A 57,671-nucleotide genomic window follows, 5' to 3' on the forward strand; every position below is an offset into this window, starting at 1 on the left:
CACCCCCGTCCCGCCCCCCGCTCGCCGACCCTTCTCTCCCCCTTCCTCCCCCCGCTCCACGCGAGGCGCTGGAGATCCTCCGCCAACCGCACGCCAGATCAAGCATGACGTTCTGTTCACTGCTGCGCAATAACAGCTGTCTACTCTTCGCTGTAGGCCCAGTCGATGCCGGCTTTGGTGTCTTTCACCACGATGCCCTGCGTTTTGAGGGCCGCCCGAATCTGGTCTACTTTGTCGTAAGCCTTGGTGGCTTTGGCTTCCTGGTAGAACTCCAGCGTGAGGCTGAGCAAATCTTCGGCGCTGGCGCGGGGTTCGTCCACGAGGCCCAGCACGTCGGCTACCAGCGTCTGGTAGGTGTCGGTGGCTTGCTGCAGCGCGGCGGCGCTGACTGTGGCCAGCGTGGCCGGGTTGGCGTGGAAGCCGTTGAGCTTGCGCAACAGATTGAACAGGCTGGCAATGGCGCGGGCCGTGTTCAGGTCGTCGTTGAGGCCCACGAAGCAGTCCTGCACCAGTTTGCGCAGCTCCTCATCAGCGGTAGCCGTGTCGGGCGTTTTGCCCTCGGCCACAGGTGCCACCGTGCGGGCCTTGATAACGTCGGACGACAGGCTGGCTTCGCGCAGCTTGTCCAGCAAACGCAAGCCGTTCATGAGCTTGCGGTAGCCTTTGCGGGCCGCCTGCAAGCCTTCGTCGGTGATGTCCACGGTGCTGCGGTAGTGCGCCTGCAGCAGGAAGAAGCGCACCGTCATAGGCGAGTAAGCCTGCGCCAACGTGGCGTTGGTGCCCGCAAACAGCTCCGAGATGGTGATGAAGTTGCCGAGCGACTTGCTCATCTTGGCGCCGTTCACCGTTATCATATTGTTATGCATCCACACCTGCGCCTCGTTGGTGGGGTGGTTGCAGGCCTGGCTTTGCGCAATTTCGCACTCGTGGTGCGGAAACATCAGATCCAGCCCGCCACCGTGGATGTCGAACTCGGCGCCGAGGTACTTGCGGCTCATAGCCGAGCACTCCAGGTGCCAGCCCGGAAAACCGTCGCTCCACGGCGAAGGCCAGCGCATGAGGTGGCGCTCATCGGCGCGTTTCCACAAAGCAAAATCCAGCGGACTGCGCTTTTCTTCCTGGCCGGCGAGGTTGTCGCGCGAGCCCGCCAGCAGCTCTTCTACTACACGGTTGGAGAGCTTGCCGTAGTTGCGGCCGGCCTCGTTGTAAGCGGGCACATCGAAGTACACCGAGCCATGGGATTCGTAGCCGAAACCGTTGTCGATGATCTGCTGCACCATCTCAATCTGCTCGATGATGTGGCCGCTGGCGCGGGGCGTAATATCGGGCGGCAGGCAGCCTAGGGCTGTCATGTGGGCTTGATAGAGGTTGGCGAACTGCTCAGCCACCTGCATGGGCTCCAGTTGCTGGGCGCGGGCGCGCTTGCTGATTTTGTCTTCGCCTTCGTCGGCGTCGCCTTCGAGGTGGCCCACGTCGGTAATGTTGCGCACGTAGCGCACGGTGTAGCCCAGGTGGCGCAGGTAGCGCGTCAGCACGTCAAATACCACCGGGCCACGGGCGTTGCCCACATGGGCCTCGCTGTACACGGTTGGACCGCAGAGATAAACGCCCACGAAAGGCGCATGCAGGGGTTCGAACGGGGCTTTGCGGCGGGTAAGCGTATTATAGAGCGAGAGTGGGTGCTGCATAGCCACAAAGGTAATCAGGTTGATGAGGTGATGAAGGAATGAGGTGGCAGGTGACAAGAGAAGAACGTTATTCCGAGCAGCGCGAGGAATCTCGCGTGCTGATGTTGCAACGGTAATCAGGCATCAGCACGCGAGATGCTTCGGTTGCGTCTCTGCATGACGTTCTTGCCTGTCACCATTCGCCTCACCACGATTCACCTCATCACCTACTTCCGCAACCGATACGTAGCCATCGTGGGAAAGTGGTCGGAATACGGAATTTCGTAGTGCACCCAAAACTCATCTACCTGCCACTCGGGGCCGGCAAACTGGTTGTCGATGCGCACGAAGGGCAGGCGGCCGTTGTAGGTGGCGCCCACGCCGTTGCCCACGGTGGCCCAGGCGTTCTGGAAACGGTCAGCCAGCTGGTCGTAGCTGTAGCTGTAGGGCAGGTCGTTGAGGTCGGCGCAGAGCAGCAGTGGGTAGGGGCTGCGCTCGAAGCGTTGCACCAGCGTATCCACCTGCCAGCTGCGGGCCACTAAGCCGCGCTTGAAGCGGCGCATCAGCCCCAGTCCTTTCTTCTTCAGTCCCGACTTGCTGGAGTAGCTGTCCACGATGTCCTGCTCATCCATGCTCATACTCTGCAGATGGAAGTTGAACACCCGGATGGTGTCGCCAGTCGGCAGGCGCAGGTCGGCCCACATGGCGTGGTTCTGGCTGAGCTTGCCGAACTGCACGGTGCCGCGCCGCAGCATGGGGTAGCGCGAGAAAATGGCCATGCCGAACTCGGCGCCGGCCCCATTGGTGAGGGTTTTGGACAGGAATGCCTGCCGCCCGCTTTGCTGCCCAATGCGCTCCACCGAGTTGAACACGTTTTTCTCGCGGCTCGTAGACGTGCGCGGCTCGTTATAGAACTCCTGCAAACACACGATTTCGGCGGGGCTGTCGGCCAGCCACTGCATCATCTTTTTCGTGGAGTTCAGGTCTTTGTCGCGCAGCTGCGGATACACGTTGAAGATGCGCACGTTGGCGCTTAGCACCCGCACCCGGGGGCCAGCCGTGGTGTCGGCAGCCGGCGGCGCCAGGCGCAGCGGGTGCACCGCCAGTCCGCGCTGAAAATGTGGCCACGTGAGCACCGCTACGCCAATAGGCAGCACTGCCACCCGCCAGTTGCGCAACACCCAATAAAAAGCCGCTACCAGATTCAGGGCCAGCGCCACGGGCAGCGTGAGGGCCCCGAAAGCCGCCGGCCAGAAGGTATAGGCTGGTATCTGCACGCAGGCAATGGCCAGGAGCAGCCAGCCGATTAAAAGAAGGGTGCAGGTGAAAGCAAACGAACGACGCACGGCAGAAGCAATCCGGCGAAGCAGCCGGCGGTGAGGCTGCAAAGGTAAGCGGAAGCCAGCTACGCTCCGGGCCCGATTGTTGTGCACGTTTTGGGCCTTGGTTTTCGTTGTACTTTTAGTTTTGGTTTTACTGCTACGCTATGCTCCTTTCTACATTTCGGGTTCTCACATTCAGCGCCTTATTAGCTACGCTGCCAGTCTTGGCGGCCCGCCCACCGCAGGCCGTGCCCACCGAAAAAGCCTCGCTGGAATTCATTGAAAACAAAGGCCAGTGGAACGACAAAGCCCGCTACGGCGCGCAGCTACCCGGCGGCCAGCTGTTTTTGGGGCCAGCCGGCTTCACCTACAGCTTCCTCGACCCGGCTGCCCTGCGCCGCCACGCTCACCACGGCGCCGAAGCGGAAGCCTCAGTTCGGCTTACCGATGAGGAGCTACGCGGCCACGCCTACACGGTATCGTTTGAAGGTGCCAACGCCATGCCTGATCTGGCCGGCGAGGATGGCACGGCGGCTCCATACAACTATTTTCGAGGCGCCGATGCCCACCACTGGGCCAGCAATGCCCGCGGCTTCCGGCAGGTGCGCTACCAGAATCTGTACCCCGGTATTGGGGCGGTGGTTTATGAAAACACGCAGCAGCAACTGGAATACGACTTTCTGGTAGCCCCCAACAGCAAACCGGCCGCCATCCGGCTGCGCTACACCGGCCTCGATAAGCTCAGTCTCAGCCCTGATGGCAGCCTGCTGGTGCAAACCTCCGTGGGCCACCTCACCGAGCAGGCTCCCAAAGCTTGGCAGACCGATGCCCGCGGCCAGCGCGTGGCGGTGCCGTGCGCCTTTGTGCTTCAAGGCACCACCGTCAGCTTCCGGCTGGGACAGTACGACCGGCGCCGCCCGCTCGTCATCGACCCGACCGTTGTCTTCTCGTCGTTCACTGGCTCCACGGCCGACAACTGGGGCTTCACGGCCACCTACGACGCGCAAGGCAACATGTACTCGGGCGGGGTAGTGTTTGCGGCTGGCTACCCCACTACTACCGGCGCGTTTCGCACCACTTTCAGCGGCGTGGCCGATGTGGGCATCATCAAGTATAACACGGGCGTAAACGGCGCGGCCTCGCGCCTCTACGCCACCTACCTCGGCGGCAGCGCCCTCGATGCCCCGCACAGCATGGTGGTCAATCCACAGGGTGAGCTGGTAGTGTTGGGCACCACTGGCTCCGGCAACTTCCCGGTTTCAAGCGGCGCCTACGACAACACCCACAATGGGGGGCCGGCCATCAGGCCTAACAATATGAGCTCGGCTTCTTACAGCAGTGGTGTTGATTTGTTTGTGGCCAAGCTTTCGGCGAACGGCAGCAGCCTCACCGGCAGCACCTTTTTGGGCGGCGCGGGCAGCGACGGCTACCTAGCGAGCGAGCGGCTCGGCAACTCCCCGGTGGTCAACTACGGCGACCCGTACCGCGGCGACGTAACGGTGGACGGCGACGGCAACGTGTATCTGGCTTCCGTCACCAACAGCACCAATTTTCCGGCCGGCAGTGGCTTCCGCAACAGCTATCAGGGCGGCACCTCCGACGGCATTGTGGCTAAATTATCGTCTGATCTGCGTAGCCTTGTGTGGGCCACGTACCTGGGCGGCAGCAGCGCCGACGCGGCCTACTCGCTGCAGGTAGATGCCACACGCGGAGTGTATGTGGCCGGCGGCACCACCAGCCCCAACTTCCCGGTTACGCCCGGCGCCTATCTTACCACGTTCCAAGGCATTACGGATGGTTTCGTGACGCACCTGAATAGCAGCGGCACGGCCTTGCTGCAAAGCAGCTTTGCCGGGAGTCCCGCCTACGACCAGGCGTTTTTCGTGGAGCTGGATGCGGCCAACAACGCTTATCTGCTGGGCCAGACCCAAGGCAACCTGCCTAACACACCGGGACTATATGGCGTAGCCAATGGCCGCCAGTTCATCCAGAAGCTCAACCCCACGCTTTCCAGCAGCCTCTACTACACCCGCTTCGGCAGCGGCCGCACGCTCTTCCCCGATATTTCCCTCACCGCCTTTCTGGTCGATGACTGCGAGCGAATCTACATCAGCGGCTGGGGCGGCAACGTCAACGATGCTAGTGGCAGCGGCACCACTGGCCTGCCCGTCACGCCCAACGCCATCCAGCCCACCACCGATGGCTCCGACTTCTACCTGGCCCAGTTTCGGCCCGGCATGACGGCCTTGGAATACGCCACGTTCTACGGCGAGCGGGGCGGCCGCAGCGGCGAGCATGTAGACGGCGGCACTTCCCGCTTCGACAAGAAAGGAGTGGTGTATCAGGCTGTCTGTGGCGGCTGCGGCGGTTCGTCGGCCTTTCCGGTGCCGCCTGGCGCCAACACCTACTCCAATGTCAATCGTAGCACCAACTGCAACAATGCAGCCTTCAAAATCGACTTCGGCATCATCACCGCCGACCCCGGCCCAAGCCGCTACGTGTGCGTGGGCAGCGCGCCTTTCACGCTGGGCGGCAGCCCGGCTGGCGGCACCTGGACCGGCCCCGGCGTATCGGCACTGCCCGGCGGCGGCTACCAGTTCACGCCCACTCCGGCCCGACTGGGCGCCAACATCCTCACCTACTCGGTGGCTTCCACCGGCACCTGCGTCAGCAACCGGCCTTTGCGTGTGACGGTTACGCCGGAGCGGCCCGTAACGGTGGCGCCGCTGCCGCCACGCTGCGTCAACTCGGGCAGCGTGGCCCTTACGGCCACCCCGCTGGGCGGCACTTTCAGCGGGCCGGGCGTATCGGGCAGCATCTTCAATCCCACGGTAGCGGGCGTGGGCACACACACCATCCGCTACGCCATTTCCGACACGTTGGGCTGCGGCGTAGGCACTCAGACGGTGGTGGTGAGCATCGTGCCGGAAGTTCGCGCCGGCCGCGACACCACCCTGTGCGCCGACCAAACGGCGCCGTTTCAGTTGCGGGGCATGAGCCCGGCCGGTGGCATCTGGAGCGGCACCGGCGTCACGCCCGGTGGCCTGTTTACGCCGCCCAACACCAACAACCGCGGCGGCATTTTCCAGTTACGCTACACCTATTCGCAGAACGGCTGCGAAAACGTAGCTGTTCGCACGGTGCTGCTGGCGCCTACCTCTTCAAACAACGCTCCACTCAATCTGCCTGTGTGCTCGGCCGCGCCGCGCTACGCCGGTCTGGCGCCCTTCAACTGCGAGTTTGAGCCCGCCCTGGCCGGTGGCACCTACGACTGGGACTTCGGCGACGGTTCAGACCACGGCACCGTGGCCAACCCCACGCACCTCTACGAGCAGCCCGGCACTTACATCGTCCGGCTCACGGCCCGCTATTCCAACTGCGTCGTGGAAACGGCTTTTTCCCCACTGGAAGTCGGCGAGATGAAAGTCCCCAATATCATCACCCCCAACCGCGACTCGCTCAACGACACGTTCAAACCGCTGTTCAGTTGCAAGCCCACCCGCCTGCAGATTTTCAACCGCTGGGGCACACTGGTCTACGAAACCCAGGACTACCACAACAACTGGGGCGGCGAAAGCCTGCCCGCCGGCACCTACTACTATCTACTCCGCGACACCGATAACCGCCGCGCCAAAGGCTGGGTGGATATCGTGCGGTAAGGTGATGATGTTCTTCCTAACGTCAGCACGCGAGATTCCCCGCAGGCTCGGAATGACATTCCTACCATCACATTATCTCCTCATTAGCTGCTCACCCCATCACCTGCCACCTACTTGCTTTCGGCGGTTTATCCTAGTATATTTGCGCAGTATTCTGATTGTGAAGAGGGGACGTAGCGTCCCCTCTTTCTTTTATCACCCGGTTCAAGACCCGATGAATTTCGATCAACACCGCATCGACGAGATGCTTCAGGACAGCCTCGCTGGTTTCGATCTGTTCGTGGTAGACCTGAGCGTATCCGACGCCATCCGGCCCAAAATCACCGTCACCCTCGATAGTGAGCAGGGCCTGGGCATTGACGAATGCGCCAAAGTGAGCCGTCGGCTCGCCAAGCGCATCGACGAAGCCTACGGCGAAGATGCTACCTACTCGCTGGAAGTCACTTCCCCCGGTGCCGACCAGCCCCTCACCGACCCACGCCAATACACCCGGCACGTGGGCCGCACATTCAGCCTGAAGCTCACCGACGGCACCGAGAAAACCGGTACGCTGGAAGCCATTGAAGCAGAAGGGCTGCAGCTGGCGGAGGTTATCAAGGAAAAAAACAAAACCAAGACGCTGCCCGCCACGCTGGTACCGTTCGCTAACATTACGGAAGCACGAATCGTAATTTCGTTTAAGTAAATGCCTTACCGATTGATTATTAAACCGCAGATCATCTAGATATCTGCCGCCAACAATCAGCTAGTAAGTCATTCAACAATTCAACAGTTTAAATCAGATGAACAGCAACGTCCTGATTGAATCGTTTGCCGAATTCGCCCGGAGCAAAAACATCGACCGTCCCACGATGATGAGCATCCTCGAAGATGTGTTCCGGACCATGATTCGCAAAAAGTACACCGACGACGCCAACTTCGACGTCATCCTCAACGTGGACAAAGGCGACCTGGAAATCTACCGCAACCGCGAGATTGTGGACGATGACTCGGAGGATATCTGGGACCACGACAAAATTCCGCTGGCGGAAGCGCAGAAAATCGAGCCTGACTTTGAAGTAGGCGAGCAGGTGACAGAAGAAGTGAAGCTGGAGGATTTCGGCCGCCGCGCCGTGCTCATGGCCCGCCAGACGCTGATTCAGCGCGTGAAAGACCTGGAGCGCGACCACCTCTACCAGACCTACAAAGACCAAGTGGGCGAAATCATTGCCGGCGAAGTCTATCAGGTGTGGAGCCGTGAGGCCCTGATCCTCGACAAAGACGAAAACGAGCTGGTGCTGCCCAAAGGCGAGCAGATTCCGAAGGACCGCTACCGCAAGGGCGACTCCGTTCGGGCTGTTGTGCACAAAGTGGAAATCATCAACGGCACGCCCAAAATCATTTTGTCGCGCGCGGCCCCGGCTTTCCTGGAGCGCTTGTTCGAGCAGGAAGTGCCCGAGATTTTTGATGGCCTTATCACCATCAAAAACATTGTGCGTGAACCCGGCGAGCGGGCCAAAGTAGCCGTAGAGAGCTACGACGACCGTATCGACCCGGTAGGTGCCTGCGTGGGCATGAAAGGCTCCCGGATTCACGCCGTAGTGCGCGAGCTGGAAAACGAGAACATCGACGTTATCAATTATACCGACAACTTGGAGCTCTACATTGCGCGGGCCCTGTCGCCGGCCAAGCTCACGTCGATGAAGATAAACGAACAAACTGGTCGGGTTTCGGTGTTCCTAAAGCCAGACCAGGTTTCGCTGGCCATCGGCCGGGGCGGCGCCAACATCAAGCTGGCCTCACGGTTAGTAGGCATGGAAATCGACGTGTTCCGGGATGCTGGTGATTACGAAGAGGACATTGCCCTCGACGAATTCTCGGACGAGCTGGAAGCTTGGATTATCGACGAGCTCAAGAAAATTGGCCTCGACACCGGGCGCGCCGTATTGGCCGTAAGCAAAGAAGACATCGTGCGCCGCACGGAGCTGGAAGAGGAAACTGTAGAAGACGTTTTCCGCGTCATCCGCAACGAATTTGAAGGCGAAGAAGACAGCACGGACGCAGCAGAAACCTCCACTGCCAGCGACAACGCGCAATGAGCGCGCGGGCTTCGGCCCGGCAAAGGCGTTAAATCGGGCCAGCCGGCTCGCTTTAACACCGGCTGGCACCATTTAATATAGTACCTTTGCACCAAGATAAGAGTATCGTTCGCGAGCATAGAATGGCGGAAGCAGCAACCAAACGGCTTAGTCAGGCAGCCAAAGACCTGAACGTTGGCATGTCCACGATAGTGGAAACACTAACGAAAAAGGGATTTCCGGTAGAAAACAAGCCCACAACCAAGCTCACTCCCGAGCAGGTAGCGTTGCTGGACAAGGAATTCGCGTCTTCAGCGCAAGACAAGCTGGAGGCTGCCAAGCTCAGCCAGGCTAAGCGCCAAAGCGAGCTGGAAGCGGCTGCCCATGCCCGTCCGGCTGAGCCTGTTGCTCCGAAAGCCCCGGCTCCCAAGCCCGTAGAAGTTCCTGCCCCCGCTCCAGTGGTCGCGGCTCCGGCTGCAGCGTCCGTAGGGGCCGCAGTCCCTGCTGCTCCACAGCCCACCGAGGAAGCACCCAAAGTGCCCGGCCTCAAAGTGCTGGGCAAGTTGGAACTGGATGCTAAGGGCCGGCCAATGGCCCCCCGTCCCGCCGCTCCGACAGCCTCGGTGGCCGCTGCTGCGCCAACTCCCAAGCCAGTCGAAGCCCCAGTTCCTGCACCCAAGCCCGCTGAAGCTCCGGTTGCTGAAACTAAGCCGGCTCCGGCTGCGCCGGTGGCAGCTGCCCCCAAGCCCGTGGAAACGCCAGCGCCGACTCCCAAGCCTGCTGAAACGCCAGCCCCTGCCCCAGCAGCCGCAACGCCAGCCCCGGCACCAGCTCCCGCACCAGTTGCTCCAGAGCCAGTGAAAGCTCCGGTTGCTGAAACGCCAGCTCCGGCTCCTAAGCCTGCTGAAACTGCAGCACCAGCAAATCCGGCAGCTTCTACGCCAGTTGAAGCTGCTCCTTCTGACGCTGCTGCCTCCAGCGAGGAAGCGGCCGGTACCATCGTTGCCAAAGCTGACCAGCTGAAAGGCCTGACGGTACTGGGTAAGATTGAGCTGCCGCTCGATTCGTCGCGGCGTGGTGGGCGCGGTGCCCGCCCCGTAGCGTCATCTGACGTGCGCAAGAGCGGTATTGCTGCCGACAAGAAGAAACGCCAGCGTCTGCCTGGTCCGGGCGGGGCTACCCAGCCCGGCTCGGCCAACCAAGGTACCCAGCAAGGTGCCGGCTACCAGGGCAACCGTCCGGTAACGCCTGCTGGCCAGCGCCCCGGTGGCCCCGGCCAGCGCCCCGGTGGTGGCCCCGGCCAGCGTTCCGGTGGTGGAGCAGCCCAGCGCACACAGCCGACAGTCCCGCTCACGCCAGAGCAGAATGACAAGCAGATTCAGGAGCAGATCAAGGCTACGCTGGCTAAACTCAGCGGGGGCCGTGGTGGCAACAATAACAACCGGGCTAAATACCGCCGTGATAAGCGGGCTGGGGTAGCCGAGGATCGTGAGGCCCAGCGCGCGCAAAACGAACTGGACGCCAAGACGCTCAAGGTAACCGAGTTCATCTCCGCCAACGACTTGGCCTCGCTGATGGATGTGTCGGTGAACGAGATTATCAAGATCTGCCTGAACATGGGCATGTTTGTGTCCATCAACCAGCGCCTCGACGCCGAAGCCATTACCGTTATTGCCGACGAGTTTGGCTACGATGTGGAGTTCCTGTCTGCTGAGGAAGAGGACACCGTGGTTGAAATCACGGATAGCGAAGAGGATCTGCAGCCACGGGCCCCGATTGTGACCATCATGGGTCACGTCGACCACGGCAAGACCTCGCTGCTTGACTACATCCGCAACGCCAGCGTGGCCAAAGGCGAAGCCGGCGGTATCACGCAGCACATCGGCGCCTACGATGTAATGACCAAGTCTGGCAAGCGTGTCACCTTCCTGGATACGCCGGGTCACGAAGCCTTTACGGCCATGCGTGCCCGTGGTGCCAAGATTACGGACATTGCCATCATTGTAGTAGCCGCCGATGACTCGGTGATGCCGCAAACCAAAGAAGCCATCAATCACGCGCAAGCAGCTGGTGTGCCGATTGTCATTGCCCTCAACAAGATTGACAAGCCCGGCGCTAACCCCGACAAAGTCCGTGAGGAACTGTCGGTGATCAACGTACTGGTAGAAGAATGGGGCGGTAAGTACCAGAGCCAGGAAGTATCGGCGAAAACCGGTCTGGGCATCGACGACCTGCTGGAGAAAGTCCTGCTGGAAGCCGAGATTCTGGAACTGAAAGCCAACCCGGACCGCAACGCCGTAGGTGCCGTTATTGAAGCTTCGCTCGACAAGGGCCGAGGCTACGTAACTACCATTCTGGTACAGACGGGCACCATGAAAGTGGGCGACATCGTGCTGGCGGGTCCGCACTTCGGCCGCGTGAAGGCTATGACGGACCACCGCGGCAAGAAGATGAAAACTGCCGGCCCGGCCACGCCGGTGCAGGTACTTGGTCTGACCGGGGCCCCACAGGCCGGCGACAAGATCCAGGTAATGGAAACCGAGCGTGAAGCCCGCGAGCTGGCCACCCAGCGTCAGCAACTGGCCCGCGAGCAGAGCATGCGCACCAAGAAGCACATCACTCTCGACGAAATTGGTCGCCGTCTGGCTATCGGTTCGTTCAAGGAGCTGAATGTGATTGTGAAAGGCGACGTGGATGGCTCGGTGGAAGCACTGGCCGACTCCTTGCTGAAACTGAGCACGCCGGAAGTGGCCGTGAACATCCTCAGCAAGAGCGTGGGTGCCATTTCGGAATCAGATGTGTTGCTGGCTTCGGCCTCCGACGCCATCATCATCGGCTTCCAGGTTCGTCCGTCGCAGAGTGCACGCAAGCTGGCCGAGCAGGAGCAGATCGATATCCGCCTCTACTCCATCATTTACAACGCCATCAACGAGGTGAAGGATGCCATGGAAGGCATGCTGGCCCCAACGGTGAAAGATGTAGTGGTGGCCAACGCCGAGATTCGTCAGGTGTTCAACATCACCAAAGTAGGCGCCATTGGTGGCTGCATGGTGACGGACGGCACCTTCACCCGCAAAACCAAGGTGCGGCTTGTTCGCAACGGCATTGTGGTGTACTCAGGCGAAATCAAGGACCTCAAGCGCTACAAAGACGACGTGTCGGAAGTACGCCAAGGCTACGAGTGCGGTATTTCTCTCAAGAACTTCGATGACCTCCAGGAAGGGGACAACATCGAAGGCTTCGAAGAGCAGGAAGTGAAACGGACGCTGTAAGCAGCGCACCGTTTCGTATCAGAAGGCCTCTACTGCGTGCAGTAGGGGCCTTCTGTGTTTTCGGCCACAAGTAACCGTCACATCATCATGCTATTGACCTCGCCGACTGAGAAAAGTAATTTAGCATCACACAAAGATTGAGTTGCACCTCCATCAGTACTTCATCACTTCTACCGCCTACCAACACCCCTGAACAAGCGAAATCAACTCTGTAAGGCATCCGGCGCATATCGTGCATTTGCGACTGGCCGCCGTTGCAACACTTCTCCTTTTTTCTGTAGTGCTATGCCCATACACACTTACGCCCCGACTGCTGCCAAACGCCACGCGCTTATGCCAGCGCCTGTGTGCTACCTGTCATTGAGTGGTGTGCGCGAGGCGGCATTGCCTCCGGCTCTGCCAGGCCCCAACTGGGACCCAACTAAGCGCCAGCTTTCGTAGCTGGCCTGTTGAATTCTTAATTTTTAGTTCTTCTTTATCTGAATCGGGAGCGAACGGTGGTCTCGATACAGCTGAAGATGCAAAAAGCCCCGACGCTTTGCGACGGGGCTTTTTTGTGGTGATTTGCCAGCAGATTGGGCGACAGGCAGCAGCCTGCAGAATCTCAGAAGAACAGGAATTTCTTTTTCTTCTTGTGCGTCAGCGGTTTGCCTTTTGGGTCTATGCCGGGCGCGGCGCGACTCTGGCCTTTCTTCATCATGGCGTTGCGGGTGTGCTTGCCGGCTTTGAACTTGCGCACCGTGAATCCGCCCGAGCCTTTTTCATACTGCCGGGCCGGGCCTGAGGCGCGGCCGAAGCTGGTATTGGCAGAGCCACCGCCGGCGCGGGCCTCCAGCACTTCTACCTGCTGGTCGCGCTTGGCATCCTCCGGATTCATGTTCATGCGGCGCTGCATGTTAGCAACATCGGTAGCCGACGCTTTTCGTTTGCCTTTGTTTTGCTCGTTGACGGGTCGCCCGGAATTCTCGGGAGCAATAACGGAGCGGGGAGTCTGCGCGCTAACGGGCTTACTAAGCAACGTGGCGGAAGCCAGCAGCGAGGTGGCGATAAGCTTTTTCATGCGCTGAAGCAGAAGGAAATGCGAGGAAAAGGCCACTATTGAGCTATAAGACAGCTATTGGGCCATTAGCGCGGCAACGGGCCGGCAGGGAAGTTAGTTCAAATTACTGGAAACTTGCCGGAATATCCGCCTGGCAAATTAGACGCCTCACAAACCATAAGCAATACTTATGCCTATGGACACTTATGTGGTTGAGGCTGCCGCCAGATAAGCAAAAAGCTAGACGCGCGTCCGCAGCGCATCGCGGATTTCCATCAGCAGCACCTGGTCTTTCGTTGGGCCGGGGTCGGCTACTACCACTTCCTGCGGCTTCTTAAAACGGTTGGCCAGCTTCACAATCCAGAAAATGGCGAAGGCCATCAGCAAAAAGGTGATGACGGCGTTCAGGAATAACCCATAATTGATGGTAGCCGCACCGGCTTTTTTGGCGTCCTCCAGTGTTTTATAGGTAGTACCATCCAAGGCCAAAAACCAATCCTTGAAATCCATGCCGCCAGTCAGAATGCTGAGCACCGGCATCAGAATATCGTCGGTCAGGGAAGATACAATCTTGCCGAAAGCGCCACCGATAATCACGCCGACTGCCAGATCAAGCACGTTACCTTTGGAAATGAACTCTTTAAATTCGGATACAAACCCCATGACAGAAAAGAATTTGGTGAAAGAAAGGAAGAGTAGATAATGGCAATATACTGGTTTTGCAATCTAGCGTACCGTTACCATTCTGTTTGCTACGCTCAAAAGTAAATGAGCTTTCGGGCTCTGATTCGGCCTTTCGCCAGACGGCCGCCGGTAGCCGCTGAAGTATAGCCTGACCGCGCCGAAGCGCCAGAGTACGCACGCGGTTTTGCCCTATCTTTGAGCGTCATCTGCGCCCCCCCTACTCCTTCTCTATGGCTTCTTTCGAAAATCTACTGGTTGAGCTCGACGCTGCAACCAGCATCCAGACCATCACGCTCAACCGCCCAACCAAGCTCAATGCCCTCAACGCCGCCACGATTGCTGAAATCGGGCAGGCCATGCAGCAAGCCCTCAACGACAAGGCTGTGCGCGGCATTATCTTGACCGGCAGTGGCGACAAAGCCTTTGTAGCCGGCGCCGACATTGCCGAGCTGGCCGCCATTCAGAGCGAACCGCTGGCCCGCCGGGCCTCCGAGCAGGGCCAGGAAGTGTTCTGCATGATTGAGGAAAGCTCCAAGCCGGTTGTTGCGGCCGTGAATGGGTTTGCGCTGGGCGGTGGCTGCGAGCTGGCCATGGCCTGCCACTTGCGTATTGCAGCAGAAAACGCGCGTTTCGGGCAGCCGGAAGTGAATCTGGGTTTGATTCCGGGCTACGGCGGCACCCAGCGGCTGGCGCAGCTGATCGGCAAAGGCAAGGCACTGGAACTGCTGCTGACGGCCGATATGATAAAGGCTGATGAAGCGTTGCGCCTGGGCCTTGTGAACCACGTGGTGCCCGCCGCCGAACTGCTACCATTTACGAAGTCCCTGCTCGGCCGCATTCTAACCAAGGCGCCGCTGGCGCTTGGCTTGTGCATAGACAGTGTGAATGCGCACTACTCCGACACGCGCCACGGCTACCAGGTGGAGGCCAACGCCTTCGGGCAATGTTTTGCCTCCAACGACTTCAAGGAAGGCACGCAGGCATTTCTGGAGAAGCGGCCGGCGGTGTTCAAGGGTAATTAAGACTCTCAGAATTGATTGGAACGTCATTCCGAGTGGAGCGAGGAATCTCGCTCCACTCGGAATGACGTTCTTTTAGCGACGTTTTACCACTTCATGTAGATGAGTGTAGCGAAGAAACTGGCTTCTCAAACGGCCGTGTATGGCATCAGTAGCATTGTGGGCCGGGTGCTCACTTACCTGCTGGTGCCGGTGTACACAGCGCGGTTTGCGGCGGCCGATTATGGCATCGTGACGGGTCTGTACGCTTACGTGTCGTTTCTGAACGTGCTGTTCACTTACGGACTTGAAACCACGTTCTTCCGGTTTGCCAACCGCGCCGGCGCCGACCGGCAGGAGCTCTACAACCGGGTATTGAGCTTGCTGCTGGTGAGCAGCGTGGTGCTATCGGGGCTGCTGGCGTGGCAAGCAGGTACGCTGCTGCATCTACTGGGGCTGCCGCCCGGCCACGAGCGGTACGTGCTGTGGCTGGCCTTGGTGCTGGGCCTCGATGCCGTGGCCGCTATTCCGTTTGCACAGTTGCGTTTGCGCAACCAAGCACGGCGCTTTGCCGGCATCCGCATGGCCAGCATTGTGCTGAACGTGGCGCTAAACATGTTCTTCATTGTAGTGTGCCCCGATATTCTGACTGGCAAGTACCTGACGGTGCTGCAGCCGCTGGTGGCGCGCCTCTACGACCCGACTATTGGCGTAGGCTATGTATTTCTGGCTAACCTGGCGGCCAGTGCTTTCACGCTGCTGCTGCTGGCGCCGGAGTTGCTGCAATTGCGGTTCAAACTAAGCTTGGCGCCGCTACGGCCGCTGCTCACCTACGCCTATCCCATTATGCTGATGGGTATGGCGGGCATGGTGAATGAGACGCTGGACCGCATTATGCTGCCGTCGTGGCTACCGCCAAACTTCTACCCCGGCAAGAGCAGCCTCACGGCGGTGGGTATTTACGGGGCCTGTTATAAGCTGAGCATCTTTATGCAGCTCGTGATTCAGGCGTTCCGCTACGCCGCCGAGCCGTTCTTCTTCTCGCAAAGCTCCGACAAGAACTCTCCAGCCACGTTTGCTATGGTGCTGAAGTGGTTTACGCTGTGCTGTGCTGTTATTTTTGTGGGGGTGAGTTTGAACCTGGAAATCCTGGGGGAACAGTTTCTGAAGCGGGCCGAATACCGCGAGGGTATTGCCGTGGTGCCGGTGCTGCTGCTGGCCAACCTGTTTCTGGGCGTTTACTGGAACCTGTCGGTGTGGTTTAAGCTGACTGATAAAACTTACATCGGCACTTACATCGGGGCGGCCGGTGCGGTGCTCACCATTGCTCTTAACTTCCTGCTGATTCCGGTGCTGGGCTACATGGGTTCAGCCATTGCCACGCTGGCCTGCTACTTTATGATGGCGGCCGTGTGCTGGTGGCTGGGCGAGCGGCACTTCCCGGTGCCGTATCCGGTGGCCCGGCTGCTGGGCTGGCTGGCGCTAGCCTCGGGAGTGGTAGCGCTGGGCTGGTTTGTGCCCGTAAGCGGCTACTGGCTGCGTCAGGCCTGGCATCTGGCGCTCTGTGTCGGGTTTGTGGGCCTGCTTGTAGTTGTTGAGAAGCCGCAGCGGGTGCTTGGGAAATGAGTTGTCAGTTGTCGGTTAGTAGTTATCAGAAATTGATAGGACGGTCTGACAACTGATAACCCTCCACCAACTGACAACTAGCGCAGAAATCTATCTTTGCACCATGCAACTCCCTGTCATCAACCGTTCCCGCCACCCGCTGCCGGAGTACCAAACGGCCCACGCCGCCGGCCTCGATGTGCGGGCCAACCTGGACGAGCCCGTGGTACTGAAACCTTTACAGCGTGCCCTTATTCCAACGGGCCTGTTTGTGGAGCTGCCCGTGGGCTACGAAATGCAGGTGCGGCCCCGTAGCGGCCTGGCGTATAAGCACGGCATCAGCATCGTGAACAGCCCCGGCACCATTGATGCCGACTACCGGGGCGAGTTGAAAGTGCTGCTGGTGAATCTCTCCGACACCGACTTTGTGGTGCAGGACGGTGAGCGAATCGCGCAGCTCGTAGTGGCCCGCCACGAGGTGATAGTGTGGCAGCCTGCTGATGCTCTGAGCGAAACAACGCGCGGCACTGGCGGCTACGGCAGCACCGGCGTGCAATAAACTCCACCTTACGTAACTGGCACAGCTACTTTCCTGCGCCATTTGCGTACCGGCTTATTACTTCCTACTCTTCGTAAACAACCCGAAACTTCTTTAGACATGAGAATTATTGTTCCGATGGCCGGCATGGGCAAGCGCATGCGCCCACACACCCTCACTGTTCCAAAACCGCTTATCCCGATTGCGGGCAAGCCGATTGTGCAGCGCTTGGTAGAGGACATTGCCAAAGTGTGCGGCGAGCCGGTGCAGGAAGTAGCCTTTATCATTGGGCGTTTCGGAGCGGAAACAGAGAAAAGCCTTGTACAGATTGCCGAGTCGGTGGGCGCTAAGGGCACCATCCATTACCAGGATGAGCCGCTGGGCACTGCCCACGCTATTCTGTGCGCCCAAAGTGCCCTGACCGGCCCGGTGGTAGTAGCCTTTGCTGATACGCTGTTCAAAGCCGATTTCACCCTCGATTCCAGCGTGCCCGGCACCATCTGGGTGCAGAAAGTAGATGACCCCAAGCCGTTTGGCGTGGTGAAGCTCAACGAGCAGGGCCAGATTACCGACTTCGTGGAGAAGCCTCAGGAGTTTGTGTCTGACCTCGCCATCATCGGCATTTATTACTTCCAGGACGGTGAGTACCTGCGCAGCGAGCTACAGTATCTGCTCGACAACGATATCAAGGACAAAGGCGAGTATCAGCTCACCAATGCCCTCGAAAACATGAAGAACAAGGGCACCACGTTCGTGCCCGGCCGCGTGACCGAGTGGCTGGACTGCGGCAACAAAGACGCCACCGTTTTCACCAACCAGCGCTACCTCGAATACCTGCAGGAGCGAGGCGAAAACCTGGTTTCTGAATCTGCCAAGGTCACCAACTCCGTATTGATTCCGCCAGTGTACGTGGGCGAGGGCGCTATCATCACCGATTCGGTGGTAGGGCCGCACGTGTCGCTGGGCAACCATTCCAATGTGCGGGGGTCAGTGGTATCGAACTCCATTGTGCAGACGTCGGCCACGGTGCTCCACGCCAACGTAGCCAACTCCATGATAGGCAACCACGCCACCGTCACGGGCACGCCCGACGACCTGAGCCTGGGCGACTACAATACATTGCGGGTATGATAATTTTGTAGCCGCTTGCGTTATGCAGAAGCCCGGGGCCATTCCGCCGTTTTGGGTACCTTGATCTTCATCCGTTTCCTTTGACCGGCGGACCTGTTCCGCGCTTCTGCCTGCATGCGTAGTGTCTTCTCTTCTTTTTTTCTGCTGCTGGCGCTGCTGTGGCTGCCCTCTGGAGGGCAGGCGCAGCAGCGTCCGGCGTCAGCTGCCCCGGCTCCGGCCGACGAAATAAAGCCGCGCAAGCTGAGCCGCAAAGAGCGCAAGGAACTGGCGCGGCGGGCCGCGCTGGACGCCGCCGGCCGCCAGCGCCAGATGACGGAGCGCGACCGGGAAATGAGCGAATCGTTCTTTGTGGACGGCGTGAAGTATGTGCTGCTCGAAGACTACAATAAAGCGCTGGAGCGGCTGCTGAAGGCGTATGCCCTGAACCCGACCAACGCGGCCATCAGCTACAAAATAGCCGAAACCAACCTGCTGAGCGGCAACCTCAAGGACGCCACTAATTTCGCGCAGGCCGCCGTTCGGCTCGACTCCAAAAACCCCTATTACTACCTGCTGCTGGCCCAGGCCTACGCCTCGCAGAAGCAGTACGACCAGGCCACCAAAGTCTACGCGCAACTGATTCAGGACGTGCCGGATTCTGGCTACTACCTGTTCAACTTGGCCGACCTATACTTGGCGCAAGGCAAGCTCGATGAGGCATTGGCCACGCTGGAGCGAGCCGAAAAGCAGTTTGGGCCGCTGGATGAGGTGTCGTTCAAGAAGCAGCAGATTTACCTCAAGCAGAACAACCTCGACAAAGCCCTGAAGGAAGGCGAGGTGCTGATTGCGGCCAACCCCGACGAAATCCGGTACGTGCTGGCCCAGGCCGAAATGTACGCCGCCAACAACCGCCTGCCTGACGCCGTGCGCGTAGCCGAGCAGGCGTTGCGCACCGACCCCGAAAACCCGCAGGCCCACATGATTCTGGCCGACGTGTACCGGCAGCAAGGCAACACCCCCGAGTCGGAAAAGCAGATTAAGCGGGCGTTTGAAAGCGCTGCGCTGGACATCGACGATAAGGTGCGGGTGCTAGTGGACTACATCAAACAGCTGCCCAACCCCAAAATCGAGCAGACGGCGCTGGATCTGGCGGCCATTACGGTGCGCGTGCACCCCAAGGAAGCCAAGGCCTACTCCGTAGCCGGCGACATCCAGACCATTACCAACCGCAAGGAGCAGGCCCGCAACACCTACTTACAAGCCATCCGGCTCGACAACTCCCGCTACCAAATCTGGCAGCAGGTGGTACTCATTGATGCCGAGCTAAACCAAACCGACTCACTGCTGCGGCACTCCGAAAAGGCGCTGGAGCTCTTCCCGAACCAGGCGCCGCTGTGGTTCTACAATGGCGTAGGCTACATGCTGGCCAAGCAGCCAGCCAAGGGCGTAAAGGCGCTGGAATACGGCCGCAAGCTGGCCACCGACAACCCGGAGCTGCTCGCGCAGTTCGACACCCAGCTCGGCGACGCTTACCACGAGTTGAAGGAGTACAGCAAGTCCGACGCGGCCTATGAGGCGGCGTTGGTTTTTGATGCCAACAACGCGCAGGCGCTCAACAACTACAGCTACTTCCTATCGGTGCGGGGCGAGAAGCTGGACCGCGCCAAGGAAATGTCGGGCAAGCTGGTAAAGCAGTTTCCCGACAACGACACCTACCTCGACACCTACGCCTGGGTGCTCTACAAACAGAAAGACTACGCCGGCGCCCGCCAGTATCTGGAAAAAGCGCTGCTCACCAGCAAAGATGCCACCGTCATCGAGCACTACGGCGACGTGCTTTTCCAACTCGGCGACAAGGACAAAGCCTACGCTGAATGGCAGCGCGCCAAGCAAACTGGCGGCGCCTCTTCGCTGATTGACCGCAAAATCAAAGACAAAAAGTTGTATGAGTAAACGCATTGCCATGGGCCTGTTTCTGGCCGCCGCCGTACTGGGTGGCTGCCAGCGGAAAGCCATTCCTACCAAGTCGAAGGCCGATAACCGCCCCATGCCGGAGGCGGTGCGCGCCATGAACGTCGACTTCCGCTTTCTGTCGGCAAAAGGCAAAGCCCAGATTGATCTGCAGGGCAACCAGCAGATGGCCAACATCAACGTGCGCATCCGCAAAGACAGCGTTATCTGGATTTCGGCCTCACTGATTGGGTTCGAAGGGGTGCGCGCCTACATCACCCGCGACTCGGTGCAGGTACTCGACAAGCTGCACCGCGAGTACTACGCCGGCGACTTTGCTTATCTGAGCCAGCGCCTGAATGTCCCCGTGAACTTCGAGATGGTGCAGGCGCTGCTACTCGGTAACTACCTGCCGCCCATCAATGCCGCTACCGAGCCCGCCGTACAAACAGAAGGCTCGGTGCAGCGCGTCAGCTACGAGCAGGCCGGGCTATTGGTGCAGCAGCTTATTGAGCTGGGCAAGGCGCGGGTGCAGCAACTCACCGTGAACGACCCGGCCACGCAAAACAAAGTCACGGTGGATTACACCGATTTCCGGGTGGTGGAGCGCACGCCGCAGTCGTTTGCGTACACCACGCAGGTGCAGATGCAGCAGGGCACTACCAAGCCTACCGCTGCCACCATCACCTACCGCACTGTCGATGTAGACAAGGAGCGGCTGCAGTTTCCGTTTTCCATTCCGAAAGGCTATGCCCGTAAGAAGTAAGCGCTGGCTGGCCGTGGCCTTGTTGCTGCTGAGCCAGCTGGCCCCGCTGGGTTTGTTTCCTGCTAGCCCGGTGCTGGCGCAGCGCAGCACGTCCTCAAAAAAGCGGCCGGCCCCCAAGTCGAAAGCCCAGTTGGAGCGGGAGCGGCGCAACACGCTGCGCCGGATTCAGGAAGCCAGCCGCATTCTGGAGCAAACCCAGCGCCAGAAGCAGGCCTCGCTGGGCCAGCTCAATGCCCTCAAGGAAAAGCTGACGGTGCAGCAGGGCGTTATTCGTAATATTTCGTCGGAGCTGCGCTACATCGAAACCGATGTGGCCCAGACTCAGACGCAGGTGCAGCAAACCCAGCAGAGCCTGCAGCAGCTGAAGGCCGAGTACGCCAAGCTGATCTACGCTGGCTCGAAAACGGCCAATAGCTACAACCGGCTGATGTTTCTGTTTGCGGCCGAGTCGTTCAACCAGTTTATGCTGCGGCTGCGCTACATCCGGCAGTATGCCGAAGTGCGCCAAGCCCAGGCTGCTCAGATTACGGGCACGCAGCAGCGCCTCACCCAGCAGCTCACGGGCCTGAAAGTGAAAAAGCAGGAAAAAGGCCAGCTATTGAACACGCAGGTAGCCGAGAAAAACAACCTCGTGACGCTGAAAACCCAGCAGGATCAGGTGGTCACCAAGCTAAGCCAGCAGGAGCAGGGGCTGCGGCAGGAGCTAGCCGACCGCCAGCGCGCCATCAGCCGCCTCGACAACCTGATTGCGGACCGGGTGCGGGAAGAAATAGCCCGCGCCGCCCGGGTAGCGGCCGCCAAAGCCGCGGCCCGCGCTGCCGCCCGGGAGCGGGCCGAACGAGCCGCCGCCGCTGCTCCCGGCCGCACCACTCCCGAAGCCCCCAGCCGCACCTATTCCGAGCCCGCCGAGCCAGCCGCCGCCGTGCGCACTGACCGGGTTACGCTCACGCCCGAAACGGCCGTGCTGTCGTCGTCATTTGCCGATAATCGGGGCAGTTTGCTATGGCCGGTGGCCAAGGGCTTCATCTCACAACGATTCGGGCGCCACAACCACCCGGTGCTGAAGAACGTGGTGGTAGAAAACCGGGGCGTCGACATCCAGACCAGTGCCGGCGAGCCGGTACGCGCCATATTCGACGGCAAGGTGCTGACGGTGGCCAGTGTGCCCGGCATGAACAACATTGTGATGATCCAGCACGGTGAGTATTTCACGGTGTATGCCAAGCTGCGCGGCGTGAGCGTGAGCGAAGGCCAAATCGTGAAAGCGCGCCAGCAGATTGGCACTGTGTATACCAGTTCAGAGGGCACATCCGAGGTTCAGTTCCAAGTGTGGCGCAACAGTTCCAACCTGAATCCTGAGAACTGGCTTGGGCGCCATTAAGGAGGGTTGACCTTGTGCCCAACGGCAGCGCTCCTCTTATCTATGTGGTTTCCGCTACACCCATGCTTCAACAGGGGAGCTGAACAAGCATAAAAAAAACCCATACCATTGGCACGGGTCTTTCTGAGCTATGAAAACAAACTTAGCTACCAGCTTGGGGAGCTATCCAGCCACTTCATCGCAGCAGCCTGATAGCGGATTCACATTCCGGTAACATTCCGAAATATAGAAGGAGGTCTAGTAACATAACCGTATTATTCGGTGAAGGCCTGTTTTTCCCCGCCGAACTATTATTTCTGAAACATTGCCTGTTTTTCGGGCCCTATATCAGATTCAGGCGGCTCAGCAAAACCGCCTTATAGGAGTTGCCGATGGGGATAAGGGTGGGGATGGGCGTACGCTCCTGGCTCCGGCCAGTGTCTATCTGCACAGCATCTCCTTCAATGGCCGTAATCCGGTCCAGGCACACAATGTATTTGCGGTGAATGCGGGCAAATTCGCGAACGGGCAGCTTAGCTTCCAGTTCCTTCATAGTGCTATACACAGTGTACCGCTCACGCGAAGTGTAAATGTTGACATAGTCGCCTAAGGCTTCCACATAGCGAATATCGTCGGTGTGTACACGCACCAATTTATGCTCCTGCTTGACAAATATTTCGGTGCGGCTGCCTACAAACATCGACTGTGCATTGTCATTGGCCATTCTCAGCAAACCTTCCAGCTTGTGCTGCTCTTGTTCCAGCTGCTGGCGTGCCCGCCTCAGTTCCAGGTGCGACATCACCTCTTTAGCCAGAATGCGCAGTGCCTCCCGCTGCTGCTCAGTGAGCGTGCGCGGTTCGGTGTCGATGGTGCAGATAGTGCCCAACGGCATACCATCCGGAGTGAGCAGCGGCACTCCCGCATAGAAACGCACGCCCATTTCGCCAGCCACTCCAGGGTAGTTCTGGAATACAGGGTCTAATTGCGGTTCATGTATCTCGTATACATCTTCCGCAAGCATGGCGTGCTGGCAGAACGATACATCCCGATGGTTCTCTACAACATCTATCGGCCCTGTACATGCCTTGATCCATTGCCGATCAGAATCAATCAGGGACACTAGCGAGATAGGTGTACCACAGATGTAAGCTGCCAGGCGCACCAGATTGTTGAAGGCTTCCTCGGGGGGGGTATCCAGAATGTAATAACTGCGTAGCGCTTCCATACGCTCTGCTTCCCAGGTGCTGGAAGCTACTGTACCTTTTCTACGCTTGGCAATGGACGAGGTAGCGGTATTATGCTTTTGCATAAACTGAGAGAAAAACAGTAGAACGGTAAGCGCAGGATTGTGTAAGCAACATCTTCGAAAGATAAAAGACAAATAACAGCAAACCACTGATTTTGCTCGCCGGACGCCGAGTATTATCCGTTCAAACCAGTAATTCGCCTGTTCAATGGTGTACCTGCGTACGAAGTTTGGCTAGTACTTGGATTGTTGAGCTGGACTAAGCTGCCGTGGCACCAAGCGGGCACTTTTTTTAAAATTATGGGGTACCTTTACCAATCCTGCCGCACCTCCGTATGCGTACCTAGGTTTTCCACTTCAAAACTGAACCCTTAGGGCCCTTGTTTATGCTCACTTCCATTTTGCTTCTGGCCATTGCGCCAAAAACCATAATCTTCATCATTTTGATTCTGGTGCTTTTCTTTGGTGCCAAGCGAATTCCTGAAATGTTCCGCGGGATGGGCCAGGGCATTCGTGAATTCAAGGCAGCCTCAAAAGAGCCGCAACCTGAATACCGGGACCGTCCGGTTGCGCCGGGTGCCCCCATCAACCCTGGTACTCCCGTTACGCCTACCAACCCTAACCAGCCGCAGGCTTAATTCCTTAGCGCATGCATACTCCTCTTTTTCTTTTTCTGGAAGGTATTGGCGGCGGCGAGATGGTGCTCGTTCTCGTCGTTATTCTGATTTTCTTTGGCGCCAACAAGATTCCTGAACTGGCCCGTGGCCTGGGCAAAGGTATCCGTGAGTTCAAAGATGCCTCGCAGGAGATTCGTAGCGAGTTTGAGAATGCCGGTACTCAGCAGCCACAGCAGCCGTATCAGCAGCAGTTCAACCAAAACTATGCGAATCCTGCGGCCCCGGTAGCACCACAACCAGTAGCCCAGCCCCTTCCCGACGCTGCCTATGCAGCTCCAGAAGCAACTCCCGCTACTACCTATGTGCCACCTATTGCTCCACCAATGGATGGTGGCATCACGCCTCCGGTGGCCACTCCCACCGAGCGCCCTCGCCTTGACCAAATATCCTAACTGATTTTTGAAATTGAGACGCTTTCATTCTCTCACGGAAGTTCGCAGCGAGCTGACGGCAGGCACCACCACCTGCCGTCAGCTCGTGGAGTATTATCTGGACAACATCGAGCGGCGTAACGGCCGCTTGAATGCTTTTCTGGAAGTATGGCCTGAAGAGGCCCGCGCCCAAGCCGATGCCGTAGATGCTAAGCTGGCCGCCGGTACAGCTGGCAAGCTGGCCGGCATGGTGATTGGCCTGAAGGACGTGCTGGCTTATAAAGACCACGCACTGCAAAGCAGCAGCCACATTCTCGACGGATTTAAGTCGCTGTTCACGGCTTCGGCCGTACAACGGCTGCTCGATGAGGATGCTATTTTTATAGGCCGCCAGAATTGCGACGAGTTTGCCATGGGCGCCTCCAATGAATCGTCCTACTTCGGCCCGGTGCGCAATGCCCTGGACGAGGAGCGGGTTTCGGGCGGTTCGTCGGGTGGCTCGGCGGTGGCAGTGCAGGCTGATTTTTGCCTGGCCTCCATTGGCTCCGATACAGGTGGTTCGGTGCGGCAGCCAGCAGCATTTTGCGGCATTGTAGGCTTCAAGCCCACGTATTCGCGTATTTCTCGCTATGGTTTGGTCGCGTATGCCTCTTCCTTCGACCAGATAGGGACGCTCACTCGCTCCGTGGAGGATGCAGCTTTGCTACTGGAAGTAATGGCTGGTGCCGACAATTTTGACAGTACCGTAAGCCAGCGTGATGTACCAGCTTACAGTGAGTTGCTGGAGCCTGCTCCACACTACCGCATTGGCTACATTCGCGACGCCGTGGAGCGCCCAGGCCTTGATAGTGAGATAAAAAACGCTCTGGAGCATACACTCAACGAATTACGTGGCCAGGGCCACGTAGTAGACGCGGTAGATTTCCCCTACCTCGACTACATGGTACCGACGTACTACATTCTGACCACCGCCGAAGCCAGCTCCAACCTGAGCCGCTTTGACGGGGTGAAGTACGGCTACCGTGCCCCCGATGCCACCGACTTGTCTTCACTGTACAAAAAAACCCGCTCCCAGGGCTTCGGTCCCGAAGTACAGCGCCGGATCCTGTTGGGTACTTTTGTGCTGTCGGCTGACTATTACGATGCTTATTACACCAAAGCACAGCAGGTGCGCCGCCTGATCAAGGATAAAACCGACGAACTGCTGCGCCAGTACGATTTCCTGCTCCTACCTACTGCTCCAACCACGGCGTTCCGTATTGGAGAAGTGAACAAGGATACGCTGGCCATGTACCTAGCCGATATCTTCACTGTACAGGCTTCGCTGGCGGGTGTACCAGCCGTTTCTATTCCGGCTGGTAACGATTCTGATGGCTTGCCTATTGGTCTACAGGTGATGAGTGGGGCGTTCCGTGAGGAGCATCTGCTAGCCTTTGCTAAGTCTCTGACTGAAACCCTCACGCCTGCTTAAGCCGGCATTTTGAGAGCAAGCCAAAACGACGAGGTGCCAATGCGCACCCCGTCGTTTTGGCTTTTATCTGGAAGTTATACTTGCAGTCAGTATATTTAACCCAATTTGAATCAGGGCTTTTCGTTTTTTTCACGATGACCCAGGCGAAGAAATGAAGAAACAGCTGTTGCGTGTTATGCTGGCCAGTGGTATGCTGGGGCTAGCTTCGCCCTTCGCCGGCATGGCGCAAAATCATCCGGCTGGCCGGCAGCAAACCTTGCCTGCTACCGCAGCCGACGACTCCACGCAGGTGGTAAACCTGGAGGTTCTACCTGACTCGCTGGCTGCCGAGCCCATAGCCGTGGATTCTGCGCGGCTGGCCTGGCTGCAAACGCCCCCGGAGTTGCGCGACTTGGTTGGGGACCGAATCAACTGCTTTGAAACCGACGCGCCGCACACGTTCAATCCGGCCGTGCTGTCGTTTGTGAAGCTGTTTACGGAGCGCAACCGCAAGTATATGCAGCGCGTGCTGGAGCGCGAAAACCTGTATTTCCCGCTGTTCGAGAAGTATCTCGCCAAGTACAACCTGCCTACTGACCTTAAATATTTGGCTGTAGTAGAGTCAGCATTGATTCCTACAGCTAAGTCGCCGGTAGGAGCTACGGGGCTATGGCAGTTTATGGGCCCTACGGCCGGCGACCTGCGCCTGCGTCGCGACGACTGGGTGGATGAGCGTATGAACCCGGAAAAGTCGACGGAAGCGGCCTGCAAGCATCTGCGCTACCTCTACGGCATCTTCCACGACTGGGAACTGGTGCTGGCAGCCTACAACTGGGGCGCGGGCAGCATGCAGCGCGTAATGCGCCGCACCGGTAAAAAATCCTTCTGGGACCTGTATCCGCACCTGCCCAAGGAAACGCGCAACTACGTGCCCACCTTCACGGCCATTATGTACTCGATGCAGTACGCGCAGGCCCATCAGCTTCACTCACCCGACCTGAAATACCGCTACGCCGAAGCCATGGATACGCTGCAGGTGGGTGGCCACGCGCTTGATCTGCACCGCCTCAGCCAAGCCTGTGGTCTGCCAGACTCGGCGGCGCTGCTGCGCTACAACCCCGAATTGCGCCGCAGCTGGCTGCCCGAAGGCTACCGCGCGTATGCGGTGCAAATTCCGGCAGCCAACCGCCCACAGCTGGCCGTAGTAGACCGCGCAACGCTGTTCGAGTATTGCCGGCCGCAAGCCGATCTACCGCAGCCTATGCAGCCCCTGATGGCCCGTTTGGAAGGCGTTACGCCCTTCCCGTCGCGCACCTTGGCGGCCAGCAGTGGCCCACGCGAAGAATCCGAAGTGGCGGCGCCGCGCTTCCGGCGGGTACGCCACACTGTCCGCCGCGGCGAATCGGTGGGAGCAGTAGCGGAGCGTTATGATGTAACGACTGCCCAGCTCGCGCGCTGGAACGGGCTGCGCAAGGGCAAAGCGCTGGTGCCAGGCAAGCAACTGGTGGTATTTGTGCCGATAGCAGTTCCGACCACACCCGCCAGCCGGGCCGTAGCTGCCACCGACCGTAAGCCGTCGGTGCCGCCGCGCCTGAACTCGCCCGCTGTTAAAGCGACCGACTCCCCCCTTACCCCAGCTTCCATGGCCGAGATGGTAGCGGCAGCAGAACCACTTAAAGCAGCCATTGCCAGCCGCAATCCGCAGCTCATCAGCCAGGAGGCCGCCGCTACGGCCGCTACACTGGCTGCAACAGATGACAGTGCGCCCATTACGTACGTGGTGCGGCGCGGCGACAGTCTGGCAAAGCTTGCGCAGAGCTATGGCCTGACTACGAGCCAGCTGATGGCCTGGAACCAGCTGGAGTCAGAGAAAGTAGTACCTGGGCAGAAGCTGCTGCTTACTGCGCCTGGCAATACCAGTGCTTCGGCCACCACGCGTACAGCCTCGCCTCGCGCTCCACACAAACCAGCAATAGCTACCGGCAAGCGTCCGGCGCCCGAGGTTGCCGATCAAAAAGTACACCTAGTACAGAAGGGTGATACACTCTATAATATTTCGCGCCGTTACCAGGGCATTACGGTGGATGAACTGCGCCGCCTCAATCACCTTACTTCCGACGAAGTGAAGCCTGGCCAAAAGCTCATTGTAGCCCGCTAGTTTTCAGCCTCTATTTACTTGGCCGGCCCTGCTCAGTGTGGGGCCGGCCTTTTTGCGCGCTTCGAAACCACCGCTGCCCGCCGTTGGTTATAGGCGCCGGAGCTATTCAACTCCGCCTCACTTCTGATTTTGCAGCATGAAAAAGATACCGGTAGAAATCTGGTCTGATATTGCGTGCCCGTTTTGCTACATCGGCAAGCGGCGCCTGGAAAATGCATTGGCCAACTTCCCGCACCGTGATGCTATTGAGGTGCAGTGGCGCAGCTTCGAGCTGGATACCGAGGCAAATCCGCAGCCTGGCGAAGGCATGTACAAGCGCCTAGCTGCCAAATACGGCAACACCGAACAGTGGGCCCGCCAGATGTCGGCGAACATGACAGAAATGGCAGCTGGCGAAGGCCTGGCTTTCGATTTCGACCACCTGGTGCCCGCTAACACCTTGCGGGCGCACCGCCTGGTGCACCTAGCCCAGCAGCACGGCCGCCAGGATGCCGCCAAGGAGCGGCTGTTTAAGGCCTATCTGGAAGAAGGGCGCGACATCAACGACGTTGCTACTTTGCAGCAGCTAGCCGCCGACCTGCAACTGCCGGCCGAAGAAGTTACGCAGGTGCTCTTGTCGGAAGCCTTTACCCAGGAAGTGCGCCACGATGAGTACCAGGCTCGGCAGATTGGTGTGCGCGGCGTACCTTATTTTGTTTTCGATAACAAATACGCCGTATCGGGTGCCCAGCCAACTGCGCTATTTGAGGAAGTTTTGGCCAAGGTGTGGGAAGAAGCACATCCGCAGCCGGTAGAACTGGCTGGCACCACCGGCGCTTCCTGCGACCTAGACGGCAACTGCTAATTTTTTTGCGTTGACAGCCCCGTGCAAACGGGGCAGGAAGCCGAGCGTCGGTTTCCTGCCCCGTTTGCACGGGGCTTTTATGTCCCTTGATTATGGGTGATTGGTAAGTAGCAGGTGGGCAGCACTCCACTTGCATAAAAAGCTCGATCGAACCAGAAATATTTTCATTCAACTACCTTTGATTTTGTTACTTTCCGTGCCGTATTCGTATGGAGAGTGCTTCAGCCTGCTTTCTTTTTAACTATATGAAGAAAACATTACACGCATTTTCTTTGCTATTCGCATTGCTGCTTGCTATGCCGGTTTTTGCTGGGGTAGCTCCAGTGCTCAACGGACAATGGCGCGGGCCGCTGAAGGTACCGGGCGGACAGCTTGACTTGATTGTCACTATTATTCCCCTCACCAACGGCGGCTATTATGCTGCCCTTGATGTGCCGCAGCAACGCATCTACCGCATGCCCGTGGAAGTGGAAGTGAAAGGCAACGAGCTGAACCTACACATTGAACAGGCTGGCAGCAGCTTCGTAGGCAAAATCCAGAACAACGGCGACCAGCTGACGGGCGTGTGGAAGCAGCCGGGCCTTTCGGGGCCGCTGGTGTTTGAGCGAGCTAAGTCAGCGGCTACGGCTTCTGGCAAAGTACGCCTCACGCCACCCTACCGCGAAGACGAAATCAGCTTCACCAACACTACCGACAAGCTTCGCCTGAGCGGTATCCTGACCGTGCCGGCCGGACCGGGTCCGTTCCCGGCCGTGGTGCTTCTCTCCGACTCCGGTCCTCAGGACCGCGACGCTGGTGAGCAGGAATACCGCATGTTCAGCATTCTGGGCGACTATCTGACTCGGCGGGGTATTGCGGTGCTGCGGTTTGACGACCGGGGCACTGGTAAGTCGCAGGGCATTTACCTTACCGCTACCACTCAGGATTTAGTGCGCGACGCGCAGGCCGCTATGGCTTTTTTGCGGGCCCGCAACCTCATCAACCCACAGGAAATCGGCTTTATCGGCCATGGGGAGGGCGCTAATGTTGCCTTTCTGGCGGCAGCAGAAGCCAGCACGGCCAAGCCAGCCTTTGTAGTATCCATGGCCGGGTACGGCTTGCCAGGCCGCCACGTGCTAACGCGCCAGCAGCTGGAAATCATGCGCCTGATTGGGGCTAGCCCGGCTCAGGTGAAAGCTTCCATGGAGCTGCATAGCCAAATGATTGATATCATCCGGCAGACGCCCAACGATGCACAGGCCCGGGGCAAAGTGGCCGCCACGCTGCGCATGAGCAACACCGACCTCGACCCGCACATGGCCCGCGCCCGCGCTATTCAGCTTACGTCGCCCTGGTCGCGCTACTTTATCGATTTCGAGCCTACTCGCAAGCTGCCCGAAGTGAAATGCCCGGTGCTGGCCATCAACGGTGCCGACGACCTGCAGGTGGAAGCCACCAACAACTTGGCGATGCTGCGCAAAGGCCTGCGTGCCAACCGCGACGTAACCACCCAGAAACTGCCCGAAGTAAACCACTGGATGCAGCCTAAACCCGAAGAGTGGGCCTTGGTAAATGGGGCACAGCAACCTACGTTCTCACCCAAAGCCCTTGATATGATGCGCGCCTGGATTGCCAAGCGTACCACCCAGCCCGAGGCTATTCCCGTGACGGTGAAACGCGAAGGAACCAAGAAAGCCGTTAAAACAGTCCGGAAGCTCCGTACGGCTCCCACGCAAGCCAGCCGCTAACCCTGAAGCTTGTACCAAGCGCACTGCGGGCGCTGAGCGGCCAGTATAGCCTGTGCATCTAATGCATTGGCAGTTCTGGCCGCTCAGCGCCCGCAGTGCGTTTGGCAGGAGCCAGCCAATGCCACAAGGGCCGTATACTTGCGCTTTCCACTATTGCTCTTTTATTTTTAGGCCGATGACAAAACGATATTGGAGGTGGCAAGGAGTATACATAGCCTTTTTTCTGGGCCTAGTAGGACTGGCGGCACCCACGCATGCCCAGCAGCTAAAGCCACTAACAGGCCCATGGCACGGTATGCTAGCTACTGCAGCCAATCCGCTTCAACTGATTGTACACATTGCCGAGCAGCCAGCAGGTACGTTAACGGCTACGCTGGATGTGCCTTCGCAAAAAGTATCTGCGTTAACCTTCTCAAGCGTTGAACTACGCCAGGACAGCCTGATCCTATTATCGGATTTTCTGGGGGCACGCTATGCCGCACGTCTTTCAGCCGATGGGCAGCAGCTGGCTGGCTGGTGGAAGCAGAACGGCGACCAATGGGCACTGGTGCTGCAGCGAGGCCTGCCAACACCTGCGCCTCCACCCGTTCGTCCTCAGGACCCTGTGGCTCCCCTACCTTACCTGGAGCGGCAGGTGCGCTTCAAAAGCTCAAATAGCGGGCCCGAACTCGCCGGTACCCTCACCTTACCGCCCAGCAAAGGTCCGTTCCCGGCCGTGGTGCTGGTGTCGGGCTCCGGCCCGCAGGACCGCGACGAAAGTATCATGGGGCACCATCCGTTTCGGGTGTTGGCCGACTACCTCACACGGCGCGGCTTTGCTGTGCTTCGCTACGATGACCGGGGCGTAGGCCAGTCGGGCGGCACGTTTGCTACGGCTACCACCGCCGACTTTTTGGCCGATGCGCAGGCGGCACTGGCCTTTTTGCGTACCCAAGCCGGCGTGCAGGCTAAGCACGTAGGCATGCTTGGCCACAGCGAGGGTGGCACCATTGCGCTGCTGGCAGGAGCCGGGCCGCAGCCCCCAGCCTTCATTGTATCGTTGGCCGGGATGGGGGTTAGTGGCCGCGACTTGCTGCTGCGCCAGCAGGCCGATGTGTTGCGCGTTTCCGGGCTCGACACCGCTAGTGCCGGCCGGATGCGCCGCACCCAGCAAACCTTGCTTACCATCATCCAGACCACTTCCGACAACCCGCCGGCAATTGCCCGGATGGTACCGCTGCTGAAGCAGGCCAGCCCAGGCGTTTCAGAATCTGTTCTGACTACGATGGCCACCCAGATGACTTCGCCCTGGTACCGGTATTTTCTAAACTTGAATCCAGCTTCGGCCTTGGCAAAAGTCAGGGTTCCGGTGCTGGCTCTCAATGGCACCAAGGATCTGCAGGTAGCCGCCGACCTCAATCTGGAAGCCATTCGGAGCGGTTTGCAGGCAGCCAACAACCGCAACGTAACCGTTCAGCGCCTTGATGGCCTCAACCATTTATTTCAGACTGCAACTTCCGGACTTCCTTCGGAATATGGCCAGCTCAGTGAAACCATATCACCTTCTGCGTTGCAGATTCTTGGTAACTGGCTGGCCATTCATGCGCGGCGCTGAATTACGAATTGCCGGAAAACCAAACACTTATCCACAATCATGTGGATAAGTTTGTTTATAAGTTCGATACGCATAAGAAGCACACTAAATGAGCAAAGCGCTGCTTTTGCGCTGCAACGCACAGCAGATTTTATACCTTCTCGTCTTCCGGAGAATAATCTGGGCCGAGCTACTCATCTTTTTGGGGCTTGGGAGTCAGATCAAGGTTGCGCAGCTTATCGGCGCGCCAGGCCGTGATACCAACTACGAGCAGCGTCATGGCGCCACCAAACACCACCGAGCGCACCACGCCCAGCAGCCGCGCCGCTGCCCCCGATTCGAAGGCCCCGATTTCATTGCTGGAACCGATGAAGATGTTGTTGACGGCTGATACGCGGCCTTTCATGTATTCGGGCGTGTAAGTATGAATCAGCGTGGAGCGCACGATAACCGACACGGAATCGAAAACACCAGTCAGGAACAGCAGGAACAACGACAGCCAGAAGTTGGTAGACAGCGCGAAAAAGATAGTAGCTACACCAAAGCCGGCTACGGCCCACAGCAGTTTGCGCCCGGCGTGGCGATGGAGCGGGAAATACGTCAGCGAAACTGCCATCAGCACCGAGCCCACAGCCGGGGCGGCCCGCAGGTAGCCCAAGCCTTCGGCGCCGGTATGCAGAATTTGATCGGCGAAAATAGGAAGCAGCGCCACAGCTCCTCCAAACAATACCGCAAACAAGTCCAGCGACAGCGCAGCCAGTACCAATTGGTTTTGGAAGATAAACTGCAGCCCACTTAGTACACTTTCTTTAAGCCCGAGCTTCTGTCCTTCAGTGGGCGGCAGCGGCCGGCCGGCAATGCTCAGAAACAGCAGCAACGACAGCAGCATCAAGCCAATATCTGCACCGTAAGCCAGGGAGATGCCAAAATGAGCAAATAGCAGCCCGCCAATGGCGGGGCCCAGTACGGCCGCTGCCTGCCAGGTAGTGCTGTTCCAGGTAATGGCATTGGAAAGCTGGGTGCGCTCCGGCACCAGCTGCGGCATAAACGAAAACACTGCCGGCCCCAGGAAACCCCGCGCCACGCCACTCACGAAGATGACAGCATAGAGCGGCAAGCCTCTGAGCACCAGCAGCCCACCCAGCGGAATACCAGCGGTAAGCAGAGTAGCGGCGGCAGGCTGCGCTAACAGCCACAGCGCCACCGAGCACAGCACCAGCACCGTTACCATGGCCACAATGATGTTCTTCCGCCGCACGGAATCAGCCAAGTGGCCGGCATACAAAGACACCACAATGCTGGGAATGGCCTCCGCCAGCCCAATCAAACCCAACGCCAGCGGATCACCGGTGAGCTTGAACATCTGCCAGCTGACCACCACACCCTGAATCTGGGTGGCAAGAGTCAGGCAGGCGCGAGCCGAAATGAAGCGCCGGAACTCCGGCAAGCGTAGCGCGGCGTAAGGGTCGTGGCGGGGAGCCGGAACAGCAGAAGGCATATAGCAGCTTAATACAAACGAGCAAGCAAAGGTAGCCGGGGCCCGCGGAAGCCAGCTGCTTTTGGCGGCCTTAACTTTGTAGCGCGGTGGGTTCTTTGTAAGATTGATAACCCACCACGTATACCGCCTTTCACCCTCACATTTATGCCAATACCTATCCGACTAGCCGATTTGGCGGAACTGACTTTTCGCCCTGATTTGCAAGTGTTGTTTGCGCGGTGGCTACGGCCCGTTTTCAGCACCGAGTTGCAGCAAAGCTATGAGGCCCTGTTAGCCGCTGCTACACCGCACCAATGCCGCTTCTGGCTGCTCGATCTGCGGCGGCGCGGTATCAGCAGCGAAGACGACACTCTCTGGACACTTGAAACATTCCTGCCCCGTTTGGCCACACAGTTGGGCGGCCGGGTATATCTGGCGTTTCTGGTATCTCCCAGCCACCTCTCTGCCGTCGACCAAGAGGCGGGCGCCCCAATGGTTACCAACACTCAGTGCCACGTACGACTCTTCACCGATGAGGGTACGGCTACTGCCTGGCTGACCCGGCGGCGCCAGCACGAGAGTGTCTAAGGCTACTACTTCTCTGGCATTAGCAGGCTTAATGATGCAACCTTTTAAAAAACTTATAACGGGATAGTTGTGAGTTTTAGGTGGTATTTAAGGCAATAAAACACTGAATATCATACATATTATATTTTATATTTGAAAAAATATTGAAAAAATAATTAGTCTGTGCTGGTCACTCATTGTGTTTAGTCTGGCAGTTCTCTACATTTGGTTCAAGGGGTTCTTCATTCTCCCTTCATTTCACAGAATTTCACCGGCAACTGCACAATATGGCCTAAAGCTCTACGTTCCTTAACCCGTAGCCTTTATGGACACCATGCAGCTGAGCGATTCCGCTCTCATATCCCTTTACATTGCCGGCAATGAAGAAGCCTTCGCGCAGTTGCTCGAGCGGTACAAAGCCCGGGTTTTTACCACAATCATGCTGATTGTGCGCGACGAAGACGTGGCTGAAGATCTGCTGCAGGATACGTTCATCAAGGCTATCCATACCATGAAAGGCGGCCGATACAACGAGGAGGGCAAGTTCTCCTCCTGGATCTGCCGGATAGCCCACAACTTGGCCATCGACTTTTTCCGTCGGGAGAAACGCAGCCCGCTGCTTAACCTCGACACGACAGGCCATGCCTTCAACTCTCTTTCGCACGCCGAAGAGGGAGTAGAAGCCGCGCTGACCCGCGAGGAAACCTATACACGGCTTCGGGAGTTAATACAGGAACTACCCGCCGCCCAGAAGGAAGTGCTGGTAATGCGCCACTACGGCGACATGAGTTTTCAGGAAATTGCGGACGCAACCGGCGTCAGCATTAACACAGCGCTTGGGCGGATGCGTTATGCGCTGATCAATTTGCGGAAAAAAATGGCCGCACAACCCGTTTTCTATGATCAAAACCTTTACCCACGAGAAACTGCTCCGGTACGTGTACAACGAATTGCCGGCTAATGAGCAGCAGGAAATAGAGCAGGCTCTGCAGCACGACGCCGAACTGGCGGCTACCTGCGCTGATCTGCTTATGGCCCAACGAACCCTCAATACGCTGCGCTATAAGCCCGGCCAGCGTAGCACCGAGGCTATTCTGCAGTATTCGCGCACTTTCTTGCGTTCGGCTTAAGCGCCCTACCACTACTGCGCAGAATCTGTCGGCTTACGGAAAAGGAAATTCCCTGGCGGGATGCCTTGAAGCGTACCAACTGGTACCTTCGTGGCATCCCGCCTTTTTTATTGACTCATGCGCAAAGCCGAGCGTTTCCAATTCTTCCTCGACTACTTCACCACCAACTTTCCGGCGCCGGAAACCGAGTTGCACTACGCCTCGCCCTACGAGCTGATTGTGGCCGTGGTCCTCAGTGCCCAGTGCACCGACAAGCGGGTGAATATGGTGATGCCCGCGCTGATGGAGCAGTTTCCTACTCCCGAACGGCTGGCAGCGGCTTCACAGGAAGATATTTTCCCGTTTATTCGGAGCGTATCGTACCCAAATAATAAGGCCAAGCATCTGGCGGGTCTGGGCCGGCTGCTGGTCAGTGAGTTTGGCGGAGAGGTACCTAGCACCATCGAGGAACTGCAGCGGCTGCCGGGTGTGGGGCGCAAAACGGCTAACGTGGTGGTGTCGGTGATATACAACCAGCCGGCCATGGCCGTCGATACGCACGTGTTCCGGGTTTCGCACCGGCTGGGACTGGTACCGCGCACCGCTACTACGCCGCTGGCAGTGGAAAAGGAATTGGTGCGCCACATCCCGCAGGAGCTGATACCCAAAGCGCACCATTGGCTCATTCTGCACGGGCGCTACATCTGCGTGGCCCGGCAGCCCAAGTGTACCATCTGTCCGCTGAGCAGCGTGTGCAAATATTACGCAGAGGTAACCAATAAAGCACTGCAGACAAGCCTGAAAGCGGCAGTAAAGGCTGAAAAATCAACAAAATAGCAGGCCGATAGTACAACATAGTATATAACTAGCTCACTAGGGCACAAAGGTCATTGGCTAGTGAGAGGCGGCTTCCAGAAGCTGTTGCACAGTGGCGGCCAGCTGTTGTCGGTCGAAAGTGGTGGCCGCCAGCTGGCGGCCAGCGGCGCCTGCCGTGCGTAGCTTTTCTGGCTGATTCAGCAGCTTTTCCAGCACTTGGGCCAGAGCCGGCGCATCACTGGGCGGCGAGTACCAGCCGCAGCTGTGGGCTTCTACCAGCTCCCGCGTCCAGCCGTTGTTGGTGACGATTACCGGCGTCCCTACAGCCAGACTGTCATAGAATTTGGCAGGTGAGTTGGCATCGAGCACCGGTAATCCCAGGAATGACACCACGGAAACCTCCGCCAGCCGGAACCAGCTGAACACGGCGTGCCGGGGCTGCGGCGGCACCAGCCGAATAGCCGGGCAACGGGCAGCCGCCTCCCGCACCCGGGGTTCATCGAACCCTAGACCCATAAACAGCCACACCATTTCCGGCATTTGAGCGGCCAGCAGTTCGGCCGCGGCCAGCAATGTCGGAATATCATTGGCCCGGCCCAGCGTGCCCGCGTAGAGCACCACACGGCGGCCCACCAGGTTTTGCTCCCGGCGCAGCGTGGCTACGGCATCGTCGGTGGCCAGCGCGGCCAACTCCAGGTCGGTGCCGTTGAGCACGGTAGTTACTTTGCCGGGACTGAACAAGGCGGAATGCTCTTTGGGCGGGTGGCCAACATGCTGCACGTATCCGGTCATGTCCGGCGACAGGGCCATGATGTGGCGGGCACTGCGGTACAAACTTTTTTCCAGCGCAAACAGGCGGCGCTGGGCCCAACGGTTGGGCACGGCACCCATAGCAATTGGGAAGGCCGGCCACAGATCCTGCACCTCGAATACCCACGGCACGCTGCGCAAACGCGCCACCTGCGCCGCCGCCCAGGCAGCCGTCAGCGGTGTGCTAATTCCCCAGATAACATCAGGTTTGTCGATGCGCAGCCCTTCGCGCACGGCGTAGGCCGCATACTGCGCAAACGCCAGCCCACGCCGCGCCACGCCCATTTGATTTTCATAAGGTACATCAGCCACACGCAGCTCCACCCCGGCCGGCACCCACGGATACTGCTGCGTCAGCCGCTGCAACTCCCAGGTCCGCGTGCTGATCAGCGTGATGCGGTGCGTGCGCGCCAGATACGCCAGCAACGCGTAGTGCCGGCTCGTGGCCGGGCAATCCGGGTTAGTGTGATATTGGCTGAAAACGGCAATATGCACGCGGAATTAGTTAAGCAAAGTCTGAGAATAGTCCGAGCGTCCTGCTGAGCGAAGATGGAGCCGCAGTCAAAGCATTCCTACTGCTCTGTTGCAATAGTATTAATACTACTCAGGTGAGATGCTTCGACTGCGGCTCCGCCTTCGCTCAGCAGGACGGTCTGGTTATGAATCCCTACCGCTCCGCCCGGCGCGGACGCGGACGGTAGTGCGACTCGTTGAGGATGTGCTGCGGATTTTGGTCAGCCATCAGTTGGGCCAGCGTCACCTTGGGGTTTTCGGCCATGTATTTGCGCACAATCTGCCAGCCCACCCAGGCGCCAATGCGGCCGGGGCAGGTCTTGTCGATTTCGGGGATATTAGGCCGCTCGCCCACGTACTTCTGCACCGTAAACGGGGCAGTGTTGTAAAGTAGCTTTTTATCCAGAAAGTGTGCCCAGATCTTGCCTTCGTTGAAATACACGCCCTGCAGCTCCTTGTCGGTGTAGCCAATGAGCAGCGAGTCAGCGGTGCAGGGCAATACCCGCTCAGCAAAGTACAGCGACTTGCCATACTGCACCATCTCGCCCAGCATGGTTTGGTTGGTGAGTTCCTTCTGATTGTATTTGCTGCTGATGGCCAGCGCGGCAGTTGGCAGCACGTACTCGGGGCGGTAGCGGCGCAGGATATACTCGGGCACATTGGGGCGGTAGCGTGCGGTGGGGCCCACAAAGAAGTCCAGCCCCAATACCATCAGGCTGTCGTTCACAAACATGTCTTGGCTTAGCCCCGATACGAACGTCTGAACGGGCGGCACCTGAAACGCCGGGAAATTGTAGCGAATGTGCCGGAACATGCTCTCTAAGCCCGTTTTTAGCTTGCCTGAGTCTTGGAATACGCTGTCGGTTTGCCGGCCAAGCACCTGTAGGCCGGAGTTGGTAGCCAGGCGCGTGAGTGTGGCGGCCAGCACCTCATCCGACGGGAACTGACGCCGCTGCAGAAACTGGCTGGCAAACAGCGGCTGCTGCGCCAGGAAGCGCTGGGCATCGGCAGTGGTCCGGATCTGAAAAAAGGGCTTCTCCAGCCGGGTTAGCTGCACGGGGGCTGATACTCTGGCCACGGCCGGGTCGGGCGTGCAGGATTCGTTTTCGCGGCCACAGGCAGCCAGCAACAGCAGGCAGGAACTATAGAGGGCGAGCAGAATGGAACGCATAGCAAAAGGAAAGTGGGGCACGCTTCTATCTTTAAGGCGAAATTAGCCAAAACCAAACGCCGCACCCAGCGGCATCGTATTCTGCGGCTCACTCAACTTGCCTTCGCCATGAAAAAAACCCTGCTTGCTGCCCTCTTGGTAGGTGCATCGGCCGCTACAGCTTCGGCCCAAGTCGAAATCGGCCTCAAACTTTCGCCTTCTATCACCAACCTGCGCACAGAAGCACCTAGCTCCTTTGGCTTTGTCAATGAGAAGAGTAAAATTACGCTCGGCGGCGGCTTAGTAGTGGACTACTTTTTCGGCGAAAACTATGCCTTCAGCACGGGCCTGCAGCTGGTAGGCAAAGGTGGCACTATCAGCTACATTGACCCCGCCACTAGCCCCAACCGTCGGATAACCCAAAAAATTGGCTTGCAGTATCTGGAAGTGCCCGTTACAGTGAAGCTGTTCACCAATGACATTGCCACCGATACCAAGCTGTACTTCCAACTGGGCGGCTCGCTCGGCGGGGCTATTTCCGGCAAAATCGACGGCAACAAGCGCTATACCGACCCCGGTACCGGCCAGGAAAGCAAAGCCCTCGACCACGTTATCATTCCGGAAGCTGCCGTGCTACTGGGAGTAGGCGCCGAGTACCAGGTAGGCCAGAGCACCAAGGTGTTCGGCGGCATCAGCTACCACCGTGGTCTGCTCAACATCGATAAGTATTTTGATAATGAGCGCGACTTCCAGGACGTAACGCTTAAAAACAGCGAAGTTGCCTTGGACCTAGGATTGAAATTTTAATCACGGATGATGCTGATGCAAGAGATTTCACAGATCTGAATCTAAGCCGTAGTTATCTGCGGAATTCCTTTCACCAGCATCATGTGTTATTAAAAAAAGCCCGCTCTACATACCGTAGGGCGGGCTTTCCTTCTTTCAGGAGGAGTTGTCGCAGACAACCACGCTACTTTCTTAATCGGTAATGTCTACTTCGTGGTCCTGAAGACGGGCCATAGCTGCCGCCGCCGAGTGCAACTCGATTTCCTCACCGTTTTCGTCCTCGATGCGATAATCGGTCAGCCCCAGGCTAGTGTCCTTCGTGACTTTGATCCACCTGTAGTATTTCAGGTACCACTTCATCTGCCGGCTTACGAGGCCTTTGGTGTAGTAGGCATGCAGGAACGGATGCACGTGCAGCGTAATGCCCGACTGATTCTGCGTCACCAGCAAGTCTTCGATGCTGTTGTCGATTTCGTCGGTTACCTGGATGGAGGCCGAGATTTTGCCGGTTCCGCCGCAGGTAGGGCACACTTCTCCGGTCACGATGTTTTCGGCCGGGCGCACGCGCTGCCGCGTAATCTGGAGCAGCCCAAACTTGGTGATGGGCAGAATGGTGTAGCGCGCCTTGTCGTGTTTCATCACCTGATACACGGCGTCCTCCACCTTCTTGCGGCTCTCCGCCGACTTCATGTCAATGAAATCGACGACAATGATACCGCCCATGTCGCGCAGCCGCAGCTGCCGGGCTACTTCCTTGGCCGCCAACATATTCACCATGAGGGCCGTAGCTTCCTGGTCGCTTTCCTGGTTGCTCTTGTTGCCGGAGTTGACGTCGATGACGTGCAGTGCTTCGGTGTGCTCGATTACCAGGTAGCCGCCGCCGGGCACCGTCACGGTTTTGCCAAACAGCGTTTTCAGCTGCTTTTCAATGCCCAGGTGCTCAAACACCTTCACCTTGCCGGTGTAATGCTTCAGCAAACCCAGCTTATCGGGCGCAATCTGCTCCAAATAGCCGCGCATTTCCTCGTAGCGGGCCGTTGTATCCACCGTAATGGCATCAAACGACTCGTTGAGCATGTCGCGCAGCATGGAGCTGGTGCGGCCCAGCTCGCCCAACACCTTGTCGTTGGGCTTGGCAGAGCGCAGCGCCGTGAAGAGCTGCTCCCACTTGCTGGTCATGCTCTGCATGTCGCGGTCCAGCTCGGCCACTTCGCGGCCCTCGGCCACTGTGCGGATAATCACGCCGAAGTTGTCGGGCTTGATGGAAGCAATAAGCCGCTTGAGCCGCTCACGCTCCGTCTTGCTCACAATCTTCTTCGACACGCTAATGGTGTTGGAGAAAGGCACCAGCACCAAGTAGCGGCCGGCCATCGAAATATCGGTGGACAGGCGCGGGCCTTTGGTGGAAATAGGCTCTTTTACAATCTGAACCAGCACTTGCTGGCTCTTTTTGAGGGTGTCGGCAACCTTGCCTACTTTGTCGAGCGGCTTTTCAAGGCCAAACGACTTGAGGGCGCCAACGGGGGTTTTCTGCGACTGTACGCCCCGCACCCACTTGCTCAACGAAGGAAATTGCTCGCCCAGGTCGCCGTAGTGCAGAAACGCATCTTTTTCGTACCCGATATCAATGAACGCAGCGTTCAAACCGGGCATAACTTTCTTGACCGTGCCCAGGAAGATGTCGCCCACCGAGTAATTGGTGTCGTTGCGGTCGAAATGATATTCGATGAGCCGCTTGTCCTGTAGCAGGGCAATCCGTTCTCCTTCCTGAGTAGAATTAATGATTAATTCGTTACTCAATGGATTGGGTTGTTAGGTAGTCCCGGTGGTAGCCCTTCGCCCCCGAAACCGGCAAAGGGAAGCCGGCGCACACAGCACCGGCTTCCCTTGCAAGCCTCGGGGAAAGCGAATTTTTAGCCACTCTCGGGGATACAAGATGAGAGATAGACGGATGGCGCGCCTTACAGGCAACGCCCCGCCAGCAGACCCCGAAAGGGCTTACTTCTTCTTGTGACGGTTTTTGCGCAGGCGCTTCTTCCGCTTGTGAGTGGCAATCTTATGACGCTTTCTTTTTTTACCGCAGGGCATGTTGTTGTGGATTAAGTGGTTGAATGATTATTCGTTTTCGTTGTTCGTCGTTTGTTTTTCGTGATTCGTTGAGGTAGCCAGCGAGGCAACTTAAAACGAACCACAACCAACCAACCACGAACAACTGGTTACTTCAGTTTTTGCAGCTGCTCATCAACCGCAGCGGTCAGGCTGGGGTCAGTGCTCAGGCTTTTGGTTTTCTGGAAAACCTCCCGAGCTTCTTTAGTTGCTCCGGTTTCCGCTAACGCGACGCCAAGATAAAACTGTCCGTTGACGTTTGACGGATTTACCTTGGTGAGTTCCCGAAAACGCTCCACGGCCTTCTCGTACTGGTTGCTCTGCATAGAAAGCAAGCCCAGGTTGTAGATGGCCTTTTCGTTGCGCGGATCAGCTGCCAGCACCTCCCGGAGCAGCACAACGCCCTGCACCGGATTGGCGCTGGACATGAAAGCCATGCCGAGGTTGGTTTTAGCGTCCAGGTTCTCCGGATTGTTTTTCAACACTTTGCCGTAGAGTTCCTGGCATTTGGCCGCCAGCAGCTTCTGTCGCTCCTGCGTAGCTGCAAAGCTAAACGCCTCGAAGTACGCATCGGCAGCCCGCTGCCAGGTTTGCTCACCTGGGCGCGCTTGTGCCAGTTGCTCCAGATAGTAGCCGGCGCTGTCGAACTTCTCTGCCGCCTTGTACTTGATAGCCAAATCTGAAGCCACTCGCAACTTAGCGGCGGGGTCAGTGGTGGCAGCGTACTTGGCTAGCAGCGTATTCAGTTCCTGGCGCTGGGCTGGCGCAATAGTCATGTGCGGCTGCTCAGGCGAGGCACCGTCGGATTCGTGGCTACCGGCTGCGTGGCCGTGCTCATCGAGGCCACCGACTGAAGGTGCGGCGGCCCCGTTGTCACGGTTGGCAGTGCGGGCCGCATCCTGCACCAGTTCGCCTTTGCCTTCCTTCGGCTTTACAATCACCTTGGGCAACAAAAACAGCCCCGCCACCAGGGCCAGGGCCACTGCCAGCAGAATCAGTTGATGTGAAGAGGTTCGTGTAGCCATCCGAAAAAAGCAGGCCGCCGGGCATCCGTGGTACTGGATACCCTGCGGCGCCGCCAGCAGTAGTTTATGCCTGAATCAACAACTTACGCGTTGGCCAGTTCTTTAATTTTCTTGCTGTTCTTGATTTTGCCGATGAAAGTCTTCGACGGCTTGAAGCTCGGGATAAAATGCTCGTCAATGATGATCGACGTATTTTTCGAGATGTTCCGGGCGACTTTCTTCGCGCGCTTTTTGTTTACGAAGCTGCCGAAGCCGCGCACGTAGATGTTGTTGCCTTCGGCCATCGAATCCTTCACGACTTTGAAGAAGGCTTCCACGGTAGCCGAAACGTCTGCTTTCTCGATGCCGGTTTTGTCGGCAATTTCGGCGATTACTTCTGCTTTAGTCACGCTGGTAAGGTACTATGGGTGAAAAATGAATGCTGGGCGAAACAGCCAATTCAGGACGTAAGCCCTTGCCCGGTAAGCTGTTCGCTTGCGAATTGGGGCCACAAAGGTAGCCCGCTTTTTTGGTTTTGCAATAGTTTTAGTGGCAATAGAAAGGCCCTTCTTCAATCCATCCAAGTATTTCTCTTTCAAACACTTGTCTCATCCTTCTTCGTCTCCTGCCCCTGCCTTTTTTGCGGCCGCCCTCTTGGAATGGTACCCGCGCCACCGCCGCGACCTGCCCTGGCGCCACACCCGCGACCCATACGCTATCTGGTTGTCGGAGGTTATTTTGCAGCAAACTCGTGTAAAACAGGGCCTGCCATACTATCTGGATTTCGTCAGCTCCTACCCCACCGTGCAGGACCTGGCCGCGGCCCCACAGGATGAAGTGCTGCGCCACTGGCAGGGCCTAGGCTACTATAGCCGGGCCCGCAACATGCACCACACCGCGCAGCAGGTGGTAAATGAGTACGGCGGCCACTTCCCAACTACGTATGCAGAGCTGCTCCATTTGCGCGGCGTGGGGCAGTACACAGCCGCTGCTATTGCTTCCTTTGCCTTCGATGAGCAGGTGGCCGTGCTCGACGGCAACGTGTTCCGGGTGCTGGCACGCGTATTTGGGCTCACGCAGGATATTGCAGCGCCAGCCAGCCGCAAAGTGTTCCAGCAACTGGCCGACACCCTGATTCCGGCCGACCAACCCGCTGAGTTCAATCAGGCTATTATGGAGTTCGGGGCTATCCAGTGTACGCCTCTCAAACCAGACTGCCTGTTTTGCCCGCTGCAAAGCCAGTGCTTCGCCTTTCAACACGGCATGGTGAGCGAATTGCCGGTGAAGAGCAAAGCCAAGGCAACGCGTACGCGCTTCTTTCATTATCTGGTACTGCGCCACGCCGACACCATCTATATGCGCAGGCGCGGCCCGAAGGACATCTGGGAAGGTCTCTACGATTTTCATCTGCAGGAAACGGACACCGCCGAGCTACCGGCCGCGGCGCTACTGGCAGCCGTGGAGGCGCTGGGTGGCCAGCTTGATACCAACAAAGTTGAGGAGCCAACCCACGCACTGCGTCACGTGCTCAGCCACCAGAAGGTGGAGGCCAAGTTTCATCCGGTGTGGCTACAGGAACCGCTACCCACGCAGGCACTGGCAGCGGCAGGCCTGAGCGCCTTTTCCCGCAATCAGACCGATGATTTACCGAAGCCAATCCTTATTGCTAATTATATTGGCAATTCGATTAAATAAGAGCTAATTACACTGGATTTTTATCGTCGAATTTTATATCTTTAACTCTGCATACAGCAGTTTATCATGTCTCTTTAAATATCCATTCCAATGGCTGGAGTAAACAAAGTAATCCTAGTCGGCAACCTGGGCAAAGACCCAGAGGTGCGGCATCTCGAAGGCGGAGCTACCGTTGCCAATTTCACGCTGGCAACCAACGAATACTACCGCGACAAACAAGGAACCCGCATTGAGCGTACCGAATGGCACACTATTGCCGCTTGGCGTGGCCTGGCTGAAATGGCTGAGAAATTTCTCAGAAAAGGCCAGCAAGTGTACGTAGAAGGCAAAATCCGGACCCGTCAGTACCAAGACAAGGACAATCAGACCCGATACATCACAGAAATCATTGCTGATGAAATAACGATGCTGGGTGGCCGTCCGCATGCACAGGAAGCTGTAGCCGGAGCGCCGGCTGCAGCTGAAGCTCCGCAGACATTCCGGCAGGAGCCGGAACTGGACCAACTGCCTTTCTAGCTCTCCTGCCTGGTTTTCAACCAAGCCCTGGCACGCTGCCAGGGCTTTTTGCGTTACGGCGGCAAGCATCCGGCTGCTGATTAGCCGCCGGTTTCGCGCTACCTTTGAAACTATACCTCAGCATTGCTGCTAATGTCTGCTTCTCTTCACTTGTTTGCTGCCTGCGCTTTGAGCCTGCTGGCTACGGCCTGCACTTCCGCCGGCTCCGAGGGCGACTACACCCCCAAACCCAAAGGATACAACCGCATCGACCTGCCGCCGCACGCCTACCAGCAGCTGGCGCCGGGCCACCCGTACACGTTCCAGTATTCTCGCCACGCCAAAGTGTTGCGCGACTCCTCGTATCTGGCGCAGCCGCACTGGATCAACGTGTATTATCCGCAGCTCAAAGCCAATGTGCAGATTACGTATGCCGGCTTGAAAGGCAACCGCCAGCTTACCAACCGGCTGCTGGAAGATGCCCGCAAACTCACCAGCAAGCACGAAATCAAAGCCACAGCCATCGACGAAAACATTCTCAACACGCCCAATGGCATGCGGGTAGCTGTGTTTGAGCTGCAGGGTGAGGTGCCCAGCCAGTTTCAGTTCTACACCACCGACAGCACGCGCCACTTCTTCCGGGGCGCGCTCTACTTCCGTACGGCCACCGCCAACGACTCGCTGGCTCCTGTTATAGACTACGTGAAAAAGGACATTGTGCAATTGTTGAACACGCTGAAGTATCAGTAGCAGCTGCTTGTTTGCTTTGCTTAGATTGCGTGTTTCCAGCACCACCGGATTGCTTACCTACTCCGTTAGCCAGCCAACGCTTTACTCCCCTTGAGTAATTTTTTCCAGACCAGACTTGAGTATCTGCGGGGCGTGGGCCTGCAACGGGCGCAGCTGCTGCAGAAAGAACTGGGCCTGTTCACCTACGGCGACCTGATCCAGCGCTACCCATTCCGCTACCTCGACCGCACCCAGTTCTACAACATCTGCGACCTGCACGACGACCTGCCGTTTGTGCAGGTGAAGGGCATTTTGCGCAACCGCGAGGTGGTGGGCGAAGGCCCGAAAAAGCGTATGGTGGCTAAAGTGGCTGACGCTAGTGGGGAGCTGGAGCTGGTGTGGTTTAAGGGCGTGAACTACCTGGAAAAGGTGATTAAAAATCATCAGGAGTACATCGTGTTCGGCAAGCCCACGATGTTCAACGGCCGCCCCCAAATGGCGCACCCCGAAATGGAGGAAGTGACCGAGCAGAAAGTCGGCCAGAGCTACCTGCAGCCGGTATACAACACCTCCGAAAAGCTCAAAAACTACCACCGCGTCGATAGCAAGGCCATCATGCGCATGGTGGCCGACCTGCTGAAGATTGCCCTGCCCCACGTGCAGGAAACTTTGTCGCCGGCGCTGGTGCAGCAATATGCGCTGATGGACAAGGCCACAGCCATCCAGCAGATTCACTTTCCGCAGAGCACCGAGCTGCTCCAGACGGCGCGCTTCCGCCTCAAGTTTGAGGAGCTGTTTTACGTGCAGCTCAAGCTGCTGCGTCAGCGCGACCAGCGCAAAGTCACGCTAGCCGGCCAGATCTTCAAGGAGGTGCCTACGCTGGTGCATTTCTACAAAAACGTGCTGCCCTTCGACCTCACCGGGGCGCAGAAACGCGTAATCCACGACATCTACAAAGACTTCTGCGCCGGCCAGCAGATGAACCGGCTGTTGCAGGGCGACGTGGGCTCGGGCAAAACCATCGTGGCGTTTATCAGCATGCTCATGGCCGCCGACAACGGCGCGCAAAGCTGCCTGATGGCCCCCACCGAAATCCTGGCCGACCAGCACTATGTGGGCCTGAAGGGCTTTGCCGATCTGCTGGGGCTGAAAATCGGGAAGCTAACGGGCAGCAGCCGCACCGCCGAGCGGCGCGTGCTGCACGAGCAGCTGCGCTCCGGCGAGATGAACATGCTGGTAGGCACGCACGCGCTGCTGGAGGATGTGGTGCAGTTCAAAAACTTGGGCCTCACCATCATGGACGAGCAACACCGCTTCGGGGTGGCGCAGCGCTCCAAGCTCTGGCAGAAAAACCCCCACGTGATTCCGCACGTGCTGGTGATGACGGCCACGCCCATTCCGCGCACCTTGGCCATGACGCTCTACGGCGACTTGGACGTGAGCGTCATCGACGAGCTACCGGCTGGCCGCAAGCCCATCGTCACGGTCCACCGCTTCGACAGCAACCGCCTCAAGGTGTTCGGCTTCCTGCGCGACCAAATTCGGCTGGGCCGGCAGGTATACATTGTGTACCCGCTCATCGAGGAAAGCGAGATGATGGCCGACTACAAAGACCTCATGGACGGCTACGAAAGCGTGGCCCGCGCCTTTCCCGAGTTTCAGATCAGCATTGTGCACGGCCGCATGAGCGCCGCCGAAAAGGATGCCGAAATGCAGCGCTTCGTGAAAAACGAAACCCAGATTATGGTGGCCACCACCGTAATTGAGGTAGGCGTGAACGTGCCCAACGCCTCCGTGATGGTGATTGAAAGTACCGAGCGGTTCGGCCTCTCGCAGCTGCACCAGTTGCGGGGCCGCGTGGGCCGGGGCGCCGACCAGAGCTACTGCATTCTGATGAGCGGCTACAAGCTCAGCAAGGACTCGCGCACCCGTATCGAAACGATGGTGCGCACCAACAACGGCTTCGAAATTGCCGACATCGACCTGAAGCTGCGCGGCCCCGGTGACCTGATGGGCACCCAGCAAAGCGGCGTACTGGATCTGCTTATTGCTGACCTAGCCAAGGATGGCCGCATCCTGAGCGAGAGCCGGGCTGCTGCCCAGGCCATTCTGGCCGAAGACCCCGATCTGGTGAAACCCGAAAATCAGGCTATCCGCCGTCACATCGAAAGCCTGCCGGCCACGGCCGTGAACTGGAGCCGCATCAGCTAAAGAGAAATACCGCCGGAGCGGGCATAAAAAAAGCGACTATTGAAGTCGCTTACCGAGTTCTATTGAAAGCTGCTGGCTGCGTTAGCAGCGGATGAAGTAGGTTGCCACAACTCAAATTCCCCCGCCGGGGAGCCGGTCTGGACATTGGGCTGCTGCAGCAACAGTACCGGGCTAACCGGAGCACCTTCCACTACATGTATGGCTTTGGTAATTTCCGAGAAGCCAGCTGGCTCTTTGGCAACTTTCCCAATGATGATAAGTGCAAAGAGAAGAAAAAAGCGAAGTAAAGATTTCATATTGACGGGTAGCTTTCCGGCTGGTGAGAGCACGGCGTGACAAAGTTAAGGCCAAATTTTTGTTTAGACCAGGCAGCATTGTGTATCTGCCACATATTCAAAGAATTCTATTAGCAGTTTCTTCTTCAAAAAACAGTGAAACAACACTTCAGACCGAGTTTTCTGATTAATCTGTCGGATCATTTATTTCCGGACAGCTAGAATTCGACCATACCTACCACAAAGAAAACGAACAGCATAGCCAATAATGACCACCTCAACGTTATGGATATATGACCAAATGATTACTCAGAAAGACCATCTGCCGCTCTGATTGTGGGGCATGTACGGGAGGTGCTGTAAGTTGGATACCTTTGGAGAGTACATTTTTTGGGCTTTTTAGAATTTCTTCATTTAACCTAATTTTTCCGTGGATTTGAAATACGTTCTTCTCACCAGCCTGTTTGCAATTGGCTTGCTGCTGCCCCCGGCAACGGGCTGGGCTCAGAAAGTAAAATCCACTGGGTTCAGCTACTTACCTGAACGCAGCGAGGACCGTTATAATGAGCGGATACCCCAGAAAACACTAGTCCTTTCCGGTGGCGGCTTTCTTATTCTGGCACACAAATCGGCTACAGAATACGCGGTAGAGCGCTACGATGCCGATCTGAAGCGGTTGTGGAGCACTGCGCTGCCGCTCACAGCCGAGCAAACAGTTGATGGCTTTGCCAATAGCTCAACTCAGGCGACTGTAGCCATCTATCAGAAAGATGGCGCAGCCCAGTCGCTGTCGGCCCAAACGATTGAGTTGAGCAGTGGCCAGAAAGCACCCCTAAAGAAGCTCACCGAAACCGGTGCCCGCGACCGGCGCCCAGGCATAGCCTTCTCTCCTGATGGCACCAAACTGGTGGCTTGGCGCTACCTCACCCGCGGCACCCAGATCAAAAGCATCAACGCCAGCATCTACGACGAAAAACTAACCAAGCTTAAGGACCGCCTTTACGATTTCAGCGACCAAGGCGCGCTGTTTTCCACCACCGTGCACGTTGGCAACGATGGAACGCAGTACGTGACACTGGTGAGCGACGAGATGAAGAAACTGGCCGTGCGGCGCTACCGCAACGACAGTAAGGATATCAAGGTGATGTCGGTGGCCGTGGGTGGGGTGTTTGGGGGCAAGGTGGTGAACGTATTCGACTCCCGCTTCCGGCTGCTGCCCGATAATACACTGTACGCTGCCGCCATCTGCAACGAGCGGGAAACCGGCCTCTACCACAGCCTGAAAGTGGTGAAGTTCGACTTCTCTGCTGAAGGCGACATGAAGTTTGCACCCGAGTTTAAATTCACGCCCGAGTATCTGGCTGAAGTCAATAAGGCCAATAGTGCCACGGCCAAGCGCCTCGAAGATGTATACCTCACCGACCTGCTCCTGACCGAAGACAAGCAGTTGGTGGCAGTGGCCGAGAAAAAGTATGAAGACGGCGGTGACGACTCCCCTGGCCATACCCGCGAACTGCACTTGTTCGGCTACAACGAGTTTCAGTCGCCGAGTTGGCATAGCATCATTGGCAAAGACCAAGTAGCCCCGGCTGCTGAAGGCTATAGCAGTATCGGCTATCGGGCAGCCGTATTCGGGCAGGATATTCAGATAGTGACATGGGAAAAGCTTAAGAATAAGTCGGATCTGTATTTGCGCCGCGTGAATGCACAAACGGGCGTGGTATCGGAGCCCAAAGGCTTGGGCCTGAATGTGGCCGCCGACCAGAATCCCTCTTACGTGAAGGATTTTACTGGCTGGCTGGATGCCAAGACCCTCGTCGGCGTTAGCCGTCCCAACAAGAAATCAGCGGCCCTTATGCTGAATAAGATTGTGGTGAAATAAGCCCCTCCTGCCATCCTGAGCATATTGCGCATCAAGCGACATGTTCAGGATGACAGGATTATTGCACGAAAAAAGCTGCTTCTGTCCCCAGAAGCAGCTTTTTTCGTTTGTGTTCCAGTCGATTTATGGAAAGATACCTAGGGACTGGTAGCTAACGCCGATTTTCTCAATGGCGCTGTAGAAGGCGGCCGTACGCAAGTCAGTGATACCCGGTATATCGTCCATCACCTTGCGAATGGACTGGTATGCGGTAATCATCGTGTCTTCGAGGCCGGAGCGTACGAGGTCGATTTCGTCGGCGCCGTGCACGATTTGCTGGCGCTCTTCCGGCGTGATGGTCTTGCCGGTAGTGCGCTCAATGGTGGCCACCAGCCGGCGCATGGCGCCTTCCTCGGCCCGCTTGCCCATGCGGCCAAACCGCACATTCGACAGGTTTTTCAGCCACTCGAAGTATGATACCGTCACGCCGCCGGCGTTGAGGTAGAGGTCAGGCAGGATAATGATGCCTTTCTCCAACAGAATTTTCTCGGCGCCCTGCGTGGTGGGGCCATTGGCCCCTTCAGCAATAATCTTTGCCTTGATATTAGCCGCGTTGCCCTCGTGAATCTGGTTTTCCAACGCGGCGGGCAGTAGCACGTCGCACTCATATTCCAGCAAATCCAGTGACTCGGCCACGTCCTGCGCCCCTGCGAAGCCCATAATCGAACCTGTTGCCTGACGGTGTTTAAACACGGCCGCCACGTCGAGGCCATTCTCGCTATAAATGCCGCCTTCCCGCTCGGCAATGCCAGTGATAAGAGCGCCTTCTTCCTGGCAAAAATGTGCTGCGTAGTAACCGACGTTGCCCAGGCCCTGCACGATGATGCGCTTACCGGCAATACCGCTGCTCAGACCCGCTTTCTTCAGCATGGGCTCATCGAGTAGCAGCTCGCGCAGGCCGTAGAACACGCCCAGCCCCGTGGCCTCGGTCCGGCCCCGGATACCGCCCTGCCCGACGGGCTTGCCCGTCACGCAGCCCAGCGCGTTGGTGTCGCCGTACTTGAACGTCATGTACGTATCGGCAATCCAGGCCATTTCGCGGCTACCGGTGCCGTAGTCGGGCGCCGGCACGTCCATACCGGGGCCGATGAGGTTTTTCTTGATTAATTCACTGGCGTAGCGTCGCGTTACGCGCTCCAGAACGTTGACGGGCGTGGTGCGTGGGTTGATTTTCACTCCTCCCTTCGCGCCGCCGAACGGTACGTCTACTAGGGCGCATTTAAAAGTCATGAGCGTAGCCAGCGCCATTACTTCCTCCTCATCTACATACACGCTATACCGGATGCCGCCTTTGCTGGGCAGCTTGTGGTGACTATGCTGCACCCGGATGCCTTCGAATACCTGCACGTGGCCGTCTACCTCTACCGGGAAATTGACCTTATAAATGCTGTTGCAGGCCCGGATTTGGGCAATGATGCCGGGGTCGAGCTTGGAGAAGCTAGCTGCATGATCGTAGAACCGCAGCACGCTCTCGTAAAAGTCTTTGCCCTGTACCTGTTCGTTGGCCATAAGTGGATGGAATGAAGGTGGGAATACTTTCTTGCAAACGACGTCCTAGCAGTTGACGTTGTGCTTAATTATTGTCATTTTTCTATGAAGAAAGATACAAGAGGCGCAGACCGCCCTGTTTGTCTCACCACATTATGTGCTGCTCTGTGTATTTGAAGCACCACTTTTAATAGATGGATGACATTTTTTTAATTCAAGTAACACAAGGCACAAGAAGCGCCCATCTATGCATATTGCCTTGCTAGAATACTCACCTCTATTTATCTGGCATACCATATGATGGCTTTGAATCTCTACTATGGCTAGGCGCCGCTTATGATATTTGCATACTTTTAAAAACGAATAAAAGTTGAAATTCAACCAGGTATACTACCACACAAAGCCAATTGTATCTATGCGCTTTTCTACTCTTGTGGCTACTACGCTAAGTTTAGCTAGTAGCATTGCTTACGGACAGGTATATTCTCCTGACCTCACTTTTGGCACGGCAGGAAAGGCCTTAATCACTTTCCCGACTACTTCACCTAATGATGCAGTGCGAGGCCTGGAACTACAAGGCGACGGCCGCATCGTCGTGACTGGCCGCACTGGTGACATGTTTGGAGTAGCCCGCCTAACCGCTCAGGGTCAACCAGACGCCAGCTTTGGCACGGCTGGCCAGTTCAGTCATAGCTTCTCTCTACCAGCGGGTAGCCCAGTTGCCAGTATCCGCTATGTCGAACCTACGTCTACAATTTTGCAGACTGACGGTAAGCTGGTTGTTGGCGGCGAGATGAGAACTTCTGGGCCTGTGCACCCGGTAACTGCCCGTTACCTCGCATCAGGTACTCTCGACCCCTCCTTTGGAATTGATGGCCGCTATGTTCCCTATGTCAGCAGTGGTAGCTTAGGCATTGCCACTGCCTCCATAAATCAGCAGCCCGACGGCAACATTATAAGCGTAGGCACTCGGTATGGTCTTTCTTCAGCTTATTACCCAGAGATTAGCCGACTAAGTAGCAGCGGCACGCCAGACAACACATATTCCCATAGCTACCCCGCAGTAGGCAACCAAACGACTCCCAATAGCGCAAATTCCGATAAAAGAGTAGCGGTTTCAGCTGTTGATGCATCAGGTCGTTTGATTACAGCCGGCGTGCATTACATTTCCACTCAGAACTATGTAGGACCTCAAGGGGCCGCTATTCTTCGCTACCAAAGCAACGGACAATATGATCCGTCGTTCGGCACCAACGGAATTGCTGTGCTCACAAGACCTAATGGCGGCCGGGGCTTAGAATGGAAAAAGATGCAGTTGCAGCCCGATGGGAAAATTGTGGTGGCGTCGCTGCAATCCTACTACGAGGGCAATCGACTAATTAGCGACTCTATTGGGGTAGCCCGCTACCTAGCCAACGGTACTCTTGACCCTGGATTTGGGCGAGGAGGCCTGTCGAAGTTTGCCTTCGGTGGCACCAACGGCCAAAGCCTCGTTGGCTTCGAGCTTACGGCGCTCGGAGAATTTGTAGTGGGCGCACGGACAGCCGCAGGACTGAGCATCGTCCGTCTTTCTTCCACGGGTCAGCCTGTTCTCAACTCGATGGGAAGCGTGCTGCTACCAAATATAAATGCCGAGTACATGGTTGTGCAGGCCGACGGCAAAATTCTAGTAGCCGGTACGCATACAGACCTTGTTGGCACAAAAAGTTTCGGCGTGGTTCGCTTAACATCCTCAGTCCAGCTAAGCAACCGTTCCAGCCGATTTGACAATGCTCATTTGCAGCTTTTTCCTAATCCTGCCACCCGGAACATAACGCTTCGGCTAGCGGGAGCACCCGAGCATGCGGCCTTACAGCTAGATATAATTGATGCCTTAGGGCGCGAAGTTTTAACAATGCATTCAGTACGCATGGTTGGCAACGAACTTCAGCTTCCCTTGAACAAAATTCGGCCCGGCAGCTATTTGCTGCGCCTACAGGGCAATGGTTTCATTCTCACTCAGAAGTTCACTCAGGTGGATTAGCGCTGGTTTTCACGTATAGAAAAAGCCGCTTCCTACAATCAGGAAGCGGCTTTTTCTATGCCTCAAGTCACCTGCCAGTGGACTTGATTTATTACGGCGTCTGTGAGTTTATCACCAGATCTAGTAGGTGTACTCATTAGCGGCAATGAGGTGGTCAGCAATGCGGCGACGAGCTTCTTTGGCGTTGTAGAGGTCCGACTTGGTGAAGCGCTTCAGGCCCATGGCCAGCAGACGCTGCTCGTCGCCCTCGGTCATGGTGCCGATGGCGTCTTTGCCGAACTTATTCACCTGGTCCACGGTGTCGTAGAGGTACACGCGGGCAATGTCGATTTGCGTCGAAACGGCCTCCTCGCCTTTAGCGGCGGCTTCCTTCTCCACGCGCAGCAGCGTGCTTTCGGCGGTGTACACCTTGATGGCCATGTCGGCAATGTTCATCAGTACTTCCTGCTCTTTGGCGAGCGAGTTCATGTACTTCTGCACGGCCGTGCCAGCTACCATCAGGATGGCCTTTTTCAGCTTGGCAATGGTCTTCTTCTCGGCGGCAAACAGGCCGGTTTCTTCTTCCAAGTTGAAGTCCGGAATAGCCATCAGCTCCTGCTGTACGGCTTGGGCGGGGCCCATCAGGTCCAGCTCGCCTTTCATGGCCTTCTTCAGGATCATGTCGACGGCCAGCATCCGGTTGATTTCGTTGGTGCCTTCGAAGATGCGGTTGATGCGCGAATCCCGGTAAGCGCGGTCCATCGGGTAGTCGGCCGAGAAGCCGTAGCCACCGTAGATCTGTACGCCTTCGTCCACCACGTAGTCGAGCACTTCCGAGCCTTCCACCTTCAGGATGGCGCACTCCACGGCAAACTCGCGGGCAGCACCCAGCAAAGCCTCATTGTGGCTCTGGCCTTTGCCGAGCAGCTCCTGCTCCATGCGGTAGATGTCCATGCCGGCGCGGTAAATAGCCGACTCCACGGCGTAGATACGCACGGCCTGCTGGGCTAGCTTGTACTTGATAGCGCCGAACTTGCTGATGGGCAGCTTGAACTGCACCCGCTCGTTGGCGTATTTCACGCTCAGCGTGGCGGCCATTTTGGTAGCACCCAAACAAGCGGCGGCTAGCTTGATGCGGCCGATGTTCAGGATGTTGAAGGCAATGAGGTGACCCTTACCAATCTCGCCCAGCACCGCCGATTTCGGCACTTTCACGTCGGACAGGAACACCTGACGGGTCGAAGAACCCTTGATGCCCATCTTGTGCTCCTCATTGCCGAGGCTCAGGCCGGGGGTTTCCTTCTCCACGATGAAGCCGGTGAACTTGTCACCGTCCACCTGGGCAAACACGATGAATACGTCGGCGAAACCGCCGTTGGTAATCCACATTTTCTGGCCGTTGAGCACGTAATGCTCGCCATCCTCAGTGGGCATGGCTTTGGTTTTGGCGCCCAGGGCGTCGGAACCGGAGCCGGGCTCGGTGAGGCAGTACGCTCCCATCAGCTCGCCGTTGGTCAGGCCGGGCAGGTACTTGGCCTTCTGCTCCTCGTTGCCGAAGTACAGAATGGGCAGCATGGCAATGCCCGTGTGGGCCGCAAAAGCCACCGGGAACGAGTGGCCACCACCCACACCCTCCGTCACGCGCAGCGACGTGGGGAAGTCCATGTCCAACCCGCCGTACTGCTCGGGAATGCTCACGCCGAACAAACCCAGCTCGCCGGCCTTTTCCATCAGGCTGCGCATGAGGCCTTCCTCGTGGTTATCGAGGCGCTCCAGCAGCGGCGTCACCTCCTTCTCCACGAAGTCGAGAGCGGTCTGGTGCATCATGTTCTGCTCCTCCGAAAAATCGGCGGGCGTGAATACGTCTTGGGCGTCGGTTTCCTTGATGATAAACTCGCCGCCTTTCACAAGTTGGTTGGTTACTTCCATGACCGTGGATGAGGGTTGATGTGGGAAAATTCGAAGTCAAAAAGAAGAGAAACTACTCGGCTTACCTACTATTTACTGATAAGCCAAGCAGTTGTTTTGTCGTACCGAAAGATACAAAAATTTGTTATGCTTGCCGACTAGTTCACGAAAAGAAAACCCCGGATTAGCGGGGAAATCTTTTTAGAAGCTCGATGATTTCAGCTTGCTAATGTTGCGAAACTGGACTGCGCCTACAAGAAGTGTCGACACAAACCAAGCAGCGCTGCCGAAGCAACACACTCTCGCAAACTCTAACACAGAACTCCAAGAGGCGGCTCCACTAATCCATTGGTACAACCCGAAGGCAGCAACAATAGCGGCAACTGATACCGTGAATATCAGGAGCAATGCGCCTTCAAAGCTTACCAAGGAACTGTAACCAGGATTCTTCAGAAGAATCACGAAGTGCCTGTAAATGCATAGGTAGCGCAACAGCCCACCTAATAATGCAGGTATCCCAAAGAATATCGTTACCAACATCGTAAGCGACACAAATCTATGAGCATCCATTTCGTCGCTTTGTTTTGTTGCCAAGGCAAAGCAAAGGGCTATTATACAGCCAAGCATCCAAGTATATCCCAGATGCTGGGAAGCATAATGATGGGCCGCGCGTCGGGTATCAACAGGTATCATATTCGTTCGGCAACACTTTGGCTTGTGCCGTGAGCGGCTGAGTTTTCCGTCCGAAGCTGAGCTTCGGGCCGCCCACGGCACAAGCTAAAGCTTATGCTACACTACTACTTCAGCAGCTCGTAGATGCCGGCTACGCCCTGGCCGCCGCCGACGCAGGCGGTTACCATGCCATACTTCTGGCCCCGGGCGCGCAGCTCGTGGAACAGCTGGATGCTGAGCTTGGCACCGGAGCAGCCCAGCGGGTGACCGAGGGCAATAGCGCCGCCGTTCACGTTCACCTTGCTCTGGTCCATGTCCAGCTCACGCATTACGGCCAGGCTCTGGGAGGCGAAGGCCTCGTTCAGCTCGAACAGGTCGATATCCTGCAGCTTCATGCCGGCCTGGCGCAGCGCCTTCGGCACGGCCTTGATGGGGCCCATGCCCATGATGCGCGGATCGATACCTTCGGTGGCGTAGGTCACCATGCGGGCAATCGGCTCCAGGTTCAGCTCCTTCACCATGCGCTCCGACATCACAATGACGAAAGCAGCTCCGTCGGAAGTCTGGGAGGAGTTACCGGCCGTTACCGAGCCGTTGGCGGCAAACACGGGGCGCAGCTTGCCTAGGGCCTCCATCGACGTATCGGCGCGGGGGCCTTCGTCGGTATCGACTACGAACGAGCGGTTTTTCTTTTTGCCGGTGGCCTGGTCGAGGTAGGTTTCCTCCACGGTTACGGGCACAATCTGGTCCTTGAACTTGCCTTCCTGAATGGCTTTGATGGCCTTCTGGTGCGAGTTATAGGCAAACTGGTCCTGGTCTTCGCGGGTGATGCCGTAATCCTGGGCCACGGCTTCGGCGGTGAGGCCCATGCCGAGGTAGTAGTCCGGGTGCTTTTGGGCCAGGTTGTAGTTGGGCACGGTTTTCCAGCCCACGGTGGGCACCAAGCTCATGCTCTCGGTACCACCGGCCACGATGCAGTCGGCCATGCCGGCGGCAATTTTACCGGCAGCCATGGCAATGGTTTCCACGCCGGAGCCGCAGTAGCGGTTCACAATGAGGCCCGACACGTTCATCGGCAAAGCCAGCAGCGAAATCAGGCGGCCCATCTGCAGGCCCTGCTCGGCCTCCGGTACGGCGTTGCCCACAATCACGTCGTCGATGCGGGTGGGGTCCAACTGGGGCACCGAGGCCACCAGGTGCTTGATGACGTCGGCGGCAAGGTCATCGGGACGGGTGAAGCGGAAACCGCCACGGTTGGCCTTGCCAACGGCCGTACGGTAGCCTGCTACGATATATGCGTTCATTTCTTTTAGTACTGAGTAGTGAGACGTGAGTAGTTAGATGCTGTTCTGCTCCAGCAGATTTTACGTCAGTGTCTTTTGTAGACCGAACAACATTTTCTGCAATTCTGTGAGTTGCGAGGAAATGGTATTGAGATTTTCTTCTGAAACATAGCCGAAGGAAGCCGCCAGCAGAAACTGGGTTTCCAGCTCATAAGCAGAACCGTTTGCTATAGCCAGAAACTGTCGAAATTCCGGTTTGGAGTTCCGGCCGGCACCTTCCGCAATATTGGAAGGCAACGACACCGCCGCCCGCCGCATTTGCGACACCAGTCCGTACCGTTCATTATCCGGAAACCCGGCGCAAAGCTGATATGTAAGCTTGGTTATGCTCATCGCCTTCTGCCAAACCTTCAGTTCCTTATACTGATGCACAGCCAGAAAATCTCAATACTCAATACCAACTACTCACTACTAATTACGAAGCGGTTTGCCGGTCGTCAGAATCGACTGAATCCGCTCCAGCGTTTTCCGCTCGCCGGTGAGGCTGAGGAAGGCTTCGCGCTCCAGGTCCAGCAGGTACT

General features: G+C 57.4%; 47 protein-coding genes (1 of these 47 running past the window's edge). 30 read left to right on the forward strand and 17 right to left on the reverse strand.

Features of this window, described 5'->3' with window-relative positions:
* Positions 1–140: 140 nt before the first annotated feature.
* The gene (cysS, locus tag H8B14_RS15945; RefSeq protein WP_187316876.1) at positions 141–1,688 is read right to left on the reverse strand and encodes a cysteine--tRNA ligase; all 1,548 of its coding nucleotides are present in this window, start codon (positions 1,686–1,688) and stop codon (positions 141–143) included.
* 206 nt (positions 1,689–1,894) lie between these two features.
* Positions 1,895–3,013, reverse strand: a complete 1,119-nt coding sequence (locus tag H8B14_RS15950) for an endonuclease/exonuclease/phosphatase family protein (RefSeq protein ID WP_187316660.1) — start codon at positions 3,011–3,013, stop codon at positions 1,895–1,897.
* Between the two features lie 140 nt (positions 3,014–3,153).
* On the opposite strand from H8B14_RS15950, the gene H8B14_RS15955 reads away from it, so the two are divergent.
* The 5 genes from H8B14_RS15955 (at position 3,154) to H8B14_RS15975 (ending at position 12,418) form a co-directional block, all read left to right on the forward strand.
* Positions 3,154–6,648, forward strand: coding sequence for a DUF7948 domain-containing protein (locus tag H8B14_RS15955; protein ID WP_187316661.1), 3,495 nt, complete (start codon positions 3,154–3,156; stop codon positions 6,646–6,648).
* 214 nt (positions 6,649–6,862) lie between these two features.
* Entirely contained in the window at positions 6,863–7,333 is a 471-nt protein-coding gene (locus H8B14_RS15960; protein WP_261990061.1) for a ribosome maturation factor RimP, read from the forward strand.
* A 97-nt stretch (positions 7,334–7,430) separates the two neighbouring features.
* Positions 7,431–8,726 (forward strand): transcription termination factor NusA, encoded by a 1,296-nt coding sequence (gene nusA, locus H8B14_RS15965; protein ID WP_187316662.1) that lies wholly within the window; start codon positions 7,431–7,433, stop codon positions 8,724–8,726.
* A gap of 122 nt (positions 8,727–8,848) precedes the next feature.
* Positions 8,849–11,977 (forward strand): translation initiation factor IF-2, encoded by a 3,129-nt coding sequence (infB, locus tag H8B14_RS15970; RefSeq protein WP_187316663.1) that lies wholly within the window; start codon positions 8,849–8,851, stop codon positions 11,975–11,977.
* Positions 11,978–12,262: 285 nt separating this feature from the next.
* Positions 12,263–12,418: a hypothetical protein gene (locus tag H8B14_RS15975; protein WP_187316664.1), complete on the forward strand. Its 156-nt coding sequence runs from the start codon at positions 12,263–12,265 to the stop codon at positions 12,416–12,418.
* Between the two features lie 163 nt (positions 12,419–12,581).
* Here H8B14_RS15975 and H8B14_RS15980 read toward each other — a convergent pair whose 3' ends face one another.
* Together H8B14_RS15980 and mscL are read right to left on the reverse strand one after the other, a co-directional pair.
* Entirely contained in the window at positions 12,582–13,037 is a 456-nt protein-coding gene (locus tag H8B14_RS15980) for a hypothetical protein (RefSeq protein ID WP_187316665.1), read from the reverse strand.
* Between the two features lie 219 nt (positions 13,038–13,256).
* Complete coding sequence (gene mscL / locus H8B14_RS15985) at positions 13,257–13,679, reverse strand: large conductance mechanosensitive channel protein MscL (RefSeq protein WP_187316666.1); 423 nt, start codon at positions 13,677–13,679, stop codon at positions 13,257–13,259.
* Between the two features lie 251 nt (positions 13,680–13,930).
* Here mscL and H8B14_RS15990 point away from each other — a divergent pair, with 251 nt between their 5' ends.
* The 7 genes from H8B14_RS15990 to H8B14_RS16020 all read left to right on the forward strand — a co-directional run bounded on the left by H8B14_RS15990 (position 13,931) and on the right by H8B14_RS16020 (position 22,048).
* Complete coding sequence (locus H8B14_RS15990; protein WP_187316667.1) at positions 13,931–14,722, forward strand: enoyl-CoA hydratase/isomerase family protein; 792 nt, start codon at positions 13,931–13,933, stop codon at positions 14,720–14,722.
* Between the two features lie 99 nt (positions 14,723–14,821).
* Positions 14,822–16,324, forward strand: coding sequence for a lipopolysaccharide biosynthesis protein (locus H8B14_RS15995; RefSeq protein ID WP_187316668.1), 1,503 nt, complete (start codon positions 14,822–14,824; stop codon positions 16,322–16,324).
* A 103-nt stretch (positions 16,325–16,427) separates the two neighbouring features.
* Positions 16,428–16,862 carry a dUTP diphosphatase gene (gene dut / locus H8B14_RS16000; RefSeq protein WP_187316669.1) on the forward strand — a complete coding sequence of 145 codons (435 nt, stop codon included), beginning with the start codon at positions 16,428–16,430 and terminating at the stop codon, positions 16,860–16,862.
* A gap of 99 nt (positions 16,863–16,961) precedes the next feature.
* A complete protein-coding gene (locus H8B14_RS16005) occupies positions 16,962–17,972 on the forward strand; it encodes a sugar phosphate nucleotidyltransferase (protein ID WP_187316670.1) in 1,011 nt (336 codons plus the stop codon).
* A gap of 114 nt (positions 17,973–18,086) precedes the next feature.
* Positions 18,087–19,904 (forward strand): tetratricopeptide repeat protein, encoded by a 1,818-nt coding sequence (locus H8B14_RS16010; protein ID WP_187316671.1) that lies wholly within the window; start codon positions 18,087–18,089, stop codon positions 19,902–19,904.
* Positions 19,897–20,667 carry a DUF4292 domain-containing protein gene (locus H8B14_RS16015; RefSeq protein ID WP_187316672.1) on the forward strand — a complete coding sequence of 257 codons (771 nt, stop codon included), beginning with the start codon at positions 19,897–19,899 and terminating at the stop codon, positions 20,665–20,667. The genes H8B14_RS16010 and H8B14_RS16015 overlap by 8 nt, the downstream gene beginning before the upstream one ends.
* Positions 20,651–22,048, forward strand: coding sequence for a murein hydrolase activator EnvC family protein (locus tag H8B14_RS16020; RefSeq protein WP_261990062.1), 1,398 nt, complete (start codon positions 20,651–20,653; stop codon positions 22,046–22,048). Before H8B14_RS16015 ends, H8B14_RS16020 begins: the two co-directional genes overlap by 17 nt.
* Positions 22,049–22,370: 322 nt before the next feature.
* On the opposite strand, the gene H8B14_RS16025 is transcribed toward H8B14_RS16020, so the two are convergent.
* A complete protein-coding gene (locus tag H8B14_RS16025; protein WP_187316673.1) occupies positions 22,371–23,336 on the reverse strand; it encodes a GAF domain-containing DNA-binding protein in 966 nt (321 codons plus the stop codon).
* Between the two features lie 323 nt (positions 23,337–23,659).
* Between H8B14_RS16025 and H8B14_RS16030 the strand changes: the two genes are divergently transcribed.
* The 7 genes from H8B14_RS16030 (at position 23,660) to H8B14_RS16060 (ending at position 32,094) form a co-directional block, all read left to right on the forward strand.
* Positions 23,660–23,911: a Sec-independent protein translocase subunit TatA/TatB gene (locus tag H8B14_RS16030; protein ID WP_187316674.1), complete on the forward strand. Its 252-nt coding sequence runs from the start codon at positions 23,660–23,662 to the stop codon at positions 23,909–23,911.
* Positions 23,912–23,922: 11 nt separating this feature from the next.
* Positions 23,923–24,342, forward strand: a complete 420-nt coding sequence (gene tatA, locus H8B14_RS21375; protein ID WP_187316675.1) for a Sec-independent protein translocase subunit TatA/TatB — start codon at positions 23,923–23,925, stop codon at positions 24,340–24,342.
* A gap of 13 nt (positions 24,343–24,355) precedes the next feature.
* On the forward strand, positions 24,356–25,792 hold the full coding sequence (gene gatA, locus H8B14_RS16040) for an Asp-tRNA(Asn)/Glu-tRNA(Gln) amidotransferase subunit GatA (RefSeq protein WP_187316676.1): 1,437 nt from the start codon (positions 24,356–24,358) through the stop codon (positions 25,790–25,792).
* 151 nt (positions 25,793–25,943) lie between these two features.
* The gene (locus H8B14_RS16045) at positions 25,944–27,929 is read left to right on the forward strand and encodes a LysM peptidoglycan-binding domain-containing protein (protein WP_187316677.1); all 1,986 of its coding nucleotides are present in this window, start codon (positions 25,944–25,946) and stop codon (positions 27,927–27,929) included.
* Between the two features lie 136 nt (positions 27,930–28,065).
* Positions 28,066–28,773 carry a DsbA family oxidoreductase gene (locus H8B14_RS16050; RefSeq protein ID WP_222840625.1) on the forward strand — a complete coding sequence of 236 codons (708 nt, stop codon included), beginning with the start codon at positions 28,066–28,068 and terminating at the stop codon, positions 28,771–28,773.
* Positions 28,774–29,069: 296 nt separating this feature from the next.
* Positions 29,070–30,500, forward strand: a complete 1,431-nt coding sequence (locus H8B14_RS16055; RefSeq protein ID WP_187316678.1) for an alpha/beta hydrolase family protein — start codon at positions 29,070–29,072, stop codon at positions 30,498–30,500.
* Positions 30,501–30,795: 295 nt separating this feature from the next.
* Positions 30,796–32,094 (forward strand): alpha/beta hydrolase family protein, encoded by a 1,299-nt coding sequence (locus H8B14_RS16060; protein WP_187316679.1) that lies wholly within the window; start codon positions 30,796–30,798, stop codon positions 32,092–32,094.
* Positions 32,095–32,263: 169 nt separating this feature from the next.
* Here the strand turns inward: H8B14_RS16060 and H8B14_RS16065 are convergent, their stop codons facing one another.
* Positions 32,264–33,571: an MFS transporter gene (locus tag H8B14_RS16065; protein WP_187316680.1), complete on the reverse strand. Its 1,308-nt coding sequence runs from the start codon at positions 33,569–33,571 to the stop codon at positions 32,264–32,266.
* A gap of 144 nt (positions 33,572–33,715) precedes the next feature.
* On the opposite strand from H8B14_RS16065, the gene H8B14_RS16070 reads away from it, so the two are divergent.
* The 4 genes from H8B14_RS16070 to nth all read left to right on the forward strand — a co-directional run bounded on the left by H8B14_RS16070 (position 33,716) and on the right by nth (position 36,063).
* The gene (locus H8B14_RS16070) at positions 33,716–34,138 is read left to right on the forward strand and encodes a hypothetical protein (protein ID WP_187316681.1); all 423 of its coding nucleotides are present in this window, start codon (positions 33,716–33,718) and stop codon (positions 34,136–34,138) included.
* A 304-nt stretch (positions 34,139–34,442) separates the two neighbouring features.
* Positions 34,443–35,078, forward strand: coding sequence for an RNA polymerase sigma factor (locus tag H8B14_RS16075; RefSeq protein ID WP_187316682.1), 636 nt, complete (start codon positions 34,443–34,445; stop codon positions 35,076–35,078).
* Complete coding sequence (locus H8B14_RS16080; RefSeq protein ID WP_187316683.1) at positions 35,056–35,247, forward strand: hypothetical protein; 192 nt, start codon at positions 35,056–35,058, stop codon at positions 35,245–35,247. Before H8B14_RS16075 ends, H8B14_RS16080 begins: the two co-directional genes overlap by 23 nt.
* Before the next feature lie 117 nt (positions 35,248–35,364).
* Positions 35,365–36,063, forward strand: a complete 699-nt coding sequence (nth, locus tag H8B14_RS16085) for an endonuclease III (RefSeq protein ID WP_187316684.1) — start codon at positions 35,365–35,367, stop codon at positions 36,061–36,063.
* Positions 36,064–36,120: 57 nt separating this feature from the next.
* On the opposite strand, the gene H8B14_RS16090 is transcribed toward nth, so the two are convergent.
* Both H8B14_RS16090 and gldB read right to left on the reverse strand, forming a co-directional pair.
* Positions 36,121–37,347 (reverse strand): glycosyltransferase family 4 protein, encoded by a 1,227-nt coding sequence (locus H8B14_RS16090; protein WP_187316685.1) that lies wholly within the window; start codon positions 37,345–37,347, stop codon positions 36,121–36,123.
* Between the two features lie 172 nt (positions 37,348–37,519).
* Positions 37,520–38,536, reverse strand: a complete 1,017-nt coding sequence (gene gldB / locus H8B14_RS16095; RefSeq protein ID WP_187316686.1) for a gliding motility lipoprotein GldB — start codon at positions 38,534–38,536, stop codon at positions 37,520–37,522.
* A 108-nt stretch (positions 38,537–38,644) separates the two neighbouring features.
* Between gldB and H8B14_RS16100 the strand changes: the two genes are divergently transcribed.
* Positions 38,645–39,322, forward strand: coding sequence for a porin family protein (locus H8B14_RS16100; protein WP_187316687.1), 678 nt, complete (start codon positions 38,645–38,647; stop codon positions 39,320–39,322).
* 171 nt (positions 39,323–39,493) lie between these two features.
* Here the strand turns inward: H8B14_RS16100 and H8B14_RS16105 are convergent, their stop codons facing one another.
* The 3 genes from H8B14_RS16105 to H8B14_RS16115 form a co-directional block, all read right to left on the reverse strand.
* On the reverse strand, positions 39,494–41,101 hold the full coding sequence (locus H8B14_RS16105) for an Rne/Rng family ribonuclease (RefSeq protein WP_187316688.1): 1,608 nt from the start codon (positions 41,099–41,101) through the stop codon (positions 39,494–39,496).
* A 416-nt stretch (positions 41,102–41,517) separates the two neighbouring features.
* Positions 41,518–42,432: a tetratricopeptide repeat protein gene (locus H8B14_RS16110; RefSeq protein ID WP_187316689.1), complete on the reverse strand. Its 915-nt coding sequence runs from the start codon at positions 42,430–42,432 to the stop codon at positions 41,518–41,520.
* Positions 42,433–42,515: 83 nt separating this feature from the next.
* A complete protein-coding gene (locus H8B14_RS16115; RefSeq protein ID WP_044014459.1) occupies positions 42,516–42,821 on the reverse strand; it encodes an HU family DNA-binding protein in 306 nt (101 codons plus the stop codon).
* Between the two features lie 193 nt (positions 42,822–43,014).
* On the opposite strand from H8B14_RS16115, the gene mutY reads away from it, so the two are divergent.
* The 4 genes from mutY (at position 43,015) to recG (ending at position 47,541) form a co-directional block, all read left to right on the forward strand.
* Complete coding sequence (gene mutY, locus H8B14_RS16120) at positions 43,015–44,106, forward strand: A/G-specific adenine glycosylase (RefSeq protein WP_187316690.1); 1,092 nt, start codon at positions 43,015–43,017, stop codon at positions 44,104–44,106.
* 90 nt (positions 44,107–44,196) lie between these two features.
* The gene (locus tag H8B14_RS16125) at positions 44,197–44,622 is read left to right on the forward strand and encodes a single-stranded DNA-binding protein (RefSeq protein WP_187316691.1); all 426 of its coding nucleotides are present in this window, start codon (positions 44,197–44,199) and stop codon (positions 44,620–44,622) included.
* Between the two features lie 132 nt (positions 44,623–44,754).
* Complete coding sequence (gldD, locus tag H8B14_RS16130; RefSeq protein ID WP_187316692.1) at positions 44,755–45,351, forward strand: gliding motility lipoprotein GldD; 597 nt, start codon at positions 44,755–44,757, stop codon at positions 45,349–45,351.
* A 90-nt stretch (positions 45,352–45,441) separates the two neighbouring features.
* Positions 45,442–47,541, forward strand: coding sequence for an ATP-dependent DNA helicase RecG (gene recG / locus H8B14_RS16135; RefSeq protein ID WP_187316693.1), 2,100 nt, complete (start codon positions 45,442–45,444; stop codon positions 47,539–47,541).
* Positions 47,542–47,600: 59 nt separating this feature from the next.
* Here recG and H8B14_RS16140 read toward each other — a convergent pair whose 3' ends face one another.
* Positions 47,601–47,870 carry a hypothetical protein gene (locus H8B14_RS16140; RefSeq protein ID WP_187316694.1) on the reverse strand — a complete coding sequence of 90 codons (270 nt, stop codon included), beginning with the start codon at positions 47,868–47,870 and terminating at the stop codon, positions 47,601–47,603.
* A gap of 382 nt (positions 47,871–48,252) precedes the next feature.
* On the opposite strand from H8B14_RS16140, the gene H8B14_RS16145 reads away from it, so the two are divergent.
* Positions 48,253–49,698 (forward strand): hypothetical protein, encoded by a 1,446-nt coding sequence (locus tag H8B14_RS16145; RefSeq protein ID WP_187316695.1) that lies wholly within the window; start codon positions 48,253–48,255, stop codon positions 49,696–49,698.
* A 123-nt stretch (positions 49,699–49,821) separates the two neighbouring features.
* Here the strand turns inward: H8B14_RS16145 and H8B14_RS16150 are convergent, their stop codons facing one another.
* Positions 49,822–51,246, reverse strand: coding sequence for a Glu/Leu/Phe/Val family dehydrogenase (locus H8B14_RS16150; protein WP_187316696.1), 1,425 nt, complete (start codon positions 51,244–51,246; stop codon positions 49,822–49,824).
* A gap of 394 nt (positions 51,247–51,640) precedes the next feature.
* On the opposite strand from H8B14_RS16150, the gene H8B14_RS16155 reads away from it, so the two are divergent.
* The gene (locus tag H8B14_RS16155; RefSeq protein WP_187316697.1) at positions 51,641–53,248 is read left to right on the forward strand and encodes a T9SS type A sorting domain-containing protein; all 1,608 of its coding nucleotides are present in this window, start codon (positions 51,641–51,643) and stop codon (positions 53,246–53,248) included.
* Positions 53,249–53,368: 120 nt separating this feature from the next.
* Here the strand turns inward: H8B14_RS16155 and H8B14_RS16160 are convergent, their stop codons facing one another.
* The 4 genes from H8B14_RS16160 to H8B14_RS16175 all read right to left on the reverse strand — a co-directional run.
* A complete protein-coding gene (locus tag H8B14_RS16160) occupies positions 53,369–55,156 on the reverse strand; it encodes an acyl-CoA dehydrogenase family protein (protein WP_187316698.1) in 1,788 nt (595 codons plus the stop codon).
* 776 nt (positions 55,157–55,932) lie between these two features.
* On the reverse strand, positions 55,933–57,111 hold the full coding sequence (locus H8B14_RS16165; protein ID WP_187316699.1) for an acetyl-CoA C-acyltransferase: 1,179 nt from the start codon (positions 57,109–57,111) through the stop codon (positions 55,933–55,935).
* 60 nt (positions 57,112–57,171) lie between these two features.
* A complete protein-coding gene (locus tag H8B14_RS16170; protein ID WP_187316700.1) occupies positions 57,172–57,522 on the reverse strand; it encodes a four helix bundle protein in 351 nt (116 codons plus the stop codon).
* A 39-nt stretch (positions 57,523–57,561) separates the two neighbouring features.
* Positions 57,562–57,671, reverse strand: partial view of a 3-hydroxyacyl-CoA dehydrogenase/enoyl-CoA hydratase family protein gene (locus H8B14_RS16175; protein WP_187316701.1) — the end only. It continues 2,299 nt past the right edge of the window; the window shows 110 of its 2,409 coding nt (coding positions 2,300–2,409); its start codon lies beyond the right edge, outside the window; its stop codon occupies positions 57,562–57,564.

This window comes from Hymenobacter puniceus, assembly GCF_014333525.1.
GTDB lineage: Bacteria > Bacteroidota > Bacteroidia > Cytophagales > Hymenobacteraceae > Hymenobacter.

What these genes read in the sequence shown, in the direction of transcription:
- H8B14_RS16030 (WP_187316674.1), top strand. Translation starts at nt 23,660, where the DNA reads ATGCTCACTTCCATTTTGCTTCTGGCCATTGCGCCAAAAACCATAATC.
- tatA (WP_187316675.1), top strand. Translation starts at nt 23,923, where the DNA reads ATGCATACTCCTCTTTTTCTTTTTCTGGAAGGTATTGGCGGCGGCGAG.
- H8B14_RS16055 (WP_187316678.1), top strand. Translation starts at nt 29,070, where the DNA reads ATGCCGGTTTTTGCTGGGGTAGCTCCAGTGCTCAACGGACAATGGCGC.
- nusA (WP_187316662.1), top strand. Translation starts at nt 7,431, where the DNA reads ATGAACAGCAACGTCCTGATTGAATCGTTTGCCGAATTCGCCCGGAGC.
- H8B14_RS15960 (WP_261990061.1), top strand. Translation starts at nt 6,863, where the DNA reads ATGAATTTCGATCAACACCGCATCGACGAGATGCTTCAGGACAGCCTC.
- H8B14_RS16075 (WP_187316682.1), top strand. Translation starts at nt 34,443, where the DNA reads ATGGACACCATGCAGCTGAGCGATTCCGCTCTCATATCCCTTTACATT.
- H8B14_RS16150 (WP_187316696.1), bottom strand. Translation starts at nt 51,246, where the DNA reads ATGGCCAACGAACAGGTACAGGGCAAAGACTTTTACGAGAGCGTGCTG.
- H8B14_RS16125 (WP_187316691.1), top strand. Translation starts at nt 44,197, where the DNA reads ATGGCTGGAGTAAACAAAGTAATCCTAGTCGGCAACCTGGGCAAAGAC.
- H8B14_RS16005 (WP_187316670.1), top strand. Translation starts at nt 16,962, where the DNA reads ATGAGAATTATTGTTCCGATGGCCGGCATGGGCAAGCGCATGCGCCCA.
- H8B14_RS16110 (WP_187316689.1), bottom strand. Translation starts at nt 42,432, where the DNA reads ATGGCTACACGAACCTCTTCACATCAACTGATTCTGCTGGCAGTGGCC.
- H8B14_RS16050 (WP_222840625.1), top strand. Translation starts at nt 28,066, where the DNA reads ATGAAAAAGATACCGGTAGAAATCTGGTCTGATATTGCGTGCCCGTTT.
- H8B14_RS15955 (WP_187316661.1), top strand. Translation starts at nt 3,154, where the DNA reads ATGCTCCTTTCTACATTTCGGGTTCTCACATTCAGCGCCTTATTAGCT.
- cysS (WP_187316876.1), bottom strand. Translation starts at nt 1,688, where the DNA reads ATGCAGCACCCACTCTCGCTCTATAATACGCTTACCCGCCGCAAAGCC.
- H8B14_RS16010 (WP_187316671.1), top strand. Translation starts at nt 18,087, where the DNA reads ATGCGTAGTGTCTTCTCTTCTTTTTTTCTGCTGCTGGCGCTGCTGTGG.
- H8B14_RS16045 (WP_187316677.1), top strand. Translation starts at nt 25,944, where the DNA reads ATGAAGAAACAGCTGTTGCGTGTTATGCTGGCCAGTGGTATGCTGGGG.
- H8B14_RS16100 (WP_187316687.1), top strand. Translation starts at nt 38,645, where the DNA reads ATGAAAAAAACCCTGCTTGCTGCCCTCTTGGTAGGTGCATCGGCCGCT.
- H8B14_RS15975 (WP_187316664.1), top strand. Translation starts at nt 12,263, where the DNA reads ATGCCCATACACACTTACGCCCCGACTGCTGCCAAACGCCACGCGCTT.
- H8B14_RS16025 (WP_187316673.1), bottom strand. Translation starts at nt 23,336, where the DNA reads ATGCAAAAGCATAATACCGCTACCTCGTCCATTGCCAAGCGTAGAAAA.
- H8B14_RS16165 (WP_187316699.1), bottom strand. Translation starts at nt 57,111, where the DNA reads ATGAACGCATATATCGTAGCAGGCTACCGTACGGCCGTTGGCAAGGCC.
- gldD (WP_187316692.1), top strand. Translation starts at nt 44,755, where the DNA reads ATGTCTGCTTCTCTTCACTTGTTTGCTGCCTGCGCTTTGAGCCTGCTG.
- dut (WP_187316669.1), top strand. Translation starts at nt 16,428, where the DNA reads ATGCAACTCCCTGTCATCAACCGTTCCCGCCACCCGCTGCCGGAGTAC.
- gldB (WP_187316686.1), bottom strand. Translation starts at nt 38,536, where the DNA reads ATGCGTTCCATTCTGCTCGCCCTCTATAGTTCCTGCCTGCTGTTGCTG.
- H8B14_RS15995 (WP_187316668.1), top strand. Translation starts at nt 14,822, where the DNA reads ATGAGTGTAGCGAAGAAACTGGCTTCTCAAACGGCCGTGTATGGCATC.
- H8B14_RS16020 (WP_261990062.1), top strand. Translation starts at nt 20,651, where the DNA reads ATGCCCGTAAGAAGTAAGCGCTGGCTGGCCGTGGCCTTGTTGCTGCTG.
- H8B14_RS16015 (WP_187316672.1), top strand. Translation starts at nt 19,897, where the DNA reads ATGAGTAAACGCATTGCCATGGGCCTGTTTCTGGCCGCCGCCGTACTG.
- H8B14_RS16060 (WP_187316679.1), top strand. Translation starts at nt 30,796, where the DNA reads ATGCTAGCTACTGCAGCCAATCCGCTTCAACTGATTGTACACATTGCC.
- H8B14_RS16065 (WP_187316680.1), bottom strand. Translation starts at nt 33,571, where the DNA reads ATGCCTTCTGCTGTTCCGGCTCCCCGCCACGACCCTTACGCCGCGCTA.
- H8B14_RS15980 (WP_187316665.1), bottom strand. Translation starts at nt 13,037, where the DNA reads ATGAAAAAGCTTATCGCCACCTCGCTGCTGGCTTCCGCCACGTTGCTT.
- H8B14_RS16160 (WP_187316698.1), bottom strand. Translation starts at nt 55,156, where the DNA reads ATGGAAGTAACCAACCAACTTGTGAAAGGCGGCGAGTTTATCATCAAG.
- H8B14_RS16155 (WP_187316697.1), top strand. Translation starts at nt 51,641, where the DNA reads ATGCGCTTTTCTACTCTTGTGGCTACTACGCTAAGTTTAGCTAGTAGC.
- mscL (WP_187316666.1), bottom strand. Translation starts at nt 13,679, where the DNA reads ATGGGGTTTGTATCCGAATTTAAAGAGTTCATTTCCAAAGGTAACGTG.
- nth (WP_187316684.1), top strand. Translation starts at nt 35,365, where the DNA reads ATGCGCAAAGCCGAGCGTTTCCAATTCTTCCTCGACTACTTCACCACC.
- infB (WP_187316663.1), top strand. Translation starts at nt 8,849, where the DNA reads ATGGCGGAAGCAGCAACCAAACGGCTTAGTCAGGCAGCCAAAGACCTG.
- H8B14_RS15990 (WP_187316667.1), top strand. Translation starts at nt 13,931, where the DNA reads ATGGCTTCTTTCGAAAATCTACTGGTTGAGCTCGACGCTGCAACCAGC.
- H8B14_RS16070 (WP_187316681.1), top strand. Translation starts at nt 33,716, where the DNA reads ATGCCAATACCTATCCGACTAGCCGATTTGGCGGAACTGACTTTTCGC.